49 protein-coding genes, 1 other RNA gene and 1 pseudogene (1 of these 51 running past the window's edge) are annotated in these 55,387 nt (G+C 67.1%); 32 read left to right on the top strand and 19 right to left on the bottom strand.

The window, feature by feature from the left end:
• Positions 1-147: 147 nt before the first annotated feature.
• Entirely contained in the window at positions 148-1,359 is a 1,212-nt protein-coding gene (locus EDL96_RS08260) for an alpha-hydroxy acid oxidase (protein ID WP_325049544.1), read from the bottom strand.
• Positions 1,360-1,361: 2 nt separating this feature from the next.
• The gene (locus EDL96_RS08255; RefSeq protein ID WP_123825303.1) at positions 1,362-2,663 is read right to left on the bottom strand and encodes an MFS transporter; all 1,302 of its coding nucleotides are present in this window, start codon (positions 2,661-2,663) and stop codon (positions 1,362-1,364) included.
• 189 nt (positions 2,664-2,852) lie between these two features.
• Between EDL96_RS08255 and EDL96_RS08250 the strand changes: the two genes are divergently transcribed.
• The 8 genes from EDL96_RS08250 to EDL96_RS08215 all read left to right on the top strand — a co-directional run bounded on the left by EDL96_RS08250 (position 2,853) and on the right by EDL96_RS08215 (position 8,698).
• Positions 2,853-3,530, top strand: a complete 678-nt coding sequence (locus EDL96_RS08250) for a GntR family transcriptional regulator (protein WP_233568777.1) — start codon at positions 2,853-2,855, stop codon at positions 3,528-3,530.
• A gap of 409 nt (positions 3,531-3,939) precedes the next feature.
• Positions 3,940-5,223 carry a CpaF family protein gene (locus EDL96_RS08245; RefSeq protein ID WP_123825327.1) on the top strand — a complete coding sequence of 428 codons (1,284 nt, stop codon included), beginning with the start codon at positions 3,940-3,942 and terminating at the stop codon, positions 5,221-5,223.
• Positions 5,223-6,083, top strand: a complete 861-nt coding sequence (locus tag EDL96_RS08240) for a type II secretion system F family protein (protein ID WP_123825302.1) — start codon at positions 5,223-5,225, stop codon at positions 6,081-6,083. Before EDL96_RS08245 ends, EDL96_RS08240 begins: the two co-directional genes overlap by 1 nt.
• Entirely contained in the window at positions 6,080-7,021 is a 942-nt protein-coding gene (locus EDL96_RS08235) for a type II secretion system F family protein (RefSeq protein ID WP_123825301.1), read from the top strand. The genes EDL96_RS08240 and EDL96_RS08235 overlap by 4 nt, the downstream gene beginning before the upstream one ends.
• A gap of 151 nt (positions 7,022-7,172) precedes the next feature.
• Positions 7,173-7,370, top strand: coding sequence for a hypothetical protein (locus EDL96_RS08230; RefSeq protein WP_123825300.1), 198 nt, complete (start codon positions 7,173-7,175; stop codon positions 7,368-7,370).
• Positions 7,371-7,423: 53 nt separating this feature from the next.
• Positions 7,424-7,774: a pilus assembly protein gene (locus tag EDL96_RS08225; RefSeq protein WP_123825299.1), complete on the top strand. Its 351-nt coding sequence runs from the start codon at positions 7,424-7,426 to the stop codon at positions 7,772-7,774.
• A complete protein-coding gene (locus tag EDL96_RS08220) occupies positions 7,755-8,234 on the top strand; it encodes a hypothetical protein (protein WP_233568776.1) in 480 nt (159 codons plus the stop codon). Before EDL96_RS08225 ends, EDL96_RS08220 begins: the two co-directional genes overlap by 20 nt.
• Positions 8,235-8,242: 8 nt before the next feature.
• Positions 8,243-8,698, top strand: coding sequence for a pilus assembly protein TadG-related protein (locus EDL96_RS08215; RefSeq protein ID WP_123825298.1), 456 nt, complete (start codon positions 8,243-8,245; stop codon positions 8,696-8,698).
• A gap of 85 nt (positions 8,699-8,783) precedes the next feature.
• Here the strand turns inward: EDL96_RS08215 and EDL96_RS08210 are convergent, their stop codons facing one another.
• A complete protein-coding gene (locus tag EDL96_RS08210; RefSeq protein ID WP_123825297.1) occupies positions 8,784-10,199 on the bottom strand; it encodes an aldehyde dehydrogenase family protein in 1,416 nt (471 codons plus the stop codon).
• Positions 10,200-10,391: 192 nt separating this feature from the next.
• Here EDL96_RS08210 and EDL96_RS08205 point away from each other — a divergent pair, with 192 nt between their 5' ends.
• Complete coding sequence (locus EDL96_RS08205; protein WP_199732565.1) at positions 10,392-11,366, top strand: AraC-like ligand-binding domain-containing protein; 975 nt, start codon at positions 10,392-10,394, stop codon at positions 11,364-11,366.
• A 79-nt stretch (positions 11,367-11,445) separates the two neighbouring features.
• On the opposite strand, the gene EDL96_RS08200 is transcribed toward EDL96_RS08205, so the two are convergent.
• The 3 genes from EDL96_RS08200 to EDL96_RS08190 all read right to left on the bottom strand — a co-directional run bounded on the left by EDL96_RS08200 (position 11,446) and on the right by EDL96_RS08190 (position 16,463).
• Complete coding sequence (locus EDL96_RS08200; protein WP_123825296.1) at positions 11,446-12,801, bottom strand: NAD(P)/FAD-dependent oxidoreductase; 1,356 nt, start codon at positions 12,799-12,801, stop codon at positions 11,446-11,448.
• Positions 12,802-12,889: 88 nt separating this feature from the next.
• On the bottom strand, positions 12,890-14,365 hold the full coding sequence (locus EDL96_RS08195; protein WP_123825295.1) for an APC family permease: 1,476 nt from the start codon (positions 14,363-14,365) through the stop codon (positions 12,890-12,892).
• Between the two features lie 202 nt (positions 14,366-14,567).
• The gene (locus EDL96_RS08190; protein WP_123825324.1) at positions 14,568-16,463 is read right to left on the bottom strand and encodes an FAD-binding monooxygenase; all 1,896 of its coding nucleotides are present in this window, start codon (positions 16,461-16,463) and stop codon (positions 14,568-14,570) included.
• A gap of 144 nt (positions 16,464-16,607) precedes the next feature.
• Here EDL96_RS08190 and EDL96_RS08185 point away from each other — a divergent pair, with 144 nt between their 5' ends.
• The 8 genes from EDL96_RS08185 (at position 16,608) to EDL96_RS08150 (ending at position 24,587) form a co-directional block, all read left to right on the top strand.
• Complete coding sequence (locus EDL96_RS08185; protein ID WP_233568775.1) at positions 16,608-17,444, top strand: IclR family transcriptional regulator; 837 nt, start codon at positions 16,608-16,610, stop codon at positions 17,442-17,444.
• A 21-nt stretch (positions 17,445-17,465) separates the two neighbouring features.
• Positions 17,466-19,055, top strand: a complete 1,590-nt coding sequence (locus EDL96_RS08180; protein ID WP_123825294.1) for a fumarylacetoacetate hydrolase family protein — start codon at positions 17,466-17,468, stop codon at positions 19,053-19,055.
• A complete protein-coding gene (locus EDL96_RS08175) occupies positions 19,036-19,722 on the top strand; it encodes a GntR family transcriptional regulator (RefSeq protein ID WP_123825293.1) in 687 nt (228 codons plus the stop codon). Before EDL96_RS08180 ends, EDL96_RS08175 begins: the two co-directional genes overlap by 20 nt.
• A complete protein-coding gene (gene hpaE, locus EDL96_RS08170; protein WP_123825292.1) occupies positions 19,719-21,227 on the top strand; it encodes a 5-carboxymethyl-2-hydroxymuconate semialdehyde dehydrogenase in 1,509 nt (502 codons plus the stop codon). The genes EDL96_RS08175 and hpaE overlap by 4 nt, the downstream gene beginning before the upstream one ends.
• A gap of 83 nt (positions 21,228-21,310) precedes the next feature.
• The gene (gene hpaD, locus EDL96_RS08165; RefSeq protein ID WP_123825291.1) at positions 21,311-22,477 is read left to right on the top strand and encodes a 3,4-dihydroxyphenylacetate 2,3-dioxygenase; all 1,167 of its coding nucleotides are present in this window, start codon (positions 21,311-21,313) and stop codon (positions 22,475-22,477) included.
• An 11-nt stretch (positions 22,478-22,488) separates the two neighbouring features.
• Positions 22,489-23,274: a 2-oxo-hept-4-ene-1,7-dioate hydratase gene (gene hpaH / locus EDL96_RS08160; protein ID WP_123825290.1), complete on the top strand. Its 786-nt coding sequence runs from the start codon at positions 22,489-22,491 to the stop codon at positions 23,272-23,274.
• Complete coding sequence (locus tag EDL96_RS08155) at positions 23,259-24,050, top strand: HpcH/HpaI aldolase family protein (protein ID WP_123825289.1); 792 nt, start codon at positions 23,259-23,261, stop codon at positions 24,048-24,050. The genes hpaH and EDL96_RS08155 overlap by 16 nt, the downstream gene beginning before the upstream one ends.
• Before the next feature lie 123 nt (positions 24,051-24,173).
• The gene (locus EDL96_RS08150; RefSeq protein ID WP_158609555.1) at positions 24,174-24,587 is read left to right on the top strand and encodes a GNAT family N-acetyltransferase; all 414 of its coding nucleotides are present in this window, start codon (positions 24,174-24,176) and stop codon (positions 24,585-24,587) included.
• Between the two features lie 40 nt (positions 24,588-24,627).
• On the opposite strand, the gene EDL96_RS08145 is transcribed toward EDL96_RS08150, so the two are convergent.
• Together EDL96_RS08145 and EDL96_RS08140 are read right to left on the bottom strand one after the other, a co-directional pair.
• Positions 24,628-25,056, bottom strand: a complete 429-nt coding sequence (locus tag EDL96_RS08145) for an LbetaH domain-containing protein (RefSeq protein WP_123825287.1) — start codon at positions 25,054-25,056, stop codon at positions 24,628-24,630.
• Positions 25,057-25,147: 91 nt separating this feature from the next.
• The gene (locus tag EDL96_RS08140; protein ID WP_123825286.1) at positions 25,148-25,597 is read right to left on the bottom strand and encodes a hypothetical protein; all 450 of its coding nucleotides are present in this window, start codon (positions 25,595-25,597) and stop codon (positions 25,148-25,150) included.
• A 265-nt stretch (positions 25,598-25,862) separates the two neighbouring features.
• Between EDL96_RS08140 and prfB the strand changes: the two genes are divergently transcribed.
• The 4 genes from prfB (at position 25,863) to EDL96_RS08120 (ending at position 28,794) form a co-directional block, all read left to right on the top strand.
• Complete coding sequence (prfB, locus tag EDL96_RS08135) at positions 25,863-26,984, top strand: peptide chain release factor 2 (RefSeq protein ID WP_123825285.1); 1,122 nt, start codon at positions 25,863-25,865, stop codon at positions 26,982-26,984.
• 42 nt (positions 26,985-27,026) lie between these two features.
• Complete coding sequence (smpB, locus tag EDL96_RS08130; protein WP_123825284.1) at positions 27,027-27,512, top strand: SsrA-binding protein SmpB; 486 nt, start codon at positions 27,027-27,029, stop codon at positions 27,510-27,512.
• Positions 27,513-27,636: 124 nt separating this feature from the next.
• Positions 27,637-28,005: a transfer-messenger RNA gene (gene ssrA, locus EDL96_RS08125) on the top strand.
• Between the two features lie 138 nt (positions 28,006-28,143).
• Positions 28,144-28,794, top strand: a complete 651-nt coding sequence (locus EDL96_RS08120; RefSeq protein ID WP_123825283.1) for a DUF4190 domain-containing protein — start codon at positions 28,144-28,146, stop codon at positions 28,792-28,794.
• Between the two features lie 112 nt (positions 28,795-28,906).
• Here EDL96_RS08120 and hisN read toward each other — a convergent pair whose 3' ends face one another.
• The 4 genes from hisN to EDL96_RS08100 are packed head-to-tail and all read right to left on the bottom strand — an operon-like array spanning position 28,907 to position 32,820.
• Positions 28,907-29,698 (bottom strand): histidinol-phosphatase, encoded by a 792-nt coding sequence (gene hisN, locus EDL96_RS08115; protein ID WP_123825282.1) that lies wholly within the window; start codon positions 29,696-29,698, stop codon positions 28,907-28,909.
• 23 nt (positions 29,699-29,721) lie between these two features.
• The gene (gene rsgA / locus EDL96_RS08110; RefSeq protein ID WP_123825281.1) at positions 29,722-30,822 is read right to left on the bottom strand and encodes a ribosome small subunit-dependent GTPase A; all 1,101 of its coding nucleotides are present in this window, start codon (positions 30,820-30,822) and stop codon (positions 29,722-29,724) included.
• Positions 30,819-32,228: a 3-phosphoshikimate 1-carboxyvinyltransferase gene (gene aroA, locus EDL96_RS08105; protein WP_123825280.1), complete on the bottom strand. Its 1,410-nt coding sequence runs from the start codon at positions 32,226-32,228 to the stop codon at positions 30,819-30,821. The genes rsgA and aroA overlap by 4 nt, the downstream gene beginning before the upstream one ends.
• A gap of 34 nt (positions 32,229-32,262) precedes the next feature.
• Positions 32,263-32,820 carry a DoxX family membrane protein gene (locus tag EDL96_RS08100; protein WP_123825279.1) on the bottom strand — a complete coding sequence of 186 codons (558 nt, stop codon included), beginning with the start codon at positions 32,818-32,820 and terminating at the stop codon, positions 32,263-32,265.
• Between the two features lie 295 nt (positions 32,821-33,115).
• On the opposite strand from EDL96_RS08100, the gene EDL96_RS08095 reads away from it, so the two are divergent.
• Positions 33,116-33,997: a sigma-70 family RNA polymerase sigma factor gene (locus EDL96_RS08095; protein WP_123825278.1), complete on the top strand. Its 882-nt coding sequence runs from the start codon at positions 33,116-33,118 to the stop codon at positions 33,995-33,997.
• Between the two features lie 8 nt (positions 33,998-34,005).
• Positions 34,006-34,320 carry a mycothiol system anti-sigma-R factor gene (rsrA, locus tag EDL96_RS08090; RefSeq protein WP_123825277.1) on the top strand — a complete coding sequence of 105 codons (315 nt, stop codon included), beginning with the start codon at positions 34,006-34,008 and terminating at the stop codon, positions 34,318-34,320.
• 136 nt (positions 34,321-34,456) lie between these two features.
• Here the strand turns inward: rsrA and EDL96_RS14035 are convergent, their stop codons facing one another.
• From EDL96_RS14035 to EDL96_RS08080, 3 genes are all read right to left on the bottom strand, one after another.
• The gene (locus EDL96_RS14035) at positions 34,457-34,531 is read right to left on the bottom strand and encodes a 50S ribosomal protein bL37 (RefSeq protein ID WP_397545869.1); all 75 of its coding nucleotides are present in this window, start codon (positions 34,529-34,531) and stop codon (positions 34,457-34,459) included.
• 173 nt (positions 34,532-34,704) lie between these two features.
• The gene (locus tag EDL96_RS08085) at positions 34,705-35,304 is read right to left on the bottom strand and encodes a DUF459 domain-containing protein (RefSeq protein ID WP_123825276.1); all 600 of its coding nucleotides are present in this window, start codon (positions 35,302-35,304) and stop codon (positions 34,705-34,707) included.
• A 120-nt stretch (positions 35,305-35,424) separates the two neighbouring features.
• The gene (locus EDL96_RS08080; RefSeq protein ID WP_407656926.1) at positions 35,425-39,333 is read right to left on the bottom strand and encodes a multifunctional oxoglutarate decarboxylase/oxoglutarate dehydrogenase thiamine pyrophosphate-binding subunit/dihydrolipoyllysine-residue succinyltransferase subunit; all 3,909 of its coding nucleotides are present in this window, start codon (positions 39,331-39,333) and stop codon (positions 35,425-35,427) included.
• Between the two features lie 396 nt (positions 39,334-39,729).
• On the opposite strand from EDL96_RS08080, the gene guaB1 reads away from it, so the two are divergent.
• The 4 genes from guaB1 to EDL96_RS08060 all read left to right on the top strand — a co-directional run bounded on the left by guaB1 (position 39,730) and on the right by EDL96_RS08060 (position 44,285).
• Positions 39,730-41,226, top strand: coding sequence for a GMP reductase (gene guaB1, locus EDL96_RS08075; RefSeq protein ID WP_123825274.1), 1,497 nt, complete (start codon positions 39,730-39,732; stop codon positions 41,224-41,226).
• A 208-nt stretch (positions 41,227-41,434) separates the two neighbouring features.
• Positions 41,435-42,469: a metal ABC transporter solute-binding protein, Zn/Mn family gene (locus EDL96_RS08070; protein WP_233568774.1), complete on the top strand. Its 1,035-nt coding sequence runs from the start codon at positions 41,435-41,437 to the stop codon at positions 42,467-42,469.
• A complete protein-coding gene (locus EDL96_RS08065; RefSeq protein WP_123825272.1) occupies positions 42,469-43,302 on the top strand; it encodes a metal ABC transporter ATP-binding protein in 834 nt (277 codons plus the stop codon). The genes EDL96_RS08070 and EDL96_RS08065 overlap by 1 nt, the downstream gene beginning before the upstream one ends.
• Complete coding sequence (locus EDL96_RS08060) at positions 43,299-44,285, top strand: metal ABC transporter permease (protein WP_123825271.1); 987 nt, start codon at positions 43,299-43,301, stop codon at positions 44,283-44,285. The genes EDL96_RS08065 and EDL96_RS08060 overlap by 4 nt, the downstream gene beginning before the upstream one ends.
• Here the strand turns inward: EDL96_RS08060 and EDL96_RS08055 are convergent.
• Positions 44,207-45,244, bottom strand: coding sequence for a diacylglycerol/lipid kinase family protein (locus tag EDL96_RS08055; RefSeq protein ID WP_158609553.1), 1,038 nt, complete (start codon positions 45,242-45,244; stop codon positions 44,207-44,209). The two genes, EDL96_RS08060 and EDL96_RS08055, sit on opposite strands and share 79 nt — an antisense overlap.
• An 8-nt stretch (positions 45,245-45,252) precedes the next feature.
• Entirely contained in the window at positions 45,253-45,729 is a 477-nt protein-coding gene (locus EDL96_RS08050) for a Fur family transcriptional regulator (RefSeq protein WP_123825269.1), read from the bottom strand.
• Positions 45,730-45,888: 159 nt separating this feature from the next.
• On the opposite strand from EDL96_RS08050, the gene EDL96_RS08045 reads away from it, so the two are divergent.
• Entirely contained in the window at positions 45,889-46,563 is a 675-nt protein-coding gene (locus EDL96_RS08045; protein ID WP_123825268.1) for an MBL fold metallo-hydrolase, read from the top strand.
• A gap of 69 nt (positions 46,564-46,632) precedes the next feature.
• On the top strand, positions 46,633-47,061 hold the full coding sequence (locus EDL96_RS08040; RefSeq protein WP_123825267.1) for an HIT family protein: 429 nt from the start codon (positions 46,633-46,635) through the stop codon (positions 47,059-47,061).
• Positions 47,062-47,169: 108 nt separating this feature from the next.
• On the opposite strand, the gene EDL96_RS08035 is transcribed toward EDL96_RS08040, so the two are convergent.
• Both EDL96_RS08035 and EDL96_RS08030 read right to left on the bottom strand, forming a co-directional pair.
• Positions 47,170-51,483 carry a DUF3418 domain-containing protein gene (locus EDL96_RS08035; protein ID WP_123825266.1) on the bottom strand — a complete coding sequence of 1,438 codons (4,314 nt, stop codon included), beginning with the start codon at positions 51,481-51,483 and terminating at the stop codon, positions 47,170-47,172.
• A gap of 40 nt (positions 51,484-51,523) precedes the next feature.
• Positions 51,524-53,026: a sugar transferase gene (locus tag EDL96_RS08030; protein WP_123825265.1), complete on the bottom strand. Its 1,503-nt coding sequence runs from the start codon at positions 53,024-53,026 to the stop codon at positions 51,524-51,526.
• Between the two features lie 152 nt (positions 53,027-53,178).
• Between EDL96_RS08030 and EDL96_RS14030 the strand changes: the two are divergent.
• From EDL96_RS14030 to EDL96_RS13365, 3 genes and pseudogenes are all read left to right on the top strand, one after another.
• A pseudogene (locus EDL96_RS14030) lies at positions 53,179-53,613 on the top strand (VanZ family protein); the annotation flags it as partial.
• A gap of 140 nt (positions 53,614-53,753) precedes the next feature.
• A complete protein-coding gene (locus EDL96_RS13740; RefSeq protein WP_233568773.1) occupies positions 53,754-54,902 on the top strand; it encodes a MauE/DoxX family redox-associated membrane protein in 1,149 nt (382 codons plus the stop codon).
• A protein-coding gene (locus tag EDL96_RS13365; protein ID WP_158609551.1) for an arsenate-mycothiol transferase ArsC crosses the window boundary here: on the top strand, positions 54,899-55,387 show its 5' portion. It continues 114 nt past the right edge of the window; 489 of the gene's 603 nt are visible here — the first part of the coding sequence; it begins with the start codon at positions 54,899-54,901; its stop codon lies beyond the right edge, outside the window. The genes EDL96_RS13740 and EDL96_RS13365 overlap by 4 nt, the downstream gene beginning before the upstream one ends.

Genomic DNA, 55,387 nt, shown 5'->3' with positions numbered 1-55,387 from the left:
TCCGTGATCACCAGACCGGTCCTCGGTGACAACACCCCCCGGATCATGAGTGCGACTGGGGGCAACGATCATGCCGAGGACCGGCTGGCCGGCACCTGCTCATCCTGGACGATCCAGGCGCCGCGGAGAAGGTAACGGGGTACGGGGTCACCAGGGGGCCCGGACGTGGTCGGGGGTCAGGTCCTGGAACGACTTCACGCCCAGCAAGTGCATGGTCACCTCGACCTCTTGGGCCAAGATCTCGATGACCTTCTCCACACCTTCCTGCCCACCGGCCATCAAGCCGTACAGGTACGCGCGGCCGATCAACGTGATATCCGCACCCAGGGCCATGGCGATCACGATGTCTGTCCCGGACATGATGCCGGAGTCGTAGATCAACTCCACGTCCGGCCCCACGGCCGCCCGAATCTCCGGCAGCGCCCGCAGCGGAACCACCGTGCGGTCTAGCTGCCGTCCTCCGTGGCTGGAGACCACCAGGCCGTCCGCCCCGGAGTCGATGCACCGCTGCGCGTCGTCGGTGGTCAGGACACCCTTGACGAACAACCTGCCCGGCCAGGCCTTGCGGGTCCATTCCAGGTCCGTCCAGCTCAGGGAGGGGTCGAACATCCCGTTGATCAGTTCGGGCAGGGAAGAGGCGGAATCCGAGAGGGAGGCGAAGGTCAGCGGATCCGTGGTGAGGAAGTTGAACCACCACTCCGGGCGGAGCGAGGCGTCGGCGACCGTCCGCAGGTTGATCCTCGGGGGAATGGTCATGCCATTGCGTGCATCCCGCAGGCGTAGTCCGGCCACGGGGGTGTCCACCGTGACCAACAGCGTGTCGAATCCGTTGGCCCAGGCCCGGTCGATCAGCTCCTGCGATCGCTCCCGGTCCTTCCACAGGTACAGCTGGAACCACCGCCGGCCCAGCCCGGAGGCCCGGGCCACCGCCTCCACGGACCGGGTGCCCATCGTGGACAGTGCGAACGGGATACCCGCAGCGGTGGCCGCGGCCGCACCGGCGTCCTCACCTTCGGAGTGCATGAAGCGGGTGAAGCCGGTGGGTGCGATCCCGAACGGCTGCGCGCTCACTCCTCCGGCGATGGTGACGGCCGGGTCCACGGTGGTTGTGCCCTTGAGGACGTTCGGCACCAAGGTGGTGTCCCGGAAGGCCTCGCGGGTCCTTGCCGCGGTGACCTCGGCCAGCGCGGCACCGTCCACGTAGTCGAAGGCGGGGCGCGGCGTCCGTCGTCGTGCAATGGCACGCAAGCCCTCCACGTCGGCGGCCTTGGCCAACCTCGCGGGACGCCGGTCCAGGGTGGGGCGGTCGAACTGCAACAGCGGCCGCAGTTCGGCGATGCGGGGGATTTGTCGTTGCAGCTTCACTGACCCGTCACCTCGCCCTTGATGGCCTGCTCCTTGACAGAGCGGGAGGCCAGAATCGCGATCAGGGACAGCAGACAGGCCAAGGAGACGACGACGGCGGCAGCCACCACCGCACCGTTGCAGAGCTGGATCACGAACGCCAACCCGAGCGGGGTCAACCCAGCGACCAGCGCGGCGTTGACCTCACGGGTCACGGCAATGCCGCTGTACCGCTCGCGGGCGGGGAACAAGTGCGCCAGGAAAGCACCCTGGCTACCTCCCCTCATGGCGATCACGATGCCGTATCCGCCGGCCACCGCCGCACCGGCCAACATCACGCTGCCGCTGGTCAGCCCCGCGAACAACGGGAAGGCGTACAGGACACCCACGGCGCTGCCGGCGGCGAACACCTTGGTGGGGCCCCAGCGGTCCGCGGCCATACCGCCCAGGGGCGCACCGAAGATGCCGAAGACCGTGCCGATGGTCACCGCGGCAAGGGCTGCGCTGCGTTCCATGCCGACCGCGTTGGAGGTCATGAGGGACAGCGCAAAGACCGCCATGGCGTAGTTCAGCGCGTTGTGGCCGGTCATGGCCATGAAACCGAGGACGAGCGCGCGGCCGTGGTGCCTGAGCAGCTGCATGGCGGGGACGTGGTGGCTCTGCTTCTCGGCCTCCGCGCGGGTCATCGCCGCAACGTACTCGGGGCTTTCCTCCAGGTGGCGGCGGATGAACCAGGCCAGCAGGAACAGCAGGACCGACGCCAGGAAGGGCAGACGCCATGCCCAGCCGAGCAACGCCTGATCGCCCAGGCTGGAAACTGCCAGGAACGCGCCGGTGGCCAGCACGATGCCGCCCGGGGGAGTGGCCAGGACGAACGAGGTCATCAACCCGCGTTGCTTGGGCGGTGCGAATTCGGAGACGATGGTCATGGCACCCGCGAGTTCCGCACCGGCTCCCATGCCCTGGATGATGCGAAAGACCACCAGCAGGACGGGGGCCAACGCCCCGATGACCGCGCTGGTGGGGAGTAGGCCGATGCCCACGGTGGCCAGGCCCATCAGGATGATGGTCAGCATCATGGCGGGGCGGCGTCCGTATCGGTCGCCCATGTGACCGATCACCAGTCCGCCCAAGGGACGGGCCACGAATCCGACGGCGAACGTGGCGAAGGCCGCCATGGTGGCACCGGTGTCCGTGCCGGCGAAGAACAGGGGACCGATCACCAGACCGGCCGCTGCGCCGTAGAGGGCGTAGTCGTACCACTCGATGAGGGTGCCGGTCACCGCGGCGAACAGGGCCCGCCTCGCGCTGGGGGACATGCTGTTCTCGACACTGTCATCCGGGTGAGTGGTCGGTGCGGAGTTTGAAGCTGCGACGGCGCCGTCGTCGCCCTTGCCGGTGGGGTCGAGTGTCGTGTGATTCGGAGGCGGGTGTTCGTCGTGCTGCGGGGGTGCTGCGCATCTGGGGCCATGAAATATATTTCTAACCGAGTGTGATACAGTTCACAAGTGGTTGAGCAGAAAAAGCGGTCGTCGCTGACCGCCACGATCAACGAGCGCTTGCGGACCATGATCCTCACGGGTGAGTTGGCCCCGGGGCAGGTGGTCATCGAATCGGATCTGGCCGAACGGTTCGACAGCTCCAAGACTCCCGTGCGCGAGGCCTTGCATCAGTTGGTCACCGAAGGTCTGGTTTCCGTGCTGCCCAAGAAGGGCTACCTGGTGCGGCCCATGACCCAGCAGGACCTCACGGAAGTCCTGGATCTGCGCATGTTGTTGGAGCCCCACGCCGCTGCGGAGTGTGCGCGCTTTGCGGACGCGGAGACCATCGGGCGGTTGCGGGAGTGCCTCGACAGGCAGGAGGCGGCAGGGCCAAAGAACCCCATGGCCCGCACCGAACGCGCACGGTCCTTTCACCTGGAGATCGCACATTCTGCGCGCAGTACGCGACTGCTGAGCTCCTTGCAGCGCTGCTACGCGGAGATGGTGCGCGCCCAGCACGTGCTCCCGCAGCTGCGCGATCATCTGGGGAACCCCAGGGAGCTCGAGGAGCACGAGGCGATCTACAAGGCCATCACGGAGGGCCAGTCGGCAGCGGCTGCCGAGGCCATGCGGGTTCACCTGCGAACGATCCGTTCCACCATGGGTGTTGATCTGGGGGCCGAGGCGCTGCTCTGGCGTGGGTGATTCTCGCCGCCCTGCGCCGTCGTCGTGTCCGGGATTGTGTGGGTCTTGAGGCCCCTTGACCTCTGTCCGCCGGTGGGCCCACACCTACATGGGGGTGCATGGTGCGTCGAAGCGTGTCGAGCCTGATGGTGACTGTTTGCCCAGGTCAGCAGAGTTTTCCACAGCAGAACTCAAGGGTGTTCCGGTGTGATGTGAATCGCGTCTAGATTCATCTCGACACCCGACGCGGTGAATCGGCCCAGGTCAGAAGACATGGGCCGGGTGATCGTGCGGGTGTGGTCCCGGCCCTTCTCGGCCTGGGGCGAGAGCTGAACACGAGGGGGCCGCGATGGCGCAGCTTGCACCGCGGGGAATTCGACGCCAGATGGTGCGGACGGACCCCGTCATGTCTGCCGCTGCGGCCTCCGGGATGTCGACGGAGAGCCAGGCGATGGCCTGGGTGTTGGACAGCGTGCGCGAACGTGTCCGCCTTCAGGGGCTGGACCCGGTCGAGAGTCCAGACGAAGCGGCCCGGATCATCGAGGACGTCCTTCAGGAATACGATCACGCGTCGGCACGCTCGGGGGCCGTCGCGTTTGCGGATCTGGACGTCACCCGCGGTGAGGTGCTCGACGCCGTCGCTGGCTTCGGCGTCCTCCAACCGTTGCTCGACGACGATTCGATCGAAGAAGTGTGGATCAATGGTCCTGATCAGGTGTTCGTGGCGCGCGGTGGCGAGTCCGAGCTGACGGGGTTGCATGTCGAGAACGACGAGGTGCGTCGTCTGGTGGAGCGGATGCTGCGGCGTTCCGGACGGCGCTTGGACCTAAGTTCGCCGTTCGTGGATGCCTCGCTGCCTGACGGCTCGAGACTCCACGTGGTGATCCCCGACGTCACCAGAGAGCACTGGTCCGTCAACATCCGGAAGTTCATCGTCGCCGCGCGGCGCCTGAACGAACTCGTCGGGCTCGGGTCCATGTCGCCGCAGGCCTCCAGGTTTCTGGCTACAGCGGTGCGGGCCGGTCTGAACATCCTGGTTTCGGGTGCCACTCAGGCCGGCAAGACCACCATGCTCAACTGCCTGTGTGCGGAGATCGACCCTCGCCAGCGGGTAGTGACCGTGGAGGAGATCTTCGAACTGCAGGTACCGCTGCGCGACGTCGTGGGAATGCAGTGCCGTCAGGCAAACCTCGAGGGGACCGGCGAGATCGCGCTCCGCAGGCTCGTCAAGGAAGCGCTGCGCATGCGCCCGGACAGACTGATCGTCGGCGAGGTCCGTGAGGCCGAGTCACTCGACATGCTCATCGCCTTGAACTCCGGTTTGCCGGGCATGTGCAGCATCCATGCGAACTCGGCCAGGGATGCCGTGACCAAGATCTGCACACTTCCGCTGCTGGCCGGAGAGAACATTTCCTCGAACTTCGTGGTCCCCACCGTGGCCGCCTGCTTCGACCTGGTGGTCCACTGCCGACGACGCCCCGACGGTCACCGCGAGGTTGAAGAGGTCCTGGCCCTCGGCACCAGGGTGGAGAACGGCGTGATCGAGACCTACCCCGTGTTCCGCAGAGTCGACGGTGACCTGCTCGCCGTAGCCGGCGAGGTACCGGCGGCGCAGAAATTCGCGCTGGCCGGAATACCCGTCGAGGGTCTGCTCTCCGACTTGGACGCCGATACGGGTACCGATGACCAGCCGCGCGGAAACCGGGGGTCCTGATGGGTCTTCTGCTCGGACTCGGCCTGGGTGCCGGGTTGTTCCTGATCTGGTGGTCCTTCTGGGAGCGCCCCGCCGAGGCGCGGCGACGGCGCCTTCACCGCGAGGGTGTGATCCGAACCCGGCTCGACCGCGCGGGCCTACATGACGTTCGGCCGAGTTCGCTCGTCGTGTTGTCGGGCCTGTGCTCCGTGGTGTCGGCCGTCGTCGTGTTCGCGGTGACCGGAGGGGTGGTCTTTGCGTCCTGTGCGGCCATCGTGGCGGCGTTCATTCCGTGGGCCTTGTTGGGACAACGGATGCGACGTCGTGCCAAGCAACTGCGGACGGTCTGGCCGGACGTCGTGGACCTCCTGCGGTCTGCCATCCGGGCCGGCATGTCGCTTCCGGAAGCGCTCGCGCAGTTGCAGCACCGCGGACCTGCGGCTGTTCAACCGGCCTTTGCCCGATTCGCCGCTGATTACCGGGCCACGGGCCAGTTCATTCCGGCCTTGGACGCGCTCAAGGCGGAGCTGGCGGATCCCGTGGCGGACAACATCGTGGAATCCTTGCGGGTCACGCGCGAAGTGGGCGGTACCGACCTCGGCCGTCTCCTGGGGACGCTGTCCGAGTTCCTGCGTGAGAACTCGCGCACCCGCAGCGAACTCGAAGCTCGACAGTCCTGGACGGTCAACGCGGCACGCCTTTCGGTTGCTGCCCCCTGGCTGATCCTGCTCCTGATGACCAGCCAACCGGCAGCCGTCCAGGCCTATGACTCACCGGCGGGTGCCGTCGTGCTGTTGGGCGGTCTTGCGATTTCCTTCGTGGCTTACCGGTTGATGCTGAGGCTGGGCGCACTCCCCGAACCGGAAAGGGTGCTGCGATGAACCTGCCCCTGGTCATCCCGCTTGTCCTGGGAATCGTTCTGAGCTGGGGCCTCTGGCTGATTCTGATGCCGGCACCTTCCGAGGAAGGTCGCAAGCTCACGCGGCGGGTCCTGGCGCAGATGCGGGCGTCGGATGCCACGGTTCGCCATGCAGAGCAATTGCGGGCCAGGCGTGACCGCGGTGCGTTGGGCATCGCCGGACACCTGATTGCCCCGCTCACGGGTGCCTGGGAGAGGTGGAGTTCCGGGGACTCCCTGCGTCAGCTGCGCGGGAAACTCGAGCGGGAAGGCGCTCAGCGTACCGTTTCCGATTACCGCGCCGAGCAGGTGTTGGCCGTTCTGGCCGGAACGGTCCTCGGACTCGTCTGGGGTGTGGCGGCCGTCCTGCGGTTTGGCGCGCCCATCGCGGCCGTGGCAGTCGTGGCCGCCGGTGGGGCCTTTGCCGGTGCCTGGTGGAGGGGCTGGTGGCTCAACCAACGCATCGCGTCCCGCGAGGCAAGGATGCTCGCGGAGTTCCCCGCCGTGGCCGAGATCCTTGCGCTGTCGGTCGGTGCGGGCGAGTCCACCCTCGGCGCGCTGGAACGCGTCGGGCGTGTTGCCGACGGCGTCCTCGCGGAGCAGTTCCGGGCGGTCCTGGTCCGGACCAAGTCCGGCGTCCCCCTGGTGCAGGCCCTTCAGGAGTTCTCGGACCGGGTGGGCGTCTCACACGTCTCACGATTCGTCGACGGGATCGTCGTCGCCCTGGAAAGAGGAACCCCTCTGGCCGAGGTCTTGCGAGCCCAGGCCCAGGACGTACGTGACGAGGACAAACGCGACCTGATGGAGATCGCCGGTCGCAAGGAGATCGCCATGATGGTGCCGCTCGTGTTCCTGGTGCTCCCGTTGTCCGTGCTCTTCGCAGTGTTCCCGGGCATCGCTGTTCTGAGGCTGGAACTGTGACCGGCGCACGTTCACGGGACCACCCCTTGCTCCACGGCGCGGTGGACGGCAATGACCTCGTCCCAAGACCAGTAAACCGACCAACGACGTCGATCACCTCGCCGTCGGAACCCACGACCGGATCGACCGGTCAACCCGAGAGGAAAACGCCATGAACACGAACCCCGTCGAGAACCCCTCGGAGGACGCCATCCTGACTGCCGGCGATCACGCCGATCGGGGAGACGTGCCCGGGTGGGTCATGCTGACCCTCATGAGCGCGGTCCTGGTGGCGGGCCTGCTCCTGATCGCCCAACCGGCACTCGAAGGCCTGTTCAATGACGCGATTGCGCGCGTCACGGGGCAGTGATTTCAGGGCGCGAGCCACGGGACACCCGCTCGTCCGACAAGGACTCTGGCTCGGTGGTCGCCGAATGGGCGATGGTCGCCGGAGTCACCGCAGTCCTCTTCGCGGTCACCCTGCAGGTGATTTTTGCGCTGCACGTCCGCAATGTCCTGATCGATGCAGCCTCCCACGGCGCGCGGTACGGGACACTCGCGGACCGGGGACCCTCCGATGCAGTGGGGCGGACGAATGACCTCATCACGCAAACAGTTGGCCCCGGGTTCGCCGGCAACGTGCGCGCCGATGCCGCCACGATCGACGGAGTGCCCACGTTGGAGGTCACCGTGGTGGCGCCACTGCCCATCGTGGGGCCATTTGGGCCTCCCGGCACATTGGAGGTCACGGGGCATGCGATTGACACGAGCTGAGAGCCGTGAACGCACCACCGGATCATTACAGGACCGCGTCCCGACGGCGACGGATCCGGACACCGGCTCGGCACTGGTTGAGTTCTCCGTGCTGTCGGTGATCCTGCTGGTGCCGATCGTAATCTTCGTGGCCGTTCTCGCGCAGGCGCAGGCGGCGTCCTTCGCCGCAGTGGCCGCTGCGCAGCAGGGCTCGCAGGTCATTGCCAACGTACCGGCCGAGGACCTGGATCTCGGGGTGGTCGAATCCGCCGCACGCCTGCCCGCGACGGACCAGGGACTGGCACCCGGCGAGATCGAGATCCAGATCAGTTGTTCGGACGGGACCTGCAACGAACCGGGTGCCGTGGCCACCGTGACCGCGGTGACCACGGTGGACCTGCCGCGTATTCCCCTGCTGGGCACCTATCGAGTGGCGCGGATGGAGCACAGTTCGACCGTCGTCGTGGGGCGGTACGCATGAGGCGGCCCATGGGCCAGGGACCCGATGACGATAGCGACGACGGCCAGATCTCCATCTTGATCGTCGGAATGATGCTGATCTGCCTGCTGGCGCTGATCGTGGTCATGGCGGTGACGTCGATCTACCTCGCGGAGCGAAAGCTGCAGGCGCACGCCGACAACGCGGCCCTGGCTGCCGCCGACAGTTTCCGTGGGTTGGACATCCCGGATGACGGCAGCGGCCGACCCGCAGCGGAACTCACGGATTCGAGCGTGTCCGGAGCTGCATCGTCGTACCTCACGGAGGTGGGCGCCGAGTTCGACGTCGACAGTCTGTCCGTGGGGGCCGGCACGGGGACTCCTGACGGGCGCACCGCGCAGGTGACCCTGGACGCCGTGGCCCATCCGCCGGTGGTGGCCTGGATCATTCCGGGCGGGGTGCCCATCACGGCAACCGGCGACGCCCGAGCCGAATTCGAACAGTGAACACCGCCGAACCCTCGCGAAACTCGTCCATCAACGCATGATGGGCGAGTTTCGGGAGGGTTCGGCGGGAAAGAGGGCGGGAGGGTCATCCGTTGATGACCTGCGGGACGCCCAGGTGCTTCAAGCCCTCCACACCGAACTCCACGCCGTAGCCGGAGCGCTTGACGCCACCGAACGGGATGCGGGGGTCCACGCCGCCGTGGGAGTTGATCCACACGGTGCCGGCCTGGATGCGAGCGGCAACCTCCTTGGCACGGTCACGGTCGGCCGACCACACGGACGCGCCTAGCCCCACGTCCAGCGCGTTGGCCTGGGCGATCGCGTCCTCCAGATCCGTGTAGCGGATGATCGGCAGGGCGGGGCCGAACTGCTCCTTGACCACCAACTCGGCATCGGGGGAGATGTCGGCCACCAGGGTGGTCGGGTAGAAGTTGCCGGGCGCGTCACGGTCCGGTTCGCCGCCCATCAGAACGCGTGCGCCGGAGGCCTTGGCGGCCTCCACCAGGTCGTCCACGATCTTGAACTGTGCGGCATTCTGCAGCGGGCCCAGCACGTTGTCCTCCTCCAGGCCCACGCCCATGGGCATCTTGCCCGCGAACTCCACGAGGGCCGCACACACGTCGTCGTAGATGGCATCCGGGACGTAGAGCCGCTTGAGGGCCGCGCAGGTCTGACCCGTGTTGATGAACGCGCCCCAGAACAGGCCTTCGGCGATCGCGGCCGGGTCCACGTCGTCCAGGACGATCCCGGCGTCGTTGCCACCGAGTTCCAGTGTCAGGCGGGTGATGTTGTTCGCGGAGGCCTCGATGATCTTGGAGCCGGTGGCGGTGGAGCCGGTGAACATGATCTTGTCGATGCCCTCGTGGGTGGACACTGCGGCCCCCACCTCGCGTTCGCCCGCGATCACGGACAGCACGCCTTCCGGAAGCGCGGAGTTGAGCACGTGGCACAGAGCCAGCACGCTGAGCGTCGTGTACTCGGAGGGCTTGACCACCACGGTGTTGCCCATCCGCAGGGCCGGGGCGATCTGCCACACGGTGATCATCATGGGCCAGTTCCAGGGGCCGATTGCCCCGACCACACCGACGGGGCGGTAGTTGAGGACCGCGTGGGTTTCGCCGTCGTCGACCAGGGTCTGTTCCTCGAGCTCGAAGGACGCGGTGGCGCGCAACCACGCGGCGCACGCGCCCACCTCGAACCGCGCGTTGGGACCGTTGAGCGGCTTGCCCTGTTCGCGGGAGAGCAGTGTGGCCAGGGGCTCGGCGTTGGCCTCGATCGCGTCAGCGGCCTTCATGAGCGCCTCGCTGCGCTCTGCGTGGGACTTGGCACCCCAGGCGGGCTGCGCGGCGCGGGCGGCGGCCACGAGCTCATCGAGCCGTGCGACGTCCTGCACGGGTGCGGTGCCGATGAGTTCGTCCGTGGCCGGGTCATGGACCGGGCGCCCGTTCTCCGCGACGACGGCGGAGAGCAGTTCCTGGTACGTGCTGGTCGAAGTGCTCACGAGATCTCCTTGACGTGATGGGCCTGCCGCAGTGGTTCCCGGTTCATCCGGTGGACCCGGCGGAGGGAGGTGTTCCTGGGTCCATGGTCCGTGGCCCTGCGTGCGGACCGGTTGCCCAGGAGCGCAGGCTTGTTGGTCACGAGTGTGCCTCACATCACAGGGTGGTAGCTTCGCATCAGGGAGAGCAGACACATGACATCCAACGATCCACAGGTGCCGCCGTCCGGTCCAGATGCGCCGCCACGGGACTCGGCCATGACCATGCCCGAATGGCGCGAAGCAATCACACAAGCCATCGGGCGGTTACTGCTGAGCGCCCCGGACGAGGCGGCGTTCCGCGCGTCGTTGCGGTCCGCGAGCCTGGAGGACGTACACCTTTTCGACATGCACACGGACGCCCACACCGTGCTGCGTGACCAGGAGCTGGCCGCCGCGACCACCGGCGCCTACTGCAAACTGAGCCTGCAGATCTCCGGGGCGGCCAAGCTGGTCCAGGACGGCCGTACGTGCCTGCTCGAACCCGGGGACCTTGCCCTGTACGTGACCCAGCGGCCCTACGAGCTGTCCTATCCGGGTCCGCAGCACAGTTTGGTGGTGTTGTTCCCGCAGAACGTGGTGCACATGAGTCCCGAACAGATCGGGCAGGTCACGGCCACGCGCGTGAGCCGCAACGAGGGCCTGGGGCGCGTGGCCGTCCCGCTGTTCGAACAACTGGCCGCCAACATCGACCTGCTGGAAGGTGCCCACGCCATGAGCCTGGTGCGCTCCGCGCTGGACATGCTGGTCACGGTGCTTTCGGCTGAGGCCCACGCCTCCGGGCGGGACACCACGGAGAACATCCTGCTGCAACAGGCCGAGGCCTACGTCGAGGACAACCTGCACGACCCCGAACTCTCACCCTCGCGGATCGCCGGCGCGCTCTACGTGTCCGTGCGGCAGCTGCACAGCCGGTTCTCTCAAGGGGAGCAGACCGTGTCCGCCTACATCCGCGCGCGGCGGCTCGAACGCATCCGCCAGGACCTGGCAGACCCGCTGCTTGCGCACGAATCCGTGCACACCATCAGCTCCCGGTACGGGCTGTTCGACCCCTCCTACGTGTCCAAGGCGCTCAAGACCGAGTACGGGGAGTCGCCGTCGGCCTACCGCTCCCGAGTCCTGGGCGGCTGAGCGACGACGACGTCCCGGTGGGCCGCCGTCGTCGCCATGAATCCCAGCGAATCCAGGGTGAATCCTGTGTGTCGGTCGCTCAGGCCAGCTCTCGGATCACCCGCCGGGCGGTGGTCAACCCGGTTTCCAGAGCACCCTCGACCACCACGCCGCGCCAGCCCTTTGCCCAGTCAGCACCCGCGAAATGCATGCGGGTCTGCGTGTTACCGAAGTGGTGCCAGCCGTTGGTGAACTGGCCCTTCTTGAGCGTGGCCCATGCCTGGCCGCTCCACTTGTCCGCCACCCAGTCGTGACCGGTGCAGTCGATGACCTCCAGGTCCGGGCGCCATTGATTCACGATCTCCTGAGCGGAGGCGGGGTCGTTGACGTCCACACGGTCGTGATGGGAGCCGAAGCTGACCGCGATGGTCGAGCCCTCGTCGTCGGGATCCTCGGGGTTCTGTGGATCCAGGAAGTACTCGCTGCGGATCATGGCGGCCTTGGCCGGGGTGGGGGCGTAGCCGAAGATGTTGTGGTGACCGCGGATCTTGATCCAGATCTTGGCCCCGGTGGAGTTCCACTTCTGGTCCACGATCCGCTGCATGGCCTGGGCCAGCCGAGGCTCGAACTCGATGGTCCCCAAAGCCCCCACGGGAACGGTCACGATCACGGCGTCCGCGGCGATCGTCTCCCCGGATTCCAGGGTGACCGTGGCGCCCGAACCGCTGTGTTCGATCTTGCGCACGGGCGTGGACAACCGGATGGGGCACCGCAGGTCGGCGGCCATGTTCTGGTAGACCCCGCGCATGCCGTTGGTCAGTTTGAACCGCAACGTCTGTTCGTCCAGCAGGGGTAGCCGATGATCGGAGAGCGCCACCCACTGCTTGGCCATGAGGGCCGAACCGTTGTGCGGGTCGCCGATGTAGCCCGCCGACCAGTACGAGTCGCACAGGTCGATCTCCTCCTGCGTGAACTCACCATTGCGCAGGGCGTCCAACGGACTCTGGTCGTCGAAGGCCAGGAAGCGCTCGCGGACCTCGGCCGGGCCGGTGAAGTCCTCGGACAGGACGTGCAGGGGGTCGTGGGGGTTGGGGAAGAACTCCCGGGAGCCTTCGAAGATCTTGGCCATGGGGCGCTCGAGCATCGCGTCCACCTGGGCCTCCGACCCTTCCTTGAGTTGGCCGTCGGTGATCCAGTACGCGCGGTCGCTCACGGGGCTGGGGAAGATGCTCTGCCCGTACCGCGTTATCTCCGTCCACATGTGTGGCTGCATCCAGTGCACCCACGTGGCGCCCAGTTCCAGCGGATGGCCCATGCGGTCCTCGGTCCAGGCGCGTCCGCCGACGCGGTCGCGGGCCTCCACGATCTCGACATCAATACCTGCCGTCTGCAGTTCCCGCGCGGCGACCAGGCCTGCAAAGCCTGCTCCTACGACGACGGCGTGTGGGGTAGCCATGTTCTTGTCCTTCCGGTGGGTTCGGTGTTCGGTGGGTGGGGTTGGGTGTCCGGCCAGGCCGGTGTTCATCGGTTCATGGTGCTGCGGGTCAGGGGACGGCGTATTCGTCGTCCTCGTCGATCTGGTCCTGGTGGCGCATGGACTGGTACCCGGAGGGATCCCGGCGGCGGATGACTTCGCCCCACACCAGGCCCAGCGCGCCGGCGGCGATGATGATCCCCGGCATGACCACTACCAGCAGCGACGGGCCTTCCGCACCGATCATGAGATCGAAATTGAAGAGGATCAGCCCGGCCACGACCAGTAGGCCCACGGCGGAGAGCCCCGGTGCGATCAGGCGCGTCCACACTCCGTGCCCGTGGTGGTCCTTCGCGAACCACACGACGACGGCGATCGAGGTGACCGCCAGCAGGAACACCAGTCCGAATGCCGCCGCGTTGGTCAGCCAGGTGAACAGCGTGATCACCGGGTACAGCGGCCCCAGTTCGTGTCCGATACCGGCGACGGCGAAGACCGCGACGACCACCAGCGCCAGCACCGACTGGGTGAGGGAACCGGCCCAGGGGGCACCCGCCGTCGTCGAGCGCTTGAGGTAGCGCGGGAGGACGTGCGAGCGGCCCAGGGCGAAGAAGTAGCGGGCGGCGGCATTGTGAAAGGCGATCAGGGCCGCCAACAGGCTGGTGATGAACAGGATGTTGGCGATCTCGGCCAGGACGGGGGAATGGCCCGCGAGCCAGACGAACAGCAGGTCCGGTCCGAACTCCTGGGACTTTCCGATGATTGCCGAGGGCCCCACACCCATGGCGAAGGCCCACGCGGAGGCGGCGTAGAACAGGGCGATCACACCCACGGCGATGTACGTGGCCCGGGCCACCGTGCGGCGGGGGTCCTTGGTCTCCTCGGAGTAGATGGCGCCGGATTCGAAGCCCATGAAAGCGGCGATGCCGAAGGCCAGGAGCACGCCGATGCCGGTGGTGAAGAACTGGCCGGGCTGCAGGGTCTGGGTGGACAGACCCTCTGGTGCGGAGCCGATCGACAGGACGCTCACCACGATCACCACCAGGAACTCCAGGCCCACCAGGATGCCCAGAACCTTGGCGGAGAGATCCACGCTGTTGACGCCCAGGGCTCCGACGACCACCCAGCCCACAGCGGCTGCGGCCCACCAGGGGACCGTCAGGCCGGTCCAGGTGCTCAGGGCGTTGGAGAGGGCGAAGCCGAACAGGCCGTAGAGCCCGATCTGCATCATGTTGTAGGAGACCAGGGCCAGGATCGCGGCCGCGATGCCCTGCCGATTGCCCAGGCCCTCGGTGATGTAGGCGTAGAACGCGCCGGCGTTCTGCACATGGCTGCTCATGGCTCCGTACCCGGCGGCGAAGAGCACCAGGATCACGCCCAGGACCAGATAGCTGACCGGCACGCCCAGCAGACCGGAGACCGCGAAATTGGTGGGAACCCCGCCCGCCAGCACGGTCAGCGGGGCGGAGGCCGCAATGATCATGTACACCAGCGAGGTGGTCGACAGGTGGCGGTGGGCCAGTTCGGGTTGGGGGTTCTGCGTCATGGTGACCTCAAGGTGGCGCGGGAAGGTGTCGAATTCCTGATGACACCAATGTGACCCAAGGCACACCGTGCGGTGTTGTGTTCCAGCGCGCCCCGGTTGGCCGTGAACGCGCACCCTCCACACCCTCCACACGGCCGAACCCTCGCGAAACTCGCGCTTCAGGGGGTGAAGGGCGAGTTTCGCGAGGGTTCGGCGGGAGGGGCTACCGGAAGATCGGCTTGAAGAACTCCGTCAGGGCGGTCTTGTCCGTCAGCGGCAGCACCGCTGCCACGTACTGGTCCGGGCGAACGACGACGACGGCGCCCTCGCGCGAGATGCCGCGCTCCTCGAAGATGTCCTCCTCCGGCAGGGTCGCGTAGACCTTCTCCCACGTGTGCAGGTCGAACGGCCCCACCTTCGGCTTGAATACCGCGGGGACAGTGCTGATGTCCACCTCTTCGTGCGGCTGCTGGTAGATCACCCGCGCGTCGAACAGGGCGTCGTCGTCCTGACCCGCGGTGCCGAAGCCGGCGGTGTGGGCGACCACGGGGGAGTCGGGGGAGGTGCCCAACCATTCGCCGAACTCCTGCGCGGCCGTGTTCTGGGCGTCGGCAAAGACGTAGATGCGCCAGCGGCCGTCGGCAACGGCCTGGTGACCCAGGTGCAGCGGGTTCGTGTCACACACGCGGGCGACTCGCGCGGACTTGAAGCGCTTGCCGACCGGGTAGCCCGTTGCCAGGTCCTGGTGCTCGGTGTCACCGGTGATCATGGACGGCTGGTACTCGGTCATGAAACCTGCGGGGAATTCGGCCGTCTTGACGTAGAAGTCCTCGAGGTAGGAGGGGTCTTCCAGGTCCTCGGGCTTGGTGGCCATCAAGGTGGACCATTCCTTGTCGAAGTCGATGAGGTTCTTGGCGATCACCTGCCGTTCACCCGAGTAGGTCCGCAGCAGGGATTCGGGGGATCGGCCTTCGACGACGTGTCCGAGCTTCCAAGCCAGGTTCCACCCGTCCTGCATGGACACGTTCATGCCCTGACCGGCCTTGGCGGAGTGGGTGTGGCAGGCGTCGCCGGTGATGAAGACGCGCGGTGTGCGGGTGGGGGAGTCGATGTCGGTGTCGGCGTCTCCGACGTCGTCGAACGCGTCGGTCAGCCGGTGTCCCACCTCGTACACGCTGTGCCAGGCCACGTTCTTCACGTCCACCGTGTACGGGGCCATGATCTTGTTGGCGCGTTCGATGATCTCTTCGATGGTGGTCGCGCGAACGGCGGCACTGCCTTCCAACGGAACTTCGCCGAGGTCCACGTACATGCGGAAGAGGTGCCCGCCTTCGCGGGGGATCAACAGGATGGAGCCGCCGGACTGGGACTGGATGGCGCACTTGGTGCGGATGTCCGGGAAATCGGTGACGGCCAGGACGTCCATGACGCCCCACGCGTGGTTGGCCTGGTCGCCGGAGAGCTTGCGCCCGATGGAGGTGCGGACGCCGGAACGGGCGCCGTCGGAACCGACGACGTACTTGGCGCGCACGGTGCGCTCCTCACCTTCGCGCTCGCCGGCGGTGTGGCGAACCCGGACCTCCACGGGGTACTCGCCGTCCGGGTGAACCGTCAGGTCCACGAACTCGATCCCGTAGTCCGGTTCCACGCGGCCGGGGGAGAGCAGGGAGAACTCCGCGAAGTAGTCCAGGATGCGGGCCTGGTTGACGATCAGGTGGGGGAACTCGCTCACACCGTTGGGGTCGTCCTTGGTGCGGGCCGTGCGGACGATCTTTGCGGGGTCCGCGGGATCGGGCTTCCAGAAGTTCATCTCGGTGATGTGGTACGCCTCGTCGATCAGCCGGTTGGCGAATCCGAAGGCCTGGAAGGTCTCCACGCTGCGGGCCTGGATTCCGTCGGCCTGGCCGATCTCCAGGCGGTGGGGACGCTTCTCGATGATGCGGGTGTTGACGTTCGGGAACTGCGAGAGCTGGGCCGCCGTGATCATTCCGGCGGGGCCCGTGCCGACGACCAGCACGTCCATCTGATCGGGCAGCTCGGTGGGCCGATCGACGCCGTTCCCGGCTGCGGGCTGAACGCGCGGGTCCGTGGACACGTATCCGTGGTGATGGAACTGCATGGTCATGCGGGCTGCACCCCTTGAAAGTTCAGGTTCGATAATGGAACATCATTGTCAGATATCGAATTGTGAACTGGATCATATACGGTTCACCGAGGGGTGACAAGGGTCACGACGGAGGACGAAGTGCCGAGAACGACAAGCGTGACGACGCCGCAGGCCCGGGCGGGATTGCCCGAGGACGAGGTTCGCGCGAGCGCGCCCAAAGGGCAGGCTGCCGTGGGGTCGCAGACCCTCAGTCGAGGCATCCGCATCCTCGAGGTGCTGGCGGAGGCCGGTGGCCCGTTGGCCATCGACGAGGTGGCGGCCCAGCTGGGGGTGCACCGATCGGTTGCGTACAGGTTGATCCGAACGCTCGAAGCGCACGGTCTGGTGCAGCGCGGAGCATCCGGACAGTTGAGTCTGGGGGTGGGGCTGGCCGCCTTGGCCTCACGGGTGGAAGTGGATCTCCGGGCGATCGTCGTTCCTGAACTGACGCGCGCGAGTGAGGATCTGGGGCTCACGTGCTTCGTCGCGCTCCGGGAGGACGCGGAGTGTGTCACCTTTGCCAGCGTCGAGCCTCCGCGAGCGGTGGCCGTGGTGGCCCAGCGTCCCGGTACGCGCCACTCACTGACGCGCGGAGCCAGCGGGCGAGCCGTCCTGGCGGCCTTGTCCGATGACCTGTGGCCGGTTGATTCGGAGTCGGGCATCGGGTCGGAGGATCTGAAACACGAGGTGGAGCGCGTTCGGGGGCGGGGCTGGGCCGAATCCACGGACGAAGTGATCCCCGGTCTGGGCGCGGTTGCGGTTCCTCTGGCACTGCCGGACGGTCGTGCGGCGTCGGTCGCTGCGCTCTTCGTGGGGCCGCCGGTGGGGGCCGGGGGGATCGCGGAGAGGCTGCACGAGGTCGTGGCCGGTGTCCGTCACGCCCTCGGAGAAAGTGAGCCAGGCTACTTGTTGACCCTTCCAGGATCATATACGATCCGGAATCAGAGGCTCTGACCCAGCGTGGAAAGGTTTGACATGGCGAGCAATCCTGCGGCACCCGTGAACCCGGGCAAAGTGATCGCGGTCCATGTGGCCTACGAGTCACGGGCGGCCCAGCGCGGGCGCAAACCCGCCCAACCGTCCTACTTCCTCAAGACCAACAGCTCGGTCTCGGGTTCGGAAGGAACCGTCGAACGCCCGGCCGGAACCGAGCTGCTCGCGTTCGAAGGCGAGATCGCCTTGGTGATCGGCGAACCTGCCCGCAACGTCCCGCTGGCCGAGGCGTGGGACCACGTGGCGGCCGTGACGGCGTCCAACGACCTGGGCATCTACGACTACCGAGCCCCCGACAAGGGCTCGAACCTCCGCTCCAAAGGTCGTGACGGGTACACCCCGATCGGCCCGGAGCTGATCGACGCCCGCACCGTGGATCCCGCCGGTCTGCGGGTCCGCACCTGGGTCAACGGCGAACTCGTCCAGGAGGACACCACGGGGGAGGCGCAGCTGATCTTCCCGCTGGCCCAGTTCGTCGCAGATCTCTCCCAGCACATGACCCTGAACACCGGTGACGTGATTCTCACGGGCACCCCGGCCGGTTCCTCCGTGATGGTGCCCGGCGACGTCGTCGAGGTGGAGGTCGATGCCCCGACCGCTCCCGGGGCCCCGAGTTCGGGCCGGCTGCGGACCACGGTGGTCGAGGGCCCGGGCGATTTCGACCCGGCACTCGGCACCACACCGCAGGTCGACGACGCCCAGCGCGAAGACGCCTGGGGATCGCGGGAGGCTGCCGGGCTGGGCCCCACGCCAGCCCAGGACGCCGCAGACGACGCCGCTGACCTCCCTCAGGCGCTGCGGAACAAGCTCATGGCGGCGCCCACCGCGGGGCTGTCCGCGCAGCTTCGCAAGCGCGGTCTGAACCAGGTGGTCATCGAGAACGTGTACCCCGGCGCGCCCGGGACCAAGATGGTCGGCACAGCCAAGACACTGCGGTTCCTGCCCGGCCGCGAAGACCTCTTCAAGTCCCACGGTGGTGGCTACAACGCGCAGAAGCGTGCCTTCGACGCCGTCCGACCCGGCGAGGTGTTGGTCATCGAGGCGCGCAACGAACCAGGGTCGGGAACCCTGGGCGACATCCTGGCGCTTCGGGCCAAGGCCAATGGTGCCGCCGGGGTGGTCACCGACGGCGGTGTCCGGGACAGCGCGGCCGTGCTGGAGATCGGCCTGCCGGTGTTCTCCCAGACCAGCAACCCGGCCGTCCTGGGACGCAAGCACGTGCCGTGGGAATCGGACGTGGCGGTGGCTTGCGGCAACGCCACGGTGATCCCGGGGGACGTGATCGTGGGGGACGACGACGGCGTCGTCGTCATTCCTCGGGCCCTGGCCGAAGAAGTGGCCGACGAAGCCCTGGCGAAGGAGCACGAGGACTCGTGGGTCTTCGACCGCGTGGCCGAAGGCAACCCCGTGGACGGCCTGTTCCCGCCCACCGGTGAGTGGAAGCAGAAGTTTCAGGAATGGCTGGCCGAGAACCCGGCGCCGAACCACGGGGCCGACTCTCCGGCCGACCTTGCCGGCAACCTTCCGACCAATTCTGCGGAAGGAGTCGGCGATGGCACCGAACGCAACTGAGACCCAGCAGCCCGATGCCGGTCTGAGCAAGGCGCAGACGGCGTACCACTGGATCAAGGAGCGCATCTCCACCCAGGAATTCGCTCCCGGGTACCGGCTCGTGCTCAGCACGATCGCCACCGCGTTGGACATGAGTGTGGTCCCGGTGCGTGAAGCCATCCGTCAGCTCGAGGCCGAAGGCCTGGTCACCTTCACCCGCAACGTCGGGGCGCACGTGTCCATGGTCGACGAGTCGCGGTACCAGGACTCGATGGAGTCCCTGGGAATCCTGGAAGGTGCCGCCACGGCGCTCGCGGCCCCGCACGTGGAGGCCGAGGACCTGGTCAGGGCCAAGGAGCTCAACGCCCGGATGGCCGCATCCCTGGACGATTTCGATCCGCACGTGTTCACGGAGACCAACCACGCGTTCCACCGGGTGCTCTTCGACCGCTGCCCCAACGCCCGGCTCAACGAACTCGTGGACGCCGAATGGGAGCGACTGGGGCACCTTCGGGACTCGACGTTCACCTTCGTCCCGGACCGCGCCCGTGAATCCGTGGCCGAACACGACCAGATCATCGACCTCATCGAGTCCGGCGCCCCCGCCCACCAGATCGAACAGGCCGCGCGGGAACACCGCACGAACACCCTGCGCAGCTACATCAAGAGTCAGAAGGAGACCCCGTGACCGAGAACAACGCCACCGCCCGGCCGGAGAACCTGCCCGAACGCATTCAGCACTACATCGACGGCGCATTCGTCGATTCCCAGAACGGGGCGACGTTCGACGTCATCGATCCCGTGACCAACCAGACCTACATCCAGGCCGCCGCGGGCCAGAAGGAAGACGTCGAGGCGGCAGTGGCCGCGGCCAAGAAGGCATTCGAGGAGGGCCCCTGGCCCAAGATGCTGGCGCGTGAGCGCTCCCGGGTGCTCAACAAGATCGCCGACATCGTGGAGTCGCGCGAACAGGTCCTGGCGGAGATGGAGTCCTACGACTCCGGTCTGCCGATCAAGCAGGCCCTCGGCCAGGCTCGCCGTGCCGCCGAGAACTTCCGCTTCTTCGCGGACCTGATCGTGGCCCAGATCGACGACGCCTACAAGGTGCCCGGGCGCCAAGCCAACTACGTCAACCGCAAGCCGATCGGTGTGGCCGGGCTCATCACGCCCTGGAACACCCCGTTCATGCTCGAGTCCTGGAAGCTGGCGCCGGCGATCGCCACGGGTAACACCGTGGTGCTCAAGCCCGCCGAGTTCACCCCGCTGTCCGCCTCCCTGTGGGCCGGGATCTTCGAGGAGGCCGGGCTGCCGCAGGGCGTGTTCAACCTGGTCAACGGGTTCGGTGAGGACGCCGGCGACGCGCTGGTCAAGCATCCGGACGTTCCCCTGATCTCCTTCACGGGCGAGTCCCGTACCGGGCAGATCATCTTCGGCAACTCCGCACCCTTCCTCAAGGGCCTGTCCATGGAGCTGGGTGGCAAGTCTCCGGCCGTCGTGTTCGACGACGCCGACCTGGAGACCGCGATCGACGCCACGATCTTCGGTGTGTTCTCCCTCAATGGGGAACGCTGCACCGCCGGTTCACGCATCCTGGTGCAGCGAGGCATCTACGACGAGTTCGTGGAGCGGTACGCGGCCCAGGCGCAGCGGGTCAAGGTCGGTCTGCCCTCCGACCCCACCACCGAGGTGGGTGCCCTGGTGCACCCCGAGCACTTCGACAAGGTCATGTCCTACGTGGAAATCGGCAAGTCCGAAGGCCGACTCGTGGCCGGTGGCGGTCGCCCGGAAGGCTTCCCGGAGGGCAACTTCGTTCAGCCGACCGTGTTCGTGGACGTGGCCCCGGATGCTCGGATCTTCCAGGAGGAGATCTTCGGCCCCGTCGTCGCCATCACCCCGTTCGACACGGAGGAGGAGGCGCTGGAACTGGCCAACAACACCAAGTACGGCCTGGCGGCCTACATCTGGACCAACGATCTCAAGCGTGCACACAACTTCGCGCAGAACGTGGAGGCAGGCATGGTGTGGCTGAACTCCAACAACGTGCGTGACCTGCGCACCCCGTTCGGCGGTGTCAAGGCCTCCGGCCTGGGCCACGAGGGCGGCTACCGGTCGATCGACTTCTACACCGACCAGCAGGCCGTGCACATCAACCTGGGCGAGGTCCACAACCCCGTGTTCGGCAAGCAGCAGTAACCCGATCCACCGGGCGGGCAGGGCCTCCGTCCGTCCGGGTTCGTCAACGATCCACCACCCGTCACGACAGCAAGGACGCCGCCATGACTCACCTCGAAGACCGCACCCTGACCTCCTCCGGCTTCTACGTTTCCCAGGAAGCTCCGATCGTTTCCGAGAACCCGATTCCCACCCCGTCCGTGCCTGCGCCCGACATCCTGCGCTGCGCGTACATGGAACTGGTGGTCACGGACCTGGAGCGATCCCGCAACTTCTACGTGGACGTGTTGGGCCTGACCGTGACCGAGGAGGACGAGAACACCGTCTACCTTCGGTCCATCGAAGAGTTCATCCATCACAACCTGGTGCTGCGCAAGGGCCCGCAGGCCGCCGTCGCCGTGTTCTCCTACCGCGTCCGCAGCCCAGAGGAGTTGGACCGCGCCGTCGCTTTCTACGAGGAGCTCGGCTGCCGCGTGGAGCGCAAGGCCGAGGGCTTCACCAAGGGCATCGGTGATTCCGTTCGAGTGCAGGATCCGCTGGGCTTCCCGTACGAGTTCTTCTACGACGTCGAGCACGTGGAGCGACTGGCCTGGCGCTACGACCTCTACACGCCGGGGGCCCTGGTCCGTCTGGACCACTTCAACCAGGTCACCCCGGACGTTCCCCGAGCCACCAAGTTCATGCAGGACCTGGGATTCCGCGTCACGGAGGACATCCAGGACGAGCAGGGGACCGTCTACGCCGCGTGGATGCGTCGCAAGCCGACCGTTCACGACACCGCCATGACCGGTGGCGACGGCCCGCGGATGCACCACGTCGCGTTCGCGACGCACGAGAAGCACAACATCCTGGCCATCTGCGACAAGCTCGGCGCGCTTCGGATGTCCGACCGGATCGAACGCGGCCCCGGCCGTCACGGTGTCTCCAACGCGTTCTACCTCTACCTGCGGGATCCGGACGGGCACCGTGTGGAGATCTACACGCAGGACTACTACACCGGAGACCCGGACAACCCCGTTGTGACCTGGGACGTCCACGACAACCAGCGCCGCGACTGGTGGGGCAACCCCGTGGTTCCCTCCTGGTACACGGAAGCGTCCACCGTGCTCGACCTGGACGGCAACCCCGTCCCCGTGGTGGCCCGTACGGATGACTCCGAGATGGCCGTGACCATCGGCGCGGACGGGTTCTCCTACACCCGCGCGGAGGAAGGTGCAGAGTCCATGCCCGAATGGAAGCAGGGCGAGTACAAGCTCGGCAACCAGCTGTGAGGAGCTGACTCATGTTGGAGCAGGACCAGCTCAGCACGATTGCCGACGACCTCGCGCGGGCAGAGGCGGAGCGGACCATGATCCCGCGCTTGACCGCCCAGTACCCGGAGATGACCGTGGAGGACTCCTACGCGGTGCAGAACGAGTGGCGCAAGCGCGGGATCCAGGCCGGCCGTCGCGTGGCCGGGCGCAAAATCGGCCTGACGTCCAAGGTCATGCAAGTGGCCACCGGGATCACCGAACCGGACTACGGGACGATCTTCGCCGACCAGGTCTACGAGAACGGTTCCGTGATCGAGCACGGCCAGTACTCCAACGTGCGGATCGAGGTCGAACTCGCATTCGTGCTGAAGAACGATCTGACCGGGCCCGATGTCTCGATCTTCGACGTCCTGCGTGCTACCGAGTACGTGGTGCCGGCCCTGGAAGTCCTGTCCTCGCGGATCGAGATGGAGGGACGGACCATCGTCGACACCATCTCGGACAACGCTGCCCTGGGCGCCATGGTGCTGGGTGGACGGCCCGTGGCCCCGGACGCCGTCGACCTGCGCTGGGTCTCGGCACTGCTGTACCGCAACGAGACGATCGAGGAATCCGGGGTGGCCGCGGCCGTCCTGAATCATCCCGCCACCGGGGTGGCGTGGCTGGCCAACAAGCTTGCCGAGCATGACGACGGCCTCAAAGCCGGCGAGGTGATTCTTGCCGGGTCCTTCACCCGCCCCATGTGGGTCGAGGCGGGGGACACCGTGCACGCGGACTACAACGAGCTGGGGGCAATCACATGCCGTTTCGTGTAGAGCTGCCGCCGACCTTCGGGGATCGCCTCGCGGCTGCTGATGGGGCTGGTGATCCGGCGCTGATCGGTGGCTGGGTCTGCTCGGGTTCACCGGTTGCCGCGGAGATCACGGCGTCGTCGGGACTCGACTGGATCCTCCTGGACGGTGAGCACTCGCCGATCGGGCTCGAATCCACGGCGGAGTTGCTACGCGCCATCGCGCCCTACCCGGCCACTCCCGTGGTGCGGGTGCCCGCGCTGGACACCGCGTTGATCAAGATGTTCCTGGATCTCGGTGCGCAGAACATCATCGTGCCCATGGTCGACACCCGGCAGATGGCCGAGCAGGCCTCCGCCACGATGTTCTACCCGCCGCGTGGTGTTCGCGGGGTTGGTAGCGCCCTGGCCCGTTCGGCGCGCTGGAACGGGGTGGAGAACTACCTGACTCGTGCCCACGAGCTGGTCTCACTGACAGTGCAGATTGAGTCGGCTACCGCCGTCGAGAACGCAGCCGAGATCGCCGCGGTGGACGGTGTGGACGCGGTGTTCGTGGGGCCTTCGGACCTTGCGGCGTCCATGGGCCACCTGGGGCAGCAGACGCACCCGGAGGTCTTGGCTGCCGTGGACACCGTGTTCCAGGCCGTCAAGGCCGCGGGCAAGCGCGTGGGCGTCAACGCGTTCGACCCGGCTCAGGCGCAGAAGTACGCCGATGCCGGAGCGGATTTCATCGCCGTTACCTCGGACGTCACCGTTCTCGCCCAAGGCATGCGCGCCACCGCAGGCACCTGGGGCCGCTGAGTCTTGCTGAGTCCCATCACGGAAGATGATGTTGCGGCCCTACAAGCGCTCTACGAGGCGACCCCGGGGTACTTTCAACGAGTTGAGGGCCACCCGCCCGGTCCCGGAGCGGCTCACCTTAAGTTGACCACGCTGCCGCCAGACACATCAGCGGACGCCAAGTACGGCTTCGGATGGTTGGGCGACGACGACAATCTCTTGGCCTTTGCCGACGTCATTCGTGGCTACCCGTCCACCGAGATGGCGTACATCGGGCTGTTGATGGTTCGTGGTGCGCGGCAACACGAGGGGTTGGGGTCCCGATTCCACGCTGCGCTTCTGGATGAGGTGAACCACTGGGCTGAGGTCGACCGAATCCAACTTGACATTGTGCAGACCAACCGGGACGCTGCGGAACCGTTCTGGGCGGCCATGGGCTATGAACCAACCGGTGTGATCAAGCCGTACACGTCCGGCAGGGTCTCAACCACCTGTGCTCTGTGGGAGCGGCCCGTACATCCCGCCGAACCCTCGCGAAACTCGCGGATCACGGGTTGATGGACGAGTTTCGGGAGGGTTCGGCGGACAGGGGCCGTCGCTATAGGTCCTTGCGGTGCCCCACCAAGCGGGCGGGGTTGCCGGCCCAGATCTCGTTCTCGCCGGTGGAGGTCAGCAACACGGCGTTGGCGCCAATCATGGTGCCGTTGCCGATCGTCGTGACGCCGGGGCCACCGAGCACTTTGCACCCGGGGAACAGGACGACGTCGTCGCCAATCACGATTCGCTCGAAACCCGACTGGTCGCGGGTCAGATGCGCGTCCTTACGCCCCACCGTGACCTGGTGATAAATCCGAACGCGATCACCGATGGTCACCTCGGGCAGGATGATCGTCCCGAAGCCGTAGTGCACCAGCCGGAAGTCCTTGCCGATCTCCACGGCGGCCGGGATGGAGATGTTGAAGGGCATCAGAGCCAGCCTTGCCAGTCGTGATCCGCGTTTGCTCACCAGACGTTCGGGAAGTCCCACTGTGCGCTCCTCATGAAACGGTTCGGTCCAAGGTGCAGCACGAAGCGGGGGGTCTTCGTGACAAGGCCAGACTAGGTCAGTCGCGAAGACCTCACCATTCCGGCAGCTGCCGGTGCTCGGCCCGCAGGGGGTAGCGCTTCCAGGCGCCGTCGCGCCAATACTTAAGCTGCTTGACCTGCCGGAGCAGCGCATCGGGGCAGGTGTTTATCCGGATCTGGTCCGTGATGAGCTTGTCCAGCGTGGTCAGGGCGATGTCACGGTCGCGCCAGTCCTCACGGGCTCGAGGGTCGATGATGTCCAGGATCTGATCGATCCGGTCCACCAGGTAGGTGGGGATGATGTCCACGCGCGACCACTGGATCTTCTCCCGAGTGACGGTAGACCAGATGTCCCAGGTGTCCTGCCCGCTCTGGTACTCGGCGATCTTCTTGCGCAGGTCGATCATGTCGTCGACCACCTCGCCCTTGCGCCCCAGGTTCTTGTCGTCGAAGTCGAGAAGATTCTCGGCCAGCTTAAACGGATTCAGAGACAGTGACGGCATGGGGTTCCTTCCGGGCGTTGGCCCACCGGAGATGGGCGTCCCTGCGATTGTCTCCCGGATGGCCCTTCCACGGAAGCAAGGTGCCGAACCGGGCGCCTGCCCTCCCGCTTCCCCTTCCGCCGAACCCTCTCGAAACTCGGCAATCGCGGGTGGATCAGCGAGTTTCGCGAGGGTTCGGCGGAAGGGGAAAGGGCGACGACGGCGTCGAGTGTGGTTTGCGCCCATGAACTCAGCGGTTTGCCGCCATGAACTAAGCTGTACAGCTATGGCCTCCATCGATTTTCCCGCGGAACTGCGTGACCTGCGCTCGACCTATGACTCCATCGCGGCGGTGTCCGACGTGGATCAACTGCGCGCGGACATCGCAGACCTCAACGAACAGGCGGCTGCACCCGACCTGTGGGACGATCCCGAGTCCGCCCAGAAGGTGACCTCCAAGTTGTCCCACAAGCAGGCGGAGCTCAAGCGCCTGGACGAGCTCGCCAGCCGGATCGACGACGTTGAGGTCATGGTGCAGCTCGCCGAGGAGGAGGACGACGCCGACACCCTGGAGATGGCGGGGGAGGAGCTCGAGTCGGTCAAGAAGTCCCTGGCCGACCTGGAGATCACCACGCTGCTCTCCGGTGAGTACGACGAACGCGACGCCGTGGTGACCATCCGCTCCGGCGCGGGCGGAGTGGACGCGGCGGACTTCGCGGAAATCCTGATGCGCATGTACCTCCGGTGGGCCGAGCGCCACGGCTACACCACCAAGGTCCTGGACACCTCCTACGCAGAAGAGGCCGGGCTCAAGTCCGCAACCTTCGAGGTCAAGGCGCCCTACGCGTTCGGCACCTTGTCCGTCGAGGCCGGGACGCACCGCCTGGTGCGCATCTCCCCGTTCGACAACCAGGGCCGCCGCCAGACCTCCTTCGCGGCGGTGGAGGTCATCCCGCTGATCGAGTCCGATGACACGATCGAGATCCCCGAGACCGAGTTGAAGATCGACGTCTTCCGCTCGTCGGGCCCCGGCGGGCAGTCCGTGAACACCACGGACTCGGCCGTGCGCATGACCCACATCCCCACGGGCATCGTTGTGTCCATGCAGAACGAGAAGTCGCAGATCCAGAACCGTGCGGCCGCCCTGCGCGTGCTGCAGTCCCGTTTGCTGTTGCAGCGCAAGCAGGAGGAAGAGGCCAAGAAGAAGGAACTGGCCGGGGACGTCAAGGCATCCTGGGGCGACCAGATGCGCTCCTACGTGCTCAACCCGTACCAGATGGTCAAGGACCTGCGCACCAACCACGAAGAGGGCAACCCCCAGTCGGTCTTCGACGGCGGCATCGACGCGTTCGTCGACGCCGGAATCCGCTGGCGCGCGGGTGCCCTGAACAACGCTTCCGAGGAGTAAGTCTGCTCCGTCGCGGTGCGGATCGAGCGGACCCAGAAACACATGGCAAAGAAACAGAACGACGACGGCCGCCGGATCGTCGCGAACAACAAGAAAGCCCGGCACGACTACGAGATCCTGGACACCTACGAGGCCGGACTGGCACTGATGGGTACCGAGGTGAAGTCCCTGCGGATGGGGCGTGCGTCGCTGATCGACGGTTACTGCGGATTCGATCGCCGCGGTGAACTGTGGCTGGAGAACGTGCACATCCCCGAGTACCTCCAGGGTTCCTGGACCAACCACTCCGCCAAGCGCCGCCGCAAGCTGCTGCTGCACGCCAGCGAGCTGGCCAAGATCGAGCAGAAAACCCGCGAAGCCGGCTTCACGATCGTGCCGCTGAGCCTGTACTTCGTGGACGGCAAGCGGGTGAAGTGCGAGATCGCCGTGGCCCGCGGCAAGCGCGAGTACGACAAGCGCCAGGCTCTGCGCGAGGCCCAGGACAACCGCGAGGCCCAGCGCGCGATGCGTTACCGCAACATGCGCTGAGTGCGGCCCTCCGCCGTCGTCGCTGCCTCATGCACCTTGTCCGCGGCGGCGGTGGACGGCTATGATGAAACGTCCGGATCCAGCGGGAACGCGAGGTTCCGGAAGTTGGTTGACAACCACATACGGGGATGATCGGTTTCGACGGTGTGAGTCGATTCGAGAGAAGCGGGTCGAGAATGCGCAGTCATCTCGTAAACGTTCTGTGCAAACCAATAAGTGCCAATTCCAAGCGCACTGACTTCGCTCTCGCTGCCTGATTCAGCGACAGCAGTCTGTCAGCCCGGGTTCGCCTTCGGCCCGGGACCTGGCATCAGCTAGAAGGCCAATGCTTCAGCAGCACGTCGCGGGCTGCTGAGGGACTTTCACGCGACTGAGCCCGTTGGTCACTTGTGTGCATGATGGCCAGGGCTGAGAAAATCACACGCACACTGCACCCGGAGAAGTCTTGATGACACTGCACCGGACGGGGGTTCAATTCCCCCCATCTCCACCATTTGTTCAGACGAGGGCCGTCTCCACCGTCACGGTGGGGACGGCCCTCGTCTGTGTACGACCAGGCCTGCAGGTTGCACTGTGGAAGACTGGAACCAGTCCAAGTCCGAGCACACCCAGGCACCGGAGGTCCACCGACGTGAGCTACGAACGTCCCCAGAACACGAACGATCCTTCCGCACAGCCCCCGCAGTACGGTGTGCGCGTCCCGGAGGCCCAGCAGGGCCGGTACGCACAGCCCGGGCAAGGTGGTCCCGACGGCGGCCGGAACGCCGAGGAGCCGTGGAACGACCATGCTCCGGCCCAGTCTGCTCAACCGACGCAGTACGGCCAGCCCGGTCACGGCGGCCAGAACTACTACGTCCCCGCGGCGGGCGGGAACAACCAGAACCCGTACGACCAGCCCTATGTGGCCCCGCCTGTGGCGCCGGGCCGTGGCCTGGCCATCGCGGCGCTTGTGCTGGGCATCATCAGCATCGTCCTGTTCTTCCTGGGCCTCACGGCTCTACTTGCCCTGCTGGGTCTGGTCTTCGCGATCATGGCTCTGATGAAGGCGCGCAAGTTCCCCGGATCCGGCAAAGGGCTGGGCATCACGGGCCTGATCCTCAGCATCGTGGGCCTGGTGCTCAGCGGCATTGCGCTGACCTTCTGGATCGTGGTCGGTGGAATGGCCTGGCAGATCATGCAGGATCCGGCCGCCCAGGAATGCATCTCGCAGTACATGGAGGACCAGGACCAGGCCGCCTACGAGCAGTGCCTCCAGGACGTCGTCAACACTTCCAATTCCTGACCTGTCTTCCTGACCTTCGCGGTGAAAGCCGAGTCAACGACGGCGCCCCTCGGCTTCCGCTGAACAGTTCACGGAAGGCGAGGGGCGCCGTCGTCGGTGGCGGGTACCCGGGTCAGTCGCCGATGAGTTCGAGCACCTGTTCGTGGAGCAGCCCATTGGTGACCGCGGCGTTGCCGCCGAACGGCCCGGGGGTGCCGTCCAGTGCCGTGAACCGTCCGCCGGCCTCTTCAACGATCGGCACCAGGGCGGCCATGTCGTGCAGGTTCAGTTCGGGTTCGGCTGCGATGTCCACCGCCCCCTCGGCCAGCAGGCAGTAGGACCAGAAGTCCCCGTAGGCGCGCGTCCGCCACACACGGTCGGTCAGGTCGATCAGTGCGTCGCGTCGGCCGAGTTCCTTCCACCCGGTCAGCGACGAGAAGGACAGGGAGGCGTTCTCGAGCTGATCCACCTGGGACACGCGGATCTGTTCGGCCTTGGCCAGGGAACGGCCGGTCCAGGCCCCGGACCCGGTGGCAGCCCACCAGCGTCGGCCCAGAGCCGGTGCGGAGACCACGCCCACCACGGGCTGGCCGTCGTCGATCAGGGCGATCAGGGTGGCCCACACGGGAACACCGCGGACAAAGTTCTTTGTGCCGTCGATCGGGTCGATCACCCATTGGCGGGAGCCGCCGCCCGTGCTGCCGAATTCTTCCCCCAGCACACTGTCACGCCCGCGGGCGCGGGCCAGCTGGGAGCGGATCAACTGCTCCGCCTCCCGGTCCGCGTCGGTGACCGGCGTCAGGTCCGGCTTGGTCTCCACCTGCAGGTCCTGGGCCTTGAAACGGCGCGTGGTCAGGGCATCAACGGCATCCGCGAGTACGTGGGCAAGGCGCATGTCATCGGTGTAGGTGCTGGGAGATCGCATGACCTCCAGGCTAGCCGATCACCTCATCGCCCCAGGTGCTTCTCGTTCTGCTCCTCGTCCCGCCCGGACCCGAGCAACCGGCGCAGGGACTCCAGCCGAGCAGGCCCGGCCTCTCCCGCGTGCCCGTCGGCCACCCACGCGTCCAGGGCACAACCCACGGCGTCTGCCAGGTGCGTGCAGCCCTTGGGGCAGTCGGCGATGGCCTCGCCGAGTTCGTCGAAGGACTCGACGATCCGGTCCGGGTCCACGTGAGCGAGCCCGAAGGACCGCACCCCGGGTGTGTCGATGATCCACGTCCCGGGTCCCGTGTCCGGGACGCGCAGCGCAAGAGCGGACGACGACGTGTGGCGGCCACGTCCGGTCACGGCGTTGACTCCGCCCGTGGCCCGGTCCGCACCCGTGAGCGCGTTGACCAGGGTGGACTTTCCCACCCCCGAGTGGCCGAGCATGGTGGAGACCTTGCCGTCCACGTGTTCGCGCAGTTGTTGGACCAAGGCGGGGTCCAGGGGGAGGGAGTCGTCGGAGGCCTCGGAGCCCGCACCGGCCGGGCCGGAGGTCAGAACCGTCAGATCCAGTGCACGGTAGTGCTCGATCAACCAGGCGGGATCCCGAAGGTCCGTCTTGGTGATGCACAACAAGGGCTCGATCCCTGCGTCGTAGGCGGCAACGAGGGAGCGGTCGATGAATCCCGTCCGCGGTTCGGGGTCCGCCGCAGCCACCACGATCACCAACTGGTCCGTGTTGGCCACCACCACGCGTTCCACGGGGTCGGTGTCATCGGCACTGCGCCGCAGCAGCGTTCGACGGTCCTCCAGCCGCACCAGTCGGGCCAGGGTGTCCGGGGCGCCGGTGGTGTCGCCGACCAGTCCCACCAGATCCCCTGCGACCACCGGGGTTCGTCGCAGGGCCTTGGCACGGACTGCGGTCACCAACCGTTCGTCGTCGGTGTCCTCGGCCACCACCGCCGTGTAGCGGCCCCGGTCCACGGTCACCACCCGGCCGGTCTCCGCGTCCTCGAACGCCGGACGTTCCTTGGTCCTGGGCCGGGTGCCCTTCTTGTTGGCCCGGACCCGGACGTCGGATTCGTCCCAGTCGTAGTCCACCGAATTCCGACGGTTGCTCATCCGCGCCCCCGCGCGGACCCGGTCACCATGTCCGCCCACAGCTCGGGGAACTGGGGGAGGGTCTTGGCCGTGGTCGCGATGTTCTCCACCCGTACGCCGTCAACGACCAGCCCGATCACGGCGCCCGCGGTGGCCATGCGGTGATCGTCGTAGGAGCGGAACTCGCCTCCTCGCAATGCGGCGGGTCGGATGATCAAGCCGTCGGCGGTCTCCTCCGCGTCCCCGCCCAGGCGGTTGATCTCTGCGGTCAGCGCGGCCAGTCGGTCGGTTTCGTGGCCCCGCAGGTGGGCGATCCCGCGCAACCGGCATTCGGAGGTGGCCACGGCGCAGATCGCCGCAACCGTGGGGGCCAGCTCACCGGCTTCGGACAGGTCCAGGTCCACACCGGTGACCACGCTCGGCCCCCTCACGGTGAACTGCCCGTCCTGGAGATCGACGGTGGCGCCGAAGCGCGGGAGGATCTGCGCCCAGTGAGCACCACCCTGAGTGGTCTCCTCCGGCCAGTGCGGGACGGTGACTGTCCCACCGGTCACCACGGCGGCGGCCAGGAACGGGCCCGCATTGGACAGGTCCTGTTCCACCCGCACGTCGAAGGCGCGAATCGGACCGGGGGCAACGGTCCACTGTGCGGGCACCGAATCATCCACCCGCACCCCCACCTGGTGCAGGACGTCGACGGTCATCTCGACGTGCGGCATCGACGGCACCGCGGCTCCGGCGGGGGAGTCGTGCCGCAGCGTCAGGCCTTCTGTGAACTGCGAACCCACCAGCAACATGGCGGTCACGAACTGGGAGGAACCGGCGGCATCCACGGACAGGACACCTCCGGTCACCGTGCCACCCTCGGCCGGGCCGTGGATCGTGAACGGCAGGGCGCCGGCGCCGCCGTCGTCCACCGTGATGCCGAGCCCACGCAGGGCCTGGACCACGGGTCCCATCGGCCGCTTGCGTGCGTGGGGGTCGCCGTCGAACTGAGTGGCTCCTGGAATCAGGGCGGCCAGTGGCGGCACGAATCGCATGACCGTCCCTGCGAGACCGCAGTCCACGGAACGCTGCCCGTCCCCACCGGTGAAGGGGCGTGGGATGGGCTCGATGCCCAGATCGGGGCCGTACGGAGAATCGCCCGGGATCTCGGTGATCGTGGCGCCCAGTTCCCGCAGCGCGGCGATCATCAGGGCGGAGTCCCTGGAGTGCAGGGGAGAACGCAACCGGCACGGTCCGTCGGCCAACGCAGCCAGAACCAGCCACCGGTTGGTCAAGGACTTGGAGCCGGGGACAGTCAGCGACGATTCGACGGGGTCGGCCCCCACGAACGGAGCCGACCACAGTGGATGGACCGTGGTCGGCTCTGTTGCGGTGGCTTTCCCGGACTCTTCGTGGACCACGAATTCTCCGTTCGAGCGCATGTCAGGTTGTGGTGCTGATCCGCGGATCAGCGCATCAGGCGGAGGCCGTCTTCTGTGCCTTCTTGGCCTTCTTGGCGGCTGTTTTCTGGGCCTGCTCCCACCGCTTGGAGGCGTCCTTGCCGATGCCCTCGGCCTGCTTCTGGACGTCGTTGACGAAGTGCTCGGCGCGCCACATCAGCGACGGGCTGCCTTCGGTGTCCACGGCGGCCAGCATGGTGGCGCCCACCAGGGACACGTTCTTGAGTGCGGAGTTGCGACGCGCGGCACGCTGTTCCTTGGTGCCGTTGTCCGAGGCACGGAAGTCCAGGTACGCGTTGACCGCGGTGGTGGAGACCAGCACGGAGGCCGCCAGGCGGGGGGCCTTGCCGAGGGCGAACATGGCAGCCGATGCGACCTGAGCCGCGGCCAGGCCCTGCGCCACGACGGCGGAGTTGTTCAGAGCCGGGGCCGCCTGCGGGACGGCACGACGCATGGTGCTCAGAGCGGGATCGAGGTGCTCTGCGGCTGCCGATGAGTTACGGAAGCTGTCAATACCGTTGACGATGTAACCGGTGGCCAGCAGCGGACGTGCGATGCGGCGGACGATGCTCATGGGGTCCTCCTAGACGTTTACGGGGGCCGAACGACGCCGGGAACCTGCGTCCCGGCCCTCCGACCTGTTCCATCCTAACCAGCCTTACGGGAGGCAGGAACATTCGCGACGGGCAGGTTGTTGCCGCTTGTGGTCGCGTCAGGGACGTGCAGCCCATTCAGCCAATGACGCGCCAAGCAAAAGACGAGAGCCAGAGACAAACGGGAAGGACGGTGCCGATGTGGCCGTGGACGCTCGAACAGCTGTGCTCGACCGAGAGCCGACCGTGGGCACCGCGGGCCTAGACTTGTCGGCAATGAACGACGACGACACCGTGCGTACCACTCCGGGCTCGCCCGGGGAGCCCAACGGGCGCAACGACCCGGAGGCGAGTGTGCCGCAAGAACCCGCGCCAGAACTACTCGAGGGCATCGATCCCGACCACGACGACTCCGCGGGGAACCCTGAGGACGACGCCGCGGAGGACAGCTTCGTGGACGTGGCCAACGAGACCCCCGCCGAACGCGCCGTGCGCTTCGAACGCGAGGCGATGGTGTACGTCGACCAGCTTTACGCGGCCGCTCTGCGGATGGCACGCAACTCAGCGGATGCCGAGGACTTGGTCCAGGAGGCCTACACCAAAGCGTTCTCCTCGTACCACCAGTACAAGCCGGGGACCAATCTCAAGGCCTGGCTGTACCGGATCCTGACGAACACCTACATCAACCTGTACCGCAAGCGTCAGCGCGAACCGCAGCAGGCCAACACGGACACGGTTGAGGACTGGCAGCTGCACCGGGCCGAACAGCATTCGTCGACCGGGCTGCGGTCGGCGGAGGTCGAGGCATTGGACCACCTGCCCGATTCCGACGTGAAGCGGGCGCTCCAGGACCTCCCGGAGGAGTTCCGGCTGGCGATCTACCTCTCGGACGTGGAGGGCTTCGCCTACAAGGAGATCGCGGACATCATGGCCACGCCCATCGGAACGGTCATGTCCAGGCTGCACCGCGGGCGGAAGCTCCTACGGGAGAAGCTCTCCGACTACGCGACGGACCGCGGCATCGACACCTCGGGCACGGGCCGACGCAAGACCTCAACGACTCAGGGCGCCACCACGAGCGCGAAGGCAGCGGTCACGGCCGCAGCGGGCACCGGGACCGACGGCGCCGCGACCGACCACCGACCGCAGGAAGCATGAGGGCAGGCATGAACGAGCAAGCCATCCAGAAGGAGTCAACAGCTCCCTCCGCACCGCTGGACGGTGCGGCAGCACCGTGTGGATGCAGTGGCGAACAGGTCGAGAGGATCTATGAGTACCTGGACGGGGCGCTGACCGTCGAGGACCTCAAGGAGATCGCCGCACACCTGGAGTCCTGCGAGGACTGCACTCATGAGAGCGAGCTCGAACAAGTCATCCGGACGGTCGTCAAGCGCTCCTGCAGTGAGACCGCGCCCGACACGTTGCGCTCGGCGATCATGACCCGCATCCACGAGGCCTGCGGGGAGACACCGAGAGGCTGATGCCATCCGTCATCCCGCCCGTCCCGCGAGGGGAACCGGACGAGAACATGGAAGGGGCCGGACACTCAGTGAGTGCCCGGCCCCTTCCATGTGTAGCCGAACGGCTGAGGAATCCACGCCGCGAGGGCGTGAGGTCTCAGGCGTTGGGCCGCTTGCCGTGGTTCGCCCCGTTCTTGCGGCGATCCTTACGCTTGCGTCCGCGCTTGCTCATGCGAACCTCCTAGATGTGCTGACCGGATGGGCTTGAGATTCTCGCCCGGGTCCAATCTGCTCCGGGGCGAGACACTGCCGACCATTCTCGCACATCCGCGAGCCCGCACCACCCAACGGCGGCAAAGCACACAGGCTGACCCGCGTGAGTACAGGCCGCGAACGGTCGGTCGGTCACTGAGGCTCGGGCAGGTCCAGCCAGGAGTACCACCCGCGGTGCAGAACCAGCCAGGCGATCAGACCGTACCCGGCTTGGCCTGGCTGACCGTCGTTGGCGGAGAGGTCCTTGCGCCACTGCTCGTGGTGCTGCAGCGGGTTGAAGGTGTCCACGTAGATGTGATTGCGGCGGGTGACCACGTCGGCGTAGGCCGCAGACAGGTCAGCGATCTTCCGGTTGCGATCCGCATCCAGCGTGGGGGGAGGGCCGACCACCAGGACCTTGATGTTGTTCTGGGATGCGGTGTCCACGATGTTGGCCATGTTGAGCCGCGAACGTGCCGTGGTGATGCCCAGGTCCACGTCCGCCGTCGACGGGGAGATGACCACGCGGTTGTCGGCTCCGGACGAGAACCGACGAGCGGCCTCGCCGAACCAGCGGTCGTTGAGGGTCTCACTACCTTCGCCCGGAGCGGCCAGAACGTACGAGGAAATCGGGACGACGTCGTGGGGGGTCCGCGCCAGCACACGGCCGTACCATCCGAGAGCTCGGGGGTCACCGGTGCCGGCCAGCAGTTCGTCACCGACCGCGACAATTCTGATCCTGCGTTGGTCCACAGCTGTCCTTCTTCGATCTGCTCTTGGGGGAGGGGTGGGTGGGGGGCATGGGTGCTTGCTTGTCAACGGTACACGGCGCCGCGCACTGTTCGTGCGCGGCGCCGTGTGGGTGGAGGTGACTCAGCGGTTGTCGAAGAGTTCCTCGAGGATCGTCTCGTTCTCCAGGGCGTGCCGCTTGGCCGAACCATTGGCCGGGGAGGCGGACGCGGGGCGGGAGATCAGGCGGACCTTCCGGTCGAGTTCCGGCACCAGGTTGACCGCCATGAACGGCCAGGCACCCTGGTTGGCGGGCTCGTCCTGCGCCCAGGCGACATTCGCCTCCGGGTAGCGGGCCAGCTCGGCCTTGATCTCCTCGAGCGGCAGCGGGTAGAGCTGCTCGACGCGCACGATCGCCGTCGTCTTGTCGCCGCGTTCCTTGCGGTGGGCGATCAGGTCGTAGTACAGGCGACCCGAGACCAGGACGACATCGGTGACCGCCTTGGGATCCAGGCCCGCCTGGTCCTCGATCACGGTCTGGAACGTGCCCGAGGTGAACTCCTCGATCGGCGAGGCGGCGGCCTTGAGCCGGAGCAGCTGCTTGGGAGCGGCCACGATCAGCGGCTTGCGCGGACGCGAGTAGGCCTGGCGGCGCAACAGGTGGAAGTGGTTGGCCGGGGTGGAGGGCTGTGCCACGATCATGTTCTTCTCGGCGCACAGCGTCAGGAAGCGCTCGATACGGGCCGATGAGTGGTCCGGGCCCTGGCCTTCGAAACCGTGGGGGAGGAGCATGACCAGCGACGAACGCTGACCCCACTTCTGCTCGGCCGAGGAGACGAATTCGTCGACGATCGTCTGGGCGCCGTTGATGAAGTCACCGAACTGGGCCTCCCACACCGTCAACGCGTCGGGACGCTCGACCGAGTAGCCGTACTCGAAGCCGAGGACGCCGTATTCGGAGAGCAACGAGTTGTAGATCGACAGGGGAGCCTGGTCGTCCATCAGGTGGTTCAACGGGGTCCACTCGTCACCGGTGACGTTGTCGAAGAACACGGCGTGCCGCTGCGTGAAGGTTCCGCGGCGCACGTCCTGGCCGGACATACGGACGGGGATGCCCTCCATCATGAGCGACCCGAACGCCATGATCTCGCCCATGCCCCAGTCCACGCCGCCTTCGACGGTCATCTTGGCGCGGCGTTCGAGCAGCTTGGTGAGCTTGCGGTGCACGGTGAAGCCCTCGGGGACCTCCAGGTGCACCTCGCCCAGGCGGCGAGCGGATTCCGCGGACACGGCGGTGGACCGGGGGATCGAGACCCCGGAGTCCGTCTGCTGGGCGGACGGGCGCTCGATGTTCGCGATCGCGGCGGCGTCGCCCGTGACCAGCGGGACGTCGGAGGTCTGGGCGTCGTGGGTCTCCGTGAACACCCGTTCCAGGCGTTCCTGGTAGTCCTTGAGCGCGCGATCCGCCTCTTCCTGGCTGATGTCACCACGGCCGACCAGGTTGGCGGTGTAGACCTTACGGGTCGAACGCTTCTGTTCAATTGTGTGGTACATCAGCGGCTGGGTCATCGACGGGTCGTCGCCCTCGTTGTGGCCGCGACGGCGGTAGCACATCAGGTCGATCACGACGTCCTTGTTGAACTTCTGGCGGTACGCCAGGGCCAGCTGACCCACGTGCGTCACGGCCTCCGGATCGTCGGCGTTGACGTGGAACACGGGAGCCTGCACGGAACGGGCGACGTCCGTGGCGTAAGCCGAGCTGCGGCCCGCCTCCGGTGCGGTGGTGAACCCGATCTGGTTGTTGACCACGATGTGCACGGTGCCGCCGGTCTTGTAGGCCGGGAGCTGGGACATCTGCATGACCTCGAACACGATGCCCTGGCCCGCCATCGCTGCGTCACCGTGGACCTGGATCGGCAGGACTGGGTAGGAACCGTCGCCTTCGGGACCGGCTGCCAGCACATCGGTCTTGGCGCGTGCGACGCCCTCGATCACGGGGTCGACGGCTTCCAGGTGTGACGGGTTGGCGCCCAGGTAGACCTGGGTCTGGTTGCCGTTGTCTGAGGTGAACGTGCCCTCCGTGCCCAGGTGGTACTTGACGTCACCGGAGCCCTCGGAGGCACGCGGGTCCTGGCTGCCCTCGAACTCGCGGAAGACCTGAGCGTAGGACTTTCCGGCAATGTTGGTCAGCACGTTGAGACGGCCACGGTGGGCCATGCCGATGACCACACCGGCCATGTTCTCGTCCGCGGCGTCCGAGATGACGGCGTCCAGCAGCGGGATGAGGGACTCGCCGCCCTCTAGGGAGAAGCGCTTCTGGCCGACGTACTTGGTCTGCAGGAAGGTTTCGAAAGCCTCTGCGGCGTTGAGTCGGCTGAGGATGCGGAACTGCTCGTCGCGCGTGGGCTTGGTGTAGCCCTTCTCGAGCTCGCCCTGGAACCACTCACGCTCGGCGGGGGTGTCCAGGTGCATGTACTCGACGCCTACGGTGCGGCAGTAGGCGTCACGCAGCAGGCCAAGGATGGTGCGCAGCGTGAGGGTCGGTGCGCCGCCGAAGCCACCGGTGGGCCATTCACGGTCCAGATCCCACAGGGTCAACCCGTAGGTGCGGATGTCCAGGTCCGGGTGGGTCCGCATGGTGTAGCCCACCGGGTTCATGTCGGCCATCATGTGGCCGCGCACGCGGTAGGCGTGGATCAGCTGCTGGATGCGGGCGACCTTGTTGACCTGGGTCTCCGGGTTGACCTGGTTGTCCTGGGCCCAACGGACCGGTTCGTAGGGAACCTTGAGGCCCTGGAAGATCTCGTCCCAGAACTCGTCGCCCAGCAGGTAGGACTCGACCAGCTTGAGGAACTCACCGGAACCGGCACCCTGGATCACGCGGTGATCGTAGGTGGAGGTCAGGGTGATGATTTTGGAGACGCCGATGCGCGACAGGGTGCGCGGGGAGGACCCGCGGTACTCGGCCGGGTAGTCCAGGGCGCCCACACCGATGATCGCCGCCTGGCCCTTGGACAGACGCGGAACCGAGTGCACCGTGCCGATACCACCGGGGTTGGTCAGGGAGACCGTGGTTCCGGCGTAGTCCTCCATGGTCAGTTCGCCCTTGCGGGCCCGCTTGACCATGGCCTCGTAGGCGTCCCAGAACTGACGGAAGTCCAGGTCCTCGGCGCCCTTGATGTTGGGGACCACCAGGTTGCGGGATCCGTCCTTGTTCGGAAGGTCGATGGCCAGGCCGAAGTTCACGTGGGCGGGCTGGATGGCAACGGGCTTGCCGTCCTGGACGTCGTAGCTGACGTTCATGGACGGGAAGTGCTTGAGTGCCTTGACCACGGCGTAACCGATGAGGTGCGTGAAGGAGACCTTCCCACCGCGGTTGCGGGCCAGGTGGGAGTTGATCACGATGCGGTTGTCGATCAGCAGCTTGGCCGGAACCGCGCGCACGGTGGTGGCGGTGGGGACGGTCAGGGAGGCGTCCATGTTCGCGGCGACTGCCTTGGCGGGGCCGCGCAGCTTCACGATCTGGTCCTGGGCCTCCTGCTCAGCGGGTGCCTTGCCAGAGGTCGATGCAGCTGAATCCACGGTGGTCTTCTTCTCCTGGGCCTGAGTCGCGGTGGCCTTGGGTGCCTGGGCCTTGCTGGTGGGAGCCTTTGCGTCGGCGCTCCCGGATGTTGTGGCTCGCTCGGCGGCCTCCTGCTGAGCCGCTGGCTTGGGCTGGACGTCGGAGGTTGCCTGCTGCGGCGTCTTGGGCGGCCCGGCCTCGGTGGTCGCGGCCTCGTCGGAACGCTGCGAGGTGGCTGGGGCCTTCTCGCCGGTCGGAGCCTCGGCATCGGTCTTGGAATCGGTCTTGGTGCCGGAGGAGTCCGTAGCGGCCTGGGTACCGGCCTGGGTACCGGCCTGGTCGCCGTCAGCCTTGTCCATGGCCTCGAAAATGGGCCACCAGTCCCTGTCCACCGTGTTCTTGTCGGCTCGATACCTCTTGTAGAGGTCCTCGACGAGCCATTCGTTGCCCGCAAACTCTTCGGGGATCAGGTCTCGTGGTGTGCTCGCCACTTGGCTACGCCTCATTCTCTCGTCTTGATCCGGTGACCCTCATTGGTCACGCCAGTCGGCCGCGAACCCGGCAGAGATCCCGGTCCCGAGAATCGGTGGGTGATCTGGGCCGCGACGTGGGCGACCAACGCTGGTCACCCACGGTCACCGACCTTGCCCGTCGATCTCGAGACGCCGTCAGCAGCCGGACGGTCGCACTTCGCGCAAGTCTAGTGTTCGCGGCAACATACGGCCAACAGCTGACGGCCGATCGGCGGGTCCACCGGTTCGCCGTCGTCACAGTTCGTGACCCGCGGAATCCGGCACCCGGTGTGCCGCGGTGGCGAATGCAGGACCCTCGCCCTCGACATGGCGGACAGGTGCTCCGTGCGCCCGTTACGCCCTACAGTTGTGCGCGTGCGTTTTCTCAACACCCCCGTCACGGATCTGACCTACAACGACGTGTTCCTGGTGCCGTCGTCCTCGCGCATCACCTCGCGCTTCGACGTCGACCTGCGCACGGCCGACCCAACGGGTGCGACCACTCCGTTGGTGGCGGCGAACATGACCGCCGTGACAGGTAAGCGCATGGTCGAGACCATGGCTCGACGCGGAGCGTTGGGCGTTCTGCCGCAGGACATCCCGGCGGACGTGGTGGCGCGGGAAACGGCCTGGGTCAAGAGCCGGTCACCCCACTTCGAGTCGGTGCGCTCCATGCGGCCGCACGACACCGTTCACGATGCCCTGGCCAAGTTGCGTCGGCATGCTCACGCGTCGATCGTGGTCACCGACGACGACGGCCGGTTCCAGGGCCTGGTGCTGGAGGGCGACTGCCAGCAGGTCGACCGGTTCACGCAGCTGCACGTGGTCATGCGCACGGATGTCCCCGTGTTCACGGTCGACGAGTTGACCGCGGGGAAGACGAGCGACTCCGGTGCACCGTCCGCGGGTGCCGCCGGGCTCTACGAGGCGATGGCCCAGGCCAGCACCCGCTTGGAACGCGCCCGCGTGCACGTGGCTCCGGTGGTCGACGGCGAGCGGGTGGTCGGGGTGATCAGCCGTCAGGGCGCGGTTCGCTCCACGATCTACACGCCCAACCTCGATGCCAACGGTGCGCTCAAGGTCGGCGCGGCCGTTGGCATCAACGGGGACGTCGCGGACAAGACCCGACAGTTGGTCGAAGCCGGAGTGGACGTCCTGGTCGTGGACACCGCCCACGGACACCAGCGGAAGATGGTGGAAGCCCTCTCGATCGTGCGCGAAACCGCCCCGGACCACCCGATCGTCGCTGGCAACGTTGTGACCGCCGACGGCGTGCGGGACCTGGTGGACGCCGGTGCCGACATCGTGAAGGTCGGCGTGGGGCCGGGGGCGATGTGCACGACGCGCATGATGACCGCCGTCGGGCGCCCGCAGTTCTCGGCAGTGCTCGAATGCTCCGCGGCTGCGGCTGAACTCGGTGCCCACGTCTGGGCCGACGGTGGGGTCAAGTACCCGCGAGACGTGGCGCTGGCCTTGGCCGCGGGGGCCAGCCAGGTCATGATCGGGTCCTGGTTCGCCGGGACCTGGGAGGGGCCGGGGGAGCTCAACCAAGACGCTGACGGTCGCTACTACAAGGAGAGCTTCGGAATGGCCTCAACCCGTGCCGTTCTCAATCGGACGCAGGGCCAGGAGGCCTTCGAGCGTGCCCGGAAGGCCATCTTCGAAGAGGGCATCTCGAGTTCCAAGATGTACCTGGACCCGCGACGCCCTGGCGTGGAGGACTTGGTCGATCACATCACCGCCGGGATCCGCAGCTCGATGACCTACGCCGGTGCGACCAACCCGCGCCAGTTCGCCGACCGCGCCGTCGTGGGGGTGCAGAACCTCTCCGGTTACGAGGAGGGTCAGGCTCGCCGCGAGAGCTGGGGCTGACGCCGCCCCTCTGTTCGCAGGAGGGTCTGCTACGATCCCAGCGCACATGAAAATCATTATCAAGTAGACGTACCGACGCGCTGCTTGATGCACCGCGGCCCCGGGCCGCTTAGAAATGGACAGACTCTTGCGTCTCCGAAACAACACCCCACGTCAGTCCACGAAGCCCAGGCGCGGTTCACCTTCGGGTAGCAGCACCCGCCGCGGCGTGGCCGCCTTGGTGGGCATCGGGTCGCTGGCGCTCGCCGGTTGCTCGGCAGGGCAAGGGCAGTCCGATGACGACGTGATCACCGTGGTGACCACGACGGCGACCTACGCGGATGTGGTGGAGCAGGTGGCGGGTGACCGTATCGGCTCCGGCGTTGAGGTCATTCCGGTGATTGATTCACCCACCCAGGACCCCCATTCCTACGAGGCGACTCCGCAGGACAAACTCACGGTGCGTGACGCCGACCTGGTGGTGCTCAACGGTGGCGGGTACGACGCCTTCATGGAGGACCTGGCCGCGGAAACGGACGCACCGGTCGTCGACGCCGTCGAGGTGTCGGGACTGGAGGAGGCTACCGACTCCGCTGGCGGACACGGCGATGAGCACGACGACGAACACGCAGACGAACATTCCGAGGAGCATTCCGACGAGCACGGTGCGTCGAGCGGACACGACCACGGTTCGTTCAACGAACACGTCTGGTACGACCTGGACGCCATGGGGTCACTGGCCGGTGCGGTGGCTGAGGAACTCGGTGCTCTGGACGCCGAGCACGCCGAGGTCTACACGGGCACCGCGGACGAGTTCCGGGGTTCGGCCGAGGAACTGCACCACCGCGTGACCGAGCTGGAGCTCTCGGGTGACTACCTGGCGACCGAGCCCGTGGCCGACTACCTCCTGGAGGACGCGGGGCTGCACAACGTGACACCGACGGCCTTCACAGTGGCAGTTGAGGACGGCACCGATGCCTCGCCGTTGGTCTACGACGAAGTCCGGCAGATGATCGCCGGTGACGATGGTGCGGATCTTGCGCTGCTGGCCTACAACGAACAAACGGCCACTGGGCAAAGCGACGATCTACGGGCCGAAGCGGAGGGCGTCGACCTGCCCGTGCTGGCATACAGCGAGTCCATTCCCGATGACCAGGACTACCTGAGCTGGATGAGCGAGAACGTGGATCATCTGGAACGAACGTTGGGTAAGAGCACCGCCCCGACGGACAACTCCGCCCCGACGGAAGCGAGTGGATCCTGATGAGCGCCCGGTCTCACGCGGTGCAGCCGGTGGCCTCCTTCCACGACGCCGCCCTCTCCTTCGGTCACCGCTCGCTGTGGCAGGGCTTGAACCTGGACATCCAGCCTGGTGAGTACATCGCCGTGCTGGGCGGGAACGGGACCGGAAAGACCTCCCTGCTGCGCGTCCTGCTCGGCCTGCAGCGGCTCAGCCACGGCTCCGTGCAGGTGGCCGGACACCCCGCCCGGCGGGGTTCCACGGACATCGGGTACGTCCCCCAACAGCGGGCTTTCGACGACCGGACCCCGTTGCGGGGGCGCGACCTGGTGGGCATGGGACTCGACGGTCACAGGTGGGGTCTGAGGGCCCTGGGCCGACGGGCTCACCGTGCCAAGGTCGAGTCCCTGCTGGAGCGCGTGGGGGCGCTCGACTACGCGGACGCCCCGGTGGGCGAGCTCTCCGGGGGTGAACAACAGCGACTCCGGGTGGCGCAGGCACTGGCCACGGACCCGGGCCTGCTCCTCTTCGACGAGGCCCTGCTTTCCCTGGACCTTCGACGGCAACAGCAACTTGCGAGTCTGGTGGCGGAACAGCGTGACCGTACGGGTGCCGCTGTGTTGTTCGTGACCCACGACGTCAACCCGATCATCGACGACGTCGACCGCGTGCTCTACCTGGCCAACGGGTCCTTCCGGATAGGGGCGCCGTCGGAGGTGCTACGTTCCGAGGTCCTTTCCGACCTCTACGGAACGCGCGTCGAGGTCATGAACGCGGCGGGCCGTGTTCTGGTGGTCGGTACCGAGGTCCTAGACCACTGCCATGCACCCGAACGACCGGAAGGGGTGGTCCTGTGAACTGGGACGTCACCTGGGAGAACCTGGTGGGCTCCGTGTTCGTCTTCGAGCGCTACGGGGAACTGTTGGTCCTGCTGCAGAACTCGATCTGGGCCGGTGCGCTCATCGGGTTGGTGGGGGGGATGATCGGCACGTTCGTGATGATGCGTGACATGGCATTCTCCGTCCACGGGATCGCCGAGCTGTCCTTCGCGGGCGGGGCGATTGCCTTGCTGGTGGGCGCGGACATCGTCACAGGGTCGCTCCTGGGCTCGATCCTTGCTGCCGTGATCATGGGGGTCGTGGGGGCGCAGTCCCGGGAATCCAACTCCGTGGTCGGCGTACTGATGCCTTTCGGACTAGGCGTGGGAATCCTGGCGCTGGCCCTCTACCAGGGGCGCAGTGCCAATCGGTTCGCGCTGCTCACGGGGCAGATCGTGTCCGTGGACGAGGTCCAACTGGTGTCCATGGCCGTTCTCTCCGCCGTGGTGATCGGCGGGCTGCTGTTGGTCTGGCGCCCCCTGACGTTTGCCAGCACGGACCCGTTCGTGGCGCAAGCACGGGGGCTGCCCATTCGTGGCCTGTCGATCCTCTTCATGCTGCTGCTCGGGGTCGCAGTCGCGCTGTCCGTGCAGATCGTGGGTGCCCTGTTGGTCCTGGCACTGTTGATTTCGCCCGCCGCGGCGGCCATGAACCTGTCCGCCTCGCCCGTCAAGATCGTGATCCTGTCCGTGGTGTTCGCGGAGGCGGCCATGGTGGGAGGCATCCTCCTGGCCCTGGGCGGAGCGCTGCCGATCAGCCCGTACGTGACCACCATTTCATTCCTGATCTGGGTCGGCTCCTGGGCCCTCCGGAAGATCAGGACCTCCAGCGGTGGCCGCACGGGGACCGACGACGCCCACGGTCACGTCACCGGCGACGACGGCTACAGCAACACCGGGACGGCGCCGGGCACTCCGTCAACGGTCACGGGTAGCTCGCCCAGCGGCTCGCCGTCGGCATAAACCACGTGTTGGCCGGTGATGCGCACGTGACTCACCGGTGTGATCTCAACCTGGCGGACGCTGACGTGGTCACCCGTGTAGATCGACGGGAACAGCCGTAGGAACCGCAGCCTGGTCAGCGGGTCCACCACGAACAGATGGAGGCGCCCGTCGGTGGGGTCTGCCTCCGGGACAATGCGCAGACCGCCACCGATCGACGACGTGTTGGCCACGTTGACCATGAGCGCCTCCCTGCACTGCAGGGAGGACGACCCGGTGCGTTCCGGTGTCGGCGCGGACAGATCACGCGGAGACTCTGAGGGCTCCGGGGTCGGTGTGACGGCGAGGCCGTAGATGTGCGGCGGGTGTCGCACCACCTCCACGGCCAGGGCGAACAGGTACTTGAGGGAACCCGCCGGTCGCTTCCACCGATTGGCCCGCTGGTTGACGGCAGCGTCGATCCCCGCGCACAGGGCGGTGGCGAACCAGGCCGTCGATCCGTCGTCGAAGCGGACCCGTCCCAGATCCATGGGTATGGGCCCGAGGTCCAGACGTCTGAGGATGCGCCCGGCCGCGGCCTCGGGGTCGTCGTGAGGAGTACCCCAGTGCCGCGCAAGATCATTGCCGGAACCGCACGGAACCAGCCCGAAGGGGATTCTCGTACCTCGCTCGGCGGCGTGGTCGAGCAGCACGTTGAGCACCAGGTGGGCCATGCCGTCTCCACCCACGGCCACGACGGCGCACGGCGCCTCCGCCAGGTCGGTCAAGGCGTGCTGCAGGGAAGCGCTCCAGGTGGCCATGGTCCCGGGCTCACCCTCGGGTGGCTGCGTGCCGAGGATCTGGGTGCTGTACCCGTTGGCCCGGAACACGGCCGCCGCTGTGCCGGCGGCGCGAGCAATCCGACCGTTCTTGGCCGTGAGATCTCCGACCAGCACAATCAGCCGCGCGTCGACGGGTCCGGAGGCCTGCACCGTGTTCACGGGCCGACTCACCCTCGGTCGTCCGAGTTGGCCGTGCGACCGGTGTCCGCGCGGCACTGCCGGCACAGACCGACGATCTCGATCGTGTGGTCCAGGTCCGTGTAACCGTGCGCACTGGCCGTGCGTTCCGCCCAGGCCTCCACGGCCGGAGCTTCCAGCTCCACGGTCGCTCCGCACGCGCGGCAGACCAGATGGTGGTGGTGGTGTTTTGCTTCGCAGCGACGGTAGATCGCCTCGCCGTCGTCGTTGCGGAGGACGTCCACCTCCCCGGCTTCCGCAAGGGACTGGAGCACGCGGTAGGTGGTGGCCAGGGAGACGCGCTCGCCGCGGTCGCGGAGACGGCTGTGCAACTCCTGGGTCGAGATGAAATCCGTGCGGGAGTTCAGGGCGGCGCGCACGGCGCGGCGCTGCTTGGTGTTGCGGGCCTGACCGGTGGTGGGCTCTGCCTGCCCCGTGGGGGGTGGTGCGGAGTCTGCCGAACTCACGAATTCTCTCCTGAAGACGCTGGATCCTGCGGGCCGATACGGCGCTGGGGGTTCCTCCAGGGTATCCGGCGACGCGACGGTCGCGCTGGGGGGGCGCGTGCGACGCTCGCTAGGCTAGTGGCGGACCAACCGGAGCCCAGACCTGTGCAGGAGGTCGCCATGGAACTGACCAAGTTCACCCACTCGTGTGTGCGCATCCAGGAGGGCGACACCACGCTGGTGATCGACCCGGGGAACTTCTCCGAGGTCGAGGACGCCATGACCGGTGCCGACCACGTGCTCATCACCCACACGCACCCCGATCATCTGGATCCCGAGCGGGTTCCCGAGCGGCTCCGGCAGGACCGCGACGTCCACGTCTGGGCGCCGGGATCCGTTGCCGCGGACCTGCGGGAGACGTTGGGGGAGGCGGCTGCCGACCCCTCCGGCAACAAACGGATCCACGACGTCGACGCCGAGACCGAACTGCAGCTGGGCGGGGTCAAGGTCAACACTTTCGGCGGCCAGCATGCCCTGATCCACCCGTTGATCCGCACCGTGGACAACGTGGGTTACCTGCTCAACGACCGGCTCTACCACCCGGGCGACAGCCTGGTGGTCCCGCACGACATCGAACCCAGCACGGCCCTGGTGCCGTTGCACGCACCGTGGTCCAAGATGGCGGAGGTGATCGACTTCATCATCGCCGTGGGTGCGGAGCAGGCCTACCAGATCCACGACGCGCTGCTGTCCGACAACGGGTTCGGCATCGTGGAGAAGCAGGTCACCGCCTTCGCCGCCAAGTACGGCACGCGCTACACCCACCTGGCGACCGGGACCACGGTCCAGGTCTGACCCAGGTCCGCAGTGCCCCGCAGCCCCGCCGCGCGTCAACCCGCCGAGCGTCAACCCGAGGAGAGACTCATGAGCACCATCTTCACCAAGATCATCGACGGCGAGATCCCGGGCCGGTTCGTCTGGCAGGACGAACGCTGCGTGGCGTTCCTGTCGATCGCACCGCTGGCCCAGGGACACACGTTGGTGGTCCCGCGCGAAGAGGTCGATCACTGGCTGGACCTGGAGCCCGAGCTGGCCGCGCATCTCATGAAGGTCTCCCAGGTCATCGGACAGGCGCAGGACCAGGTCTGGTCGCCCAAGCGGGTGGGGCAGATGATCCAGGGCTTCGAGGTCCCGCACTGCCACATCCACGTGTGGCCCACGAACTCCATCGAGGAGTTCGACTTCGCCAACGTCGATCAGAACCCTGATCCGGAACTCATGGAGCAGTCCGCGGAGCGCATCCGCCAGGCCCTTCGCAGCGCGGGACACGAACAGCAGGTCCCGCAGAGCTGACCGAAGCGCAGCGACCGTAGGACTTTGCGCACGGAATTCTGCCGATCACCCCCTCGGATTGGCAGAATTCCGTGCGCGAAGTTCCTCCGGGCCTCCGTGGGGCGTGGATCAGCTGCGGGTGGCGTCTCGCAAGGCCTTGCGGATGCGCTTGGCGGACACCGTGTGGGCCGTTCCCAGCTCCTGGGCGAAGAAGGACACCCGCAGTTCCTGCAGTTCCCACTCGATGGCGGCCAAGGCGGCCGGGACGGGAAGCCCGGCGGGTACAGCGTTGACGGCAGCGTCCAGCTCGTCCTCGAGCGACTGTACTTCAAGCATGTTGGTGGTGTCCCGTTGGATCGCGGAGGCCCCCACCAGCTTGTCCACCCGGACCTGCATGGCCTTGACGTAACGCGGGAGATGTTGCAGATTCGCCCACCCGGTGCGGGTCACGAACTCCGGATCGACCAACCGGTCCAACTGCTCGCGCAGATCGGCGAACGCGTTGACCGCGGCCATGGACGACGGCCGCTTGATGAGCTTGCGCACCGTGTTGGCGTCGGTCAGGACCTGAGCCACCAGGGCAGTGACCTGGAAGACCGTGTCGATCAGGTTGGCCCGCACGAGGTCGAAGAGTGCGTCGAACTCCGCACGGGTCCACGGCGGCTCGGCCGGAACCAGCTTGTCGACGGCGGCGCGGGTGCAGTCCGTGATGAGTGCCTCCACGGACCCGTGCGGGTTCTGGGTGAACACGAGCTTCTCGCGGTTGTTCAGGTGGTCGGAGACGTAGCGCTGGGTCGAGGGCAGACGCCGCAGCAGCAGGGCGATGGTGCCGCGGCGTTGGGCAGCGCGCTGGTCCTCCGCCGTGGTGAAGACCCGAACCTGTGCCGTGGGCCCGTCCGCCGACCCGTCCTTCGAGCGGGCGGGCTCCTTACCCGTGGAGCGGGTTGCACCGGGGGAGGGTGTGGCGTCCAGGGCCGGCCAGCCCGTGATGCGCTGCCCGGCAACGACGGTGTTGACCTTCCTGGGCAGGTCCTCGGACGGCCACTCGGTCACTCCGTCGCGTTCGAGCGCGGTCGGAGAACCCTGGTTCGCATCCGCGGACCCGCCGCCACGGGAGCCCTTCGAGCGCGAACCGGCCTCGGAGTCCTGGCCACGGCCGCCGTTGCGGGTGAAGGCTGCTTTCGCGCGGGCCGGGCTGGGCGCGTCCGGAAGAGCGTCCGCGGTGGTTCCCAGAGATTGTGCGAGGGCCTGACGCACCTGGTCCCTGAGTTGGATCTGCAGGGTGTCCAGGTCCTCGCCCTCACCCAGGACACGGTTGCGGGAATCGCGCACCTCGAAGTGCATCCGGAGGTGCTCGGGCACCCGCGACCAGTCCCAGGACCCGGGCTCGACGACCACACCGCGCAGACGGCGCAGCGCCAACTCCACAGCGGATTCCAGGTCGTCCGTGGCCGGATCCGCTTCCGCTGCCAGGAGCTCGACGACCTGCTGTGCGACGTCGGGGGCGGGAACCACGTTCTTCCGCACCGCCTTGGGCAGGGACTTGATGAGCGCGGTGACCAGTTCGGTCCGCAACCCCGGAATCTGCCACTTGAAGGGCTCGGGGGACAACTGGTTGAGGAACAGCACGGGGACGCGCACCGTCACGCCGTCCGCACGGCGCGACCGCGAACCGGCCGAGTTCGACCCCGGGGCCGACGGCGCGAACGTGTAGTCCAGGTCCAGGGTCAGCTGCCCGCCCTCCGTGGCCTGCACCCACTGGCGGGGGAACGCGGCGTCGTCCCAGTCCGCGGCGTCGTCGTCGATCAACGCGTCGGGGTCGAAGTCCAGGAGGTGCTCGTGGTCCTGGCGGGCCTTCTTCCACCACGTGTCGAAGTGGCGTTGGGACACGACCTCGGAGGGGACACGGGCGTCGAAGAACTCGAACAGTGCCTGGTCGTCGGCCTTCAGATCCTTCCGCCGCAGCCGGTTCTCGAGTTCCTCGACTTCCGCGAGCTTGGCGCGGTTGCGCGCCACGAAGCGGTGCCGGGTCTCCCAGTCACCTTCCACCAGCGCGTGCCGGATGAACAACTCGCGCGAAGTCTCCGGGTCCACCCGCCAGTACCCGACGGGGCGGTCCGTGACCAGGGGAACCCCGTAGAGCGTGACCCGTTCCTTGGCCATGACTGCTCCGCGGGAACGGGACCAGTGCGGTTCGGCGTAACTGCGTTTGACCAGGTCTCCGGCCACTTCCTCGATCCAGGAGGGTTCGACGGCGGCGTTGGTCCTGGCCCAGAGCCGACTGGTTTCCACCAGCTCCGCGGAGACCACGAAGTCGGGTCGCTTCTTGAACAGGTCTGAGCCCGGGAAGATCGAGAACCTGGTTCCGCGGGCCCCCTGGTAGTCACGGGTGCGTTCGTCCCGCACCCCGACGTGGCTCAGGAGGCCGGCGAGCAGGGACTTGTGAACGCTCTCCGTGGCGCCGGCCGGGTCGATCTCCCGGGACCGGCCCACGTCGATGCCCACCGTCCTGCCCATCTGACGCAGCTGTGCGTAGAGGTCCTGCCACTCCCGGATGCGGAGGTAGTTCAGGAACTCCCGCCGGCACATGCGACGGAATGCCGAACTCGACAGCTCGTCCTGCTGCTCCTGCAGGTGCTGCCACAACAGCAGGTATCCAGAGAAGTCGGAGGTCTTGTCCCGGAACCGGGAGTGGAACTCGTCGGCCACCTGGCGCTTGTCCTGGGGACGCTCGCGGGGGTCCTGCACGGTCAGGGCCGCCGCAAGGATCATCACTTCACGGGCACAGCCACGGCTTTGGCCTTCCACGATCATCCTGCCTAGCCGTGGGTCCACGGGCAGCGCGGCCAAGGCCCGGCCGGTCGCGGTCAGGGGTGAGTTGGTCGCCGGTCGTCCGCGGCCCCCACGACGACGGCGTCCGCCCCGGCCCGCCGAGCCGTGCTCGCCGTCGTCGGGACGCCCGCGGCCGGAGCCCGCGGAGGTCCGCAGCGCACCGAGTTCCCGGAGCAACGCCACGCCGTCCTTGACCGCCCGCGACTCCGGCGGTTCCACGAACGGGAAGCGCGCGATGTCGTCGGGGCCGGCGACCACGCCCGCTGCCGTCATCTGGAGGATTACTGAGGCCAGGTTGGTGCGCAGGATCTCCGGGTCCGTGAACTCGGGGCGGGACTCGAAGTCTTCCTGCGAGTACAGGCGGATGCAGATTCCGTCCGACACGCGCCCCGACCGCCCGGCCCGCTGGTTGGCCGAGGCCTGCGAGATCCGTTCGATCGGCAACCGCTGCACCTTGGTGCGCGTCGAGTAGCGGGAGATGCGCGCGGTCCCGGGGTCGATCACGTACTTGATCCCTGGAACGGTCAAAGAGGTCTCGGCCACGTTGGTGGCCAGGACGATCCGGCGCGTCCCCACACCGCCCTGGGAGGAGGTGAACACCCGGTGCTGTTCGGCCATCGTCAAGCGGCCGAACAGCGGCAGGATCTCGGTTCCGCCCAACCTCGGGTGGCCCTTGACCAGGCCCTCGAGGGCCTCCTGGGCGTCGCGGATCTCACGCTCACCGGGGAAGAACACCAGGATGTCGCCCGGCTCCTCCCTCGCGAGTTCCTCGACGGCTTCCAGGACGGCGTCGATCGGGTCCCGGTCCTCCTCGTAGATCCGGGCGCTGCCCGCGCGTGGACCGCTGCGGTCGGTGGCGGGGGAACCGGCGTCGGCACCGGTCGGGGAGTCGCCCTCCGCGACGTCGTCGAAGGAGGAGGCCTCGGCGGTCAGCGGACGGTACCTGATCTCCACCGGGTAGGTGCGGCCCGAGACCTCGATCACGGGGGCCGGTTCAGGTTCTGTGCCCTCGGCGGCACCCGAAGGCAGCGGTTGGTGGAAGTGCTTGGCGAAGCGCTCCGGGTCGATCGTGGCCGAGGTGATGATGACCTTGAGGTCCGGGCGCTGCGGAAGGACGTTCTTCAGGTAGCCCAGCAGGAAATCGATGTTCAGGGACCGCTCGTGGGCTTCGTCCACGATGATCGTGGAGTACTTCTGCAGCAGGCGGTCGTGCTGGATCTCGGCCAGCAGGATGCCGTCCGTCATGAGCTTGATCTTGGAATCCTGGCCCACCTCGGTGGTGAACCGCACCTGGTACCCGACGGTTTGGCCGACCTTCTGTCCCAGTTCCTCCGCGATCCGGTCCGCGACCGAGCGCGCCGCGATCCGTCGTGGCTGGGTGTGCCCGATCAGGCCGCGTTCGGCCAGGCCCATCTCCAGGCACATCTTGGGGATCTGCGTGGTCTTGCCGGACCCCGTTTCACCGGCGATCACGACCACCTGGTGCTCACGGATGGCGGCCTGGATGTCCTCCCGACGCGCGGAGACGGGCAGGTTCTGGGGATAGATGATCGTGGGCGGAGCGGACGGGGCGGTGGGCTCCGGGGACGTGCCGGGGGAGGTGTTGGTCATTGCCGCACCATTCTACGGGCTTTACGGGCGCTGCCCGGATTCAGTAGGCGCCTTTTCCAGAGAGCACAGCGCGCCCGGTCTTGGCCAGGATCAACAGGTCCTGGGTCAGGGACCAGTTTTCCACGTAGGTCAGGTCCAGGCGCACCGTTTCCTCCCAGGACAGATCCGCCCGCCCGGAGACCTGCCAGAGCCCCGTCATGCCCGGTTGGACCAGGAACCTGCGGTGCACGTAGTGCTCGTAGGTCTCCACCTCGTGCGCCAGCGGTGGTCGGGGGCCCACCAGACTCATGTCCCCGCGCAGGACGTTGAACAGTTGGGGGAGCTCGTCCAGGCTGGTCCGGCGAAGATACCTGCCGATCGAAGTGACCCGGGGATCGTCGTGCATCTTGAACAGGATCGGATTGCTCGCGTTGTCGGAGGTCAGTGAAGGAAAGTCTCGTTCAGAGCCGTGCAGCATCGAGCGGAACTTGAGCATGGTGAACGGCTTGCCCCGATGACCGATCCGCTGCTGGGAGTAGAACACCGGTCCACCGTCGCCGATCAGGACGCCCACCGCGATGACCAGGAGCAGGGGTGCCAGGGCCACCAGCAGGGCGGCGCTGCACGTGAGGTCGAAGAGGCGTTTGAGCAACGCGTGCCCGCCCGAGATCTTGGGCGTGGTCACGTGGATGAAGGGCAAACCGGCCACGGGTTGTGCGTGGATCCGCGGGCCGGTTACGTCGGTCAACGCCGGTGCCATGATCAACGAGATTTCCCGTTCCTGGAGTTTCCAGCCCAGGTCCCGAGTCACCGTGGGTGACAGGCCCGAGTCGTTGGCGATGGCTACGGCCCCGACGTCGTACTCGTCGATTGCGGCCAGGAGAACGTCGAGGGACTGCCCGTTCTCGATCACCGGGACCGAACCGTCGATCGCTGGTGAATGTCGGGAGTCCGCCGGGTCCCGCCCATGGGGGACGACCGCCGCCACAGGTACGTATCCGGCGTGTGGGGTGGCCAGAAGTTGACCGGTCACGTGCGCGACGGAGTCCGGACTGCCCACCACCAGGATGCGGCGCAGGAACCGGCCCCGGGCACGACGACGCGCGACCGCTCCGCGCAGCAACCACCGAGCCCCCAGCAGGAACACCAGACCGATCGGGACGGCCAGCGCCACGTATCCCCGGGCCGTTTGCACCTCGGCGAGGTAGGAGACGATGGCCAGGACCCCGAACAGGTAGAAGGTGGCCCTGGCGATGCGTCGGTACTCGTCGCTGCCCACGCCGAAGTTCCTGATCTCACGCGCCCCGGTCCACCACAGGGCCAGCCACCAGGCGGCGCCGAGCAGCAGGGACAAGGCGGTGTAGTTCAGCGGCCCCGCGCCTTCGACCGCCGAATTACCTTGGAAGCGCAGCAACTGGGCCAGCGTCAGCGCGGCCAGGATCGCCCCGGCGTCCACGAGCCCCAGCAACCGTGGCACGGCCACCGCCCAGTCGGCACCCAGGATCCGATCCGGGTCGCCGCTGTCACCGCGGCGTTGAGATCGAGATGTGGATGTTGTGGTCACAGGAGACTCCCCGCTCCCGGGCCTGAGGCACACCCGCCCCGGGTCCTCGCGGTTCGTTTCCCCGTGCCTGAGTACCACCTGGCCTCTCTCCCCAGAGCCTGTTGCGCCATGCCTCTCCACTCCGAGGTTTATGCAATAGCGTGCACAATTATATGATGCTGCGTGGAAATCCGGTCAGGACGGAGGGGCCCTCGGCGGCCCCGGTGCGTGCCCCCGCGGTGCGCTGGACTGCCCTGGTACCGCTCGTGATCTTCTGCGCAGCCGCCCTCTCGCTCTTCCTCTGGCCGGAGGGCACGGGGCTGCACCGCATGAATCTCGACCTGTGGCTGACCTTGCGCTCCTGGGGCGCACCCCGCGCACTGGGACCTGACCAGACGGAGTTCGGCCTCAACGTCCTGATCTTCACAGTGGGCGTGGTCCTAGCCGCAGCGGCCTTCCCCAGGGTGCACCGCAGTGTGTGGGTGTTCGTGGCCGTCGTGGCCAGTGGCGCCGTGGAAGGTCTGCAAGGTTTCGTGCTGCCTGACCGTGAGATGGACTGGCTGGATCTGCTGGCCAATTCGACGGGCGCGATTCTCGGCGCGGTCCTGGTCATGGTCTTCGTCAGGGGCAGGGCACGCTCGCAGGACCGGCGTCGTCGAAACCACGGACGCACACGCGGCTACGGTGGTGTTTCGGACAACGGCACCGCGGGCAGAGACGGGGAAACACCATCGAAGGGAACCTCACGATGGCACCCGGCCTGTGGCTGGGTGCGGTGCCCGTGGTGGCTCTCGTGCTGGTGGTCAGCGAAGCCCTCAAGGCCAAGGCGCCGAGCACGGTGGACGCAGCGTTCCGGGACCTCGCGGTGCCGCGGGTGCTCTCGGCGACCTGGTTGCGTCGGGCGTTCCCCTGGGCGGAGATCCTCCTGGGGCTGGTTCTCGTGACGGCGAACGGAGGTGTGTTCCTGGTCGGCGCCGGCCTGACCGTGCTCCTGTTCCTGGCCTACTGTGTGCTCGTGGCGGGCGCGCTGCGCCGCCCCGATCCGGTGGACTGCGGATGCTTCGGAACGGCGACGACGGGTGTGCTCACCTGGCGCACCCTGGTCCGCAACCTCGTGCTGCTGGCCGCTGCCGCCCTGGTCTGCCTGCGGCCGGAGCCCCTCGCGGGCATGTCATGGAGCCAGAGCGTGATCGAACGGCCGGGGCTCGTGGCCGCGCTCCTGCCGGGGGTCCTGGTGACGGCGGCCGTGGCCTGGGACGCCCGAACGGCCGCACCGGCCGAGACCCCCGCGGCGTCCGGCGTGGGCTCGGTCGGCCCTGCCGAGGACCCCGACGACTACGTGCGCCGACGGACACCCGACTACGTCCTCCACCGTGATCCGGACGCCGCACGGGACCCCCGAGGCGTCACGTTGACCGAGCTGACCGCCAGTCGGCCGGTCATGCTGGTGCGGGCGTCCCCCGATTGCAGTAGCTGCGCCGACCTGCTCGGGCACTGGGAACGGATGGAACGGCGCATCGGGCACGGAGTGGACATGTTCCGCGTGGACCCGTTGCCCACGGGCCCACCCGTGCCGGGGGATTCTTCCCGGGAGTTCTGGGCAGGGCGGCTCCTGTTCGACCACCGGGGTGGTTTCAAGGACCTGTTCCCCGGTCATGCCACGCCGTGGGCCGTCCTGTTGGGAGCGGACGGGCTGCTGGCCTGGGGACCGGAAGTCGGGACCGAGAACATCCTGGCCATGGTCGAGGAGATCGCTCAGGTCCTCCCGCCGCGCAGCGACGGCACGGATCTCGGCGGAGACTTGGGTGCAGATCGCGGTGCAGACCTCGGCGCGGACTCCGGCACGGGCGAAGTCGGCGGTTCCGCCCGAGCCGGGCGGGAAATGGGGCAGCAGTGACAGAGATCCTGGTGGTGTGCACGGGCAACATCTGCCGGTCGCCCTTCGCGGCGCTGTACCTGGCCGACCGCCTGGACCGGATGGCTCCCGGGGAGTTCACGGTCTCCAGCGCCGGCACGTTCGGGCTGGACGGTGCCCCGATGGATCCGAGGGCCGCGCGCAGGCTGGGTTCACAGGGAGTCGACGCAGCCACGTTCAGGGCCCGGAGCCTTGACGATGCGAGCACCGCTGCAGCCGACGTGGTCCTGACCATGACCGGGGAACAGCGGTCCGAGGTGGTGTCCAGGAGCCCGAGCCTGCTCAAACGGGCCTTCACCATGAGGGAGTTCGCGCAACTGCTGGAGAATCTGCTGGGTGCTACGGACGCTCCGCAGGGGCGGCTCCGGGAGTCGATTCCACGAGGCCAGGGGGACAAAGCCGAAGAGCGGTGGCGTATGCTGCCCAGGACGCTGAGTTCCCTCCGCGCCGTGACCACCGTGCCCGAA

The sequence above is a fragment of the Kocuria soli genome (assembly GCF_003797835.1).
GTDB lineage: Bacteria > Actinomycetota > Actinomycetes > Actinomycetales > Micrococcaceae > Kocuria > Kocuria soli.
This window is presented reverse-complemented; position numbering and strand designations above follow the sequence as displayed.

Excerpts from the sequence above, each read along its gene's own strand:
- EDL96_RS08255 (WP_123825303.1), bottom strand. The coding sequence starts at position 2,663 with ATGTCCCCCAGCGCGAGGCGGGCCCTGTTCGCCGCGGTGACCGGCACC.
- EDL96_RS08245 (WP_123825327.1), top strand. The coding sequence starts at position 3,940 with ATGTCGACGGAGAGCCAGGCGATGGCCTGGGTGTTGGACAGCGTGCGC.
- EDL96_RS08240 (WP_123825302.1), top strand. The coding sequence starts at position 5,223 with ATGGGTCTTCTGCTCGGACTCGGCCTGGGTGCCGGGTTGTTCCTGATC.
- EDL96_RS08235 (WP_123825301.1), top strand. The coding sequence starts at position 6,080 with ATGAACCTGCCCCTGGTCATCCCGCTTGTCCTGGGAATCGTTCTGAGC.
- EDL96_RS08230 (WP_123825300.1), top strand. The coding sequence starts at position 7,173 with ATGAACACGAACCCCGTCGAGAACCCCTCGGAGGACGCCATCCTGACT.
- EDL96_RS08220 (WP_233568776.1), top strand. The coding sequence starts at position 7,755 with ATGCGATTGACACGAGCTGAGAGCCGTGAACGCACCACCGGATCATTA.
- EDL96_RS08215 (WP_123825298.1), top strand. The coding sequence starts at position 8,243 with ATGGGCCAGGGACCCGATGACGATAGCGACGACGGCCAGATCTCCATC.
- EDL96_RS08205 (WP_199732565.1), top strand. The coding sequence starts at position 10,392 with ATGACATCCAACGATCCACAGGTGCCGCCGTCCGGTCCAGATGCGCCG.
- EDL96_RS08200 (WP_123825296.1), bottom strand. The coding sequence starts at position 12,801 with ATGGCTACCCCACACGCCGTCGTCGTAGGAGCAGGCTTTGCAGGCCTG.
- EDL96_RS08195 (WP_123825295.1), bottom strand. The coding sequence starts at position 14,365 with ATGACGCAGAACCCCCAACCCGAACTGGCCCACCGCCACCTGTCGACC.
- EDL96_RS08190 (WP_123825324.1), bottom strand. The coding sequence starts at position 16,463 with ATGCAGTTCCATCACCACGGATACGTGTCCACGGACCCGCGCGTTCAG.
- EDL96_RS08180 (WP_123825294.1), top strand. The coding sequence starts at position 17,466 with ATGGCGAGCAATCCTGCGGCACCCGTGAACCCGGGCAAAGTGATCGCG.
- EDL96_RS08175 (WP_123825293.1), top strand. The coding sequence starts at position 19,036 with ATGGCACCGAACGCAACTGAGACCCAGCAGCCCGATGCCGGTCTGAGC.
- hpaD (WP_123825291.1), top strand. The coding sequence starts at position 21,311 with ATGACTCACCTCGAAGACCGCACCCTGACCTCCTCCGGCTTCTACGTT.
- hpaH (WP_123825290.1), top strand. The coding sequence starts at position 22,489 with ATGTTGGAGCAGGACCAGCTCAGCACGATTGCCGACGACCTCGCGCGG.
- EDL96_RS08155 (WP_123825289.1), top strand. The coding sequence starts at position 23,259 with ATGCCGTTTCGTGTAGAGCTGCCGCCGACCTTCGGGGATCGCCTCGCG.
- EDL96_RS08140 (WP_123825286.1), bottom strand. The coding sequence starts at position 25,597 with ATGCCGTCACTGTCTCTGAATCCGTTTAAGCTGGCCGAGAATCTTCTC.
- prfB (WP_123825285.1), top strand. The coding sequence starts at position 25,863 with ATGGCCTCCATCGATTTTCCCGCGGAACTGCGTGACCTGCGCTCGACC.
- smpB (WP_123825284.1), top strand. The coding sequence starts at position 27,027 with ATGGCAAAGAAACAGAACGACGACGGCCGCCGGATCGTCGCGAACAAC.
- hisN (WP_123825282.1), bottom strand. The coding sequence starts at position 29,698 with ATGCGATCTCCCAGCACCTACACCGATGACATGCGCCTTGCCCACGTA.
- rsgA (WP_123825281.1), bottom strand. The coding sequence starts at position 30,822 with ATGAGCAACCGTCGGAATTCGGTGGACTACGACTGGGACGAATCCGAC.
- aroA (WP_123825280.1), bottom strand. The coding sequence starts at position 32,228 with ATGCGCTCGAACGGAGAATTCGTGGTCCACGAAGAGTCCGGGAAAGCC.
- EDL96_RS08100 (WP_123825279.1), bottom strand. The coding sequence starts at position 32,820 with ATGAGCATCGTCCGCCGCATCGCACGTCCGCTGCTGGCCACCGGTTAC.
- EDL96_RS08095 (WP_123825278.1), top strand. The coding sequence starts at position 33,116 with ATGAACGACGACGACACCGTGCGTACCACTCCGGGCTCGCCCGGGGAG.
- rsrA (WP_123825277.1), top strand. The coding sequence starts at position 34,006 with ATGAACGAGCAAGCCATCCAGAAGGAGTCAACAGCTCCCTCCGCACCG.
- EDL96_RS08065 (WP_123825272.1), top strand. The coding sequence starts at position 42,469 with ATGAGCGCCCGGTCTCACGCGGTGCAGCCGGTGGCCTCCTTCCACGAC.
- EDL96_RS08045 (WP_123825268.1), top strand. The coding sequence starts at position 45,889 with ATGGAACTGACCAAGTTCACCCACTCGTGTGTGCGCATCCAGGAGGGC.
- EDL96_RS08040 (WP_123825267.1), top strand. The coding sequence starts at position 46,633 with ATGAGCACCATCTTCACCAAGATCATCGACGGCGAGATCCCGGGCCGG.
- EDL96_RS08035 (WP_123825266.1), bottom strand. The coding sequence starts at position 51,483 with ATGACCAACACCTCCCCCGGCACGTCCCCGGAGCCCACCGCCCCGTCC.
- EDL96_RS13740 (WP_233568773.1), top strand. The coding sequence starts at position 53,754 with ATGGCACCCGGCCTGTGGCTGGGTGCGGTGCCCGTGGTGGCTCTCGTG.